Source organism: Mesorhizobium sp. M1307, from assembly GCF_040318155.1.
Taxonomy (GTDB): Bacteria; Pseudomonadota; Alphaproteobacteria; order Rhizobiales; family Rhizobiaceae; genus Mesorhizobium.
Map to the genome: position 1 here is coordinate 1 of NZ_JAMYLR010000046.1, position 46287 is coordinate 46287.

General features: G+C 63.1%; 48 protein-coding genes. 15 read left to right on the forward strand and 33 right to left on the reverse strand.

Going from position 1 to position 46287, the window contains the following annotated elements; translation table 11 throughout:
• Positions 1-81 precede the first annotated feature (81 nt).
• The 15 genes from NKH16_RS29645 to NKH16_RS29715 all read right to left on the reverse strand — a co-directional run bounded on the left by NKH16_RS29645 (position 82) and on the right by NKH16_RS29715 (position 10899).
• The gene (locus NKH16_RS29645) at positions 82-1146 is read right to left on the reverse strand and encodes a vitamin K epoxide reductase family protein (RefSeq protein WP_352903184.1); all 1065 of its coding nucleotides are present in this window, start codon (positions 1144-1146) and stop codon (positions 82-84) included.
• Positions 1143-2615 (reverse strand): NAD-dependent epimerase/dehydratase family protein, encoded by a 1473-nt coding sequence (locus tag NKH16_RS29650; protein ID WP_352903186.1) that lies wholly within the window; start codon positions 2613-2615, stop codon positions 1143-1145. The genes NKH16_RS29645 and NKH16_RS29650 overlap by 4 nt, the downstream gene beginning before the upstream one ends.
• Before the next feature lie 377 nt (positions 2616-2992).
• Positions 2993-3235 (reverse strand): hypothetical protein, encoded by a 243-nt coding sequence (locus NKH16_RS29655; protein ID WP_352744062.1) that lies wholly within the window; start codon positions 3233-3235, stop codon positions 2993-2995.
• Between the two features lie 126 nt (positions 3236-3361).
• The gene (locus NKH16_RS29660) at positions 3362-3928 is read right to left on the reverse strand and encodes a hypothetical protein (RefSeq protein WP_352473256.1); all 567 of its coding nucleotides are present in this window, start codon (positions 3926-3928) and stop codon (positions 3362-3364) included.
• A gap of 21 nt (positions 3929-3949) precedes the next feature.
• Positions 3950-4672: a cytochrome c biogenesis CcdA family protein gene (locus tag NKH16_RS29665; RefSeq protein WP_352473258.1), complete on the reverse strand. Its 723-nt coding sequence runs from the start codon at positions 4670-4672 to the stop codon at positions 3950-3952.
• A 26-nt stretch (positions 4673-4698) separates the two neighbouring features.
• Complete coding sequence (locus NKH16_RS29670) at positions 4699-5496, reverse strand: DsbA family protein (RefSeq protein ID WP_352903191.1); 798 nt, start codon at positions 5494-5496, stop codon at positions 4699-4701.
• A gap of 62 nt (positions 5497-5558) precedes the next feature.
• Entirely contained in the window at positions 5559-6317 is a 759-nt protein-coding gene (locus tag NKH16_RS29675; RefSeq protein ID WP_352903194.1) for an SCO family protein, read from the reverse strand.
• A complete protein-coding gene (locus NKH16_RS29680) occupies positions 6317-6628 on the reverse strand; it encodes a hypothetical protein (protein WP_352703990.1) in 312 nt (103 codons plus the stop codon). Before NKH16_RS29680 ends, NKH16_RS29675 begins: the two co-directional genes overlap by 1 nt.
• Positions 6629-6641: 13 nt before the next feature.
• Positions 6642-7163 carry a TlpA family protein disulfide reductase gene (locus tag NKH16_RS29685; RefSeq protein WP_352771325.1) on the reverse strand — a complete coding sequence of 174 codons (522 nt, stop codon included), beginning with the start codon at positions 7161-7163 and terminating at the stop codon, positions 6642-6644.
• Positions 7164-7165: 2 nt separating this feature from the next.
• A complete protein-coding gene (locus NKH16_RS29690) occupies positions 7166-7774 on the reverse strand; it encodes a DsbE family thiol:disulfide interchange protein (protein ID WP_352903198.1) in 609 nt (202 codons plus the stop codon).
• Entirely contained in the window at positions 7761-7934 is a 174-nt protein-coding gene (locus NKH16_RS29695) for a hypothetical protein (protein ID WP_352473265.1), read from the reverse strand. Before NKH16_RS29695 ends, NKH16_RS29690 begins: the two co-directional genes overlap by 14 nt.
• An 11-nt stretch (positions 7935-7945) precedes the next feature.
• Complete coding sequence (locus NKH16_RS29700; RefSeq protein ID WP_352452325.1) at positions 7946-8386, reverse strand: DUF411 domain-containing protein; 441 nt, start codon at positions 8384-8386, stop codon at positions 7946-7948.
• Positions 8387-8415: 29 nt separating this feature from the next.
• Complete coding sequence (locus NKH16_RS29705; RefSeq protein WP_352903201.1) at positions 8416-9849, reverse strand: multicopper oxidase family protein; 1434 nt, start codon at positions 9847-9849, stop codon at positions 8416-8418.
• Between the two features lie 130 nt (positions 9850-9979).
• Positions 9980-10387 carry a hypothetical protein gene (locus NKH16_RS29710; protein ID WP_352903204.1) on the reverse strand — a complete coding sequence of 136 codons (408 nt, stop codon included), beginning with the start codon at positions 10385-10387 and terminating at the stop codon, positions 9980-9982.
• A gap of 86 nt (positions 10388-10473) precedes the next feature.
• Positions 10474-10899 carry a MerR family transcriptional regulator gene (locus NKH16_RS29715; protein ID WP_352455405.1) on the reverse strand — a complete coding sequence of 142 codons (426 nt, stop codon included), beginning with the start codon at positions 10897-10899 and terminating at the stop codon, positions 10474-10476.
• Positions 10900-10962: 63 nt separating this feature from the next.
• Here NKH16_RS29715 and NKH16_RS29720 point away from each other — a divergent pair, with 63 nt between their 5' ends.
• Both NKH16_RS29720 and NKH16_RS29725 read left to right on the forward strand, forming a co-directional pair.
• Positions 10963-13164, forward strand: a complete 2202-nt coding sequence (locus NKH16_RS29720; protein ID WP_352903207.1) for a heavy metal translocating P-type ATPase — start codon at positions 10963-10965, stop codon at positions 13162-13164.
• Between the two features lie 31 nt (positions 13165-13195).
• Positions 13196-13792 carry a cation efflux transmembrane domain-containing protein gene (locus NKH16_RS29725; RefSeq protein WP_352903210.1) on the forward strand — a complete coding sequence of 199 codons (597 nt, stop codon included), beginning with the start codon at positions 13196-13198 and terminating at the stop codon, positions 13790-13792.
• A gap of 285 nt (positions 13793-14077) precedes the next feature.
• Here the strand turns inward: NKH16_RS29725 and NKH16_RS29730 are convergent, their stop codons facing one another.
• The gene (locus NKH16_RS29730; protein WP_031211929.1) at positions 14078-14500 is read right to left on the reverse strand and encodes a cupin domain-containing protein; all 423 of its coding nucleotides are present in this window, start codon (positions 14498-14500) and stop codon (positions 14078-14080) included.
• Between the two features lie 191 nt (positions 14501-14691).
• Between NKH16_RS29730 and NKH16_RS29735 the strand changes: the two genes are divergently transcribed.
• The 6 genes from NKH16_RS29735 (at position 14692) to NKH16_RS29760 (ending at position 21250) form a co-directional block, all read left to right on the forward strand.
• Positions 14692-15504: a class I SAM-dependent methyltransferase gene (locus NKH16_RS29735; RefSeq protein WP_352903213.1), complete on the forward strand. Its 813-nt coding sequence runs from the start codon at positions 14692-14694 to the stop codon at positions 15502-15504.
• A gap of 653 nt (positions 15505-16157) precedes the next feature.
• Positions 16158-17684: a tlde1 domain-containing protein gene (locus NKH16_RS29740; RefSeq protein WP_352903216.1), complete on the forward strand. Its 1527-nt coding sequence runs from the start codon at positions 16158-16160 to the stop codon at positions 17682-17684.
• A gap of 362 nt (positions 17685-18046) precedes the next feature.
• Positions 18047-18832 carry a ThuA domain-containing protein gene (locus NKH16_RS29745; RefSeq protein ID WP_352903219.1) on the forward strand — a complete coding sequence of 262 codons (786 nt, stop codon included), beginning with the start codon at positions 18047-18049 and terminating at the stop codon, positions 18830-18832.
• 53 nt (positions 18833-18885) lie between these two features.
• Positions 18886-19938, forward strand: coding sequence for a Gfo/Idh/MocA family protein (locus tag NKH16_RS29750; RefSeq protein ID WP_352903222.1), 1053 nt, complete (start codon positions 18886-18888; stop codon positions 19936-19938).
• Positions 19939-19970: 32 nt separating this feature from the next.
• Positions 19971-20372, forward strand: a complete 402-nt coding sequence (locus NKH16_RS29755; protein ID WP_352903225.1) for a GFA family protein — start codon at positions 19971-19973, stop codon at positions 20370-20372.
• Between the two features lie 350 nt (positions 20373-20722).
• Positions 20723-21250 (forward strand): c-type cytochrome, encoded by a 528-nt coding sequence (locus NKH16_RS29760; RefSeq protein WP_502893757.1) that lies wholly within the window; start codon positions 20723-20725, stop codon positions 21248-21250.
• A gap of 436 nt (positions 21251-21686) precedes the next feature.
• On the opposite strand, the gene NKH16_RS29765 is transcribed toward NKH16_RS29760, so the two are convergent.
• The gene (locus tag NKH16_RS29765; RefSeq protein ID WP_352903228.1) at positions 21687-22094 is read right to left on the reverse strand and encodes a hypothetical protein; all 408 of its coding nucleotides are present in this window, start codon (positions 22092-22094) and stop codon (positions 21687-21689) included.
• Here NKH16_RS29765 and NKH16_RS29770 point away from each other — a divergent pair.
• The 3 genes from NKH16_RS29770 to NKH16_RS29780 all read left to right on the forward strand — a co-directional run bounded on the left by NKH16_RS29770 (position 22077) and on the right by NKH16_RS29780 (position 24527).
• Positions 22077-23264: a LuxR C-terminal-related transcriptional regulator gene (locus tag NKH16_RS29770; RefSeq protein ID WP_352903231.1), complete on the forward strand. Its 1188-nt coding sequence runs from the start codon at positions 22077-22079 to the stop codon at positions 23262-23264. The two genes, NKH16_RS29765 and NKH16_RS29770, sit on opposite strands and share 18 nt — an antisense overlap.
• 130 nt (positions 23265-23394) lie before the next feature.
• Complete coding sequence (locus NKH16_RS29775; RefSeq protein WP_352743647.1) at positions 23395-24060, forward strand: hypothetical protein; 666 nt, start codon at positions 23395-23397, stop codon at positions 24058-24060.
• A gap of 14 nt (positions 24061-24074) precedes the next feature.
• Complete coding sequence (locus NKH16_RS29780) at positions 24075-24527, forward strand: nuclear transport factor 2 family protein (protein ID WP_352743649.1); 453 nt, start codon at positions 24075-24077, stop codon at positions 24525-24527.
• A gap of 635 nt (positions 24528-25162) precedes the next feature.
• On the opposite strand, the gene NKH16_RS29785 is transcribed toward NKH16_RS29780, so the two are convergent.
• The 9 genes from NKH16_RS29785 to NKH16_RS29825 all read right to left on the reverse strand — a co-directional run bounded on the left by NKH16_RS29785 (position 25163) and on the right by NKH16_RS29825 (position 33851).
• Positions 25163-25891, reverse strand: a complete 729-nt coding sequence (locus NKH16_RS29785) for an amino acid ABC transporter ATP-binding protein (RefSeq protein WP_352744094.1) — start codon at positions 25889-25891, stop codon at positions 25163-25165.
• Between the two features lie 29 nt (positions 25892-25920).
• Complete coding sequence (locus NKH16_RS29790; RefSeq protein WP_352455417.1) at positions 25921-26595, reverse strand: amino acid ABC transporter permease; 675 nt, start codon at positions 26593-26595, stop codon at positions 25921-25923.
• On the reverse strand, positions 26592-27263 hold the full coding sequence (locus NKH16_RS29795; protein WP_352451492.1) for an amino acid ABC transporter permease: 672 nt from the start codon (positions 27261-27263) through the stop codon (positions 26592-26594). Before NKH16_RS29795 ends, NKH16_RS29790 begins: the two co-directional genes overlap by 4 nt.
• An 86-nt stretch (positions 27264-27349) precedes the next feature.
• Entirely contained in the window at positions 27350-28138 is a 789-nt protein-coding gene (locus tag NKH16_RS29800; protein ID WP_023677252.1) for an ABC transporter substrate-binding protein, read from the reverse strand.
• 110 nt (positions 28139-28248) lie between these two features.
• Entirely contained in the window at positions 28249-29412 is a 1164-nt protein-coding gene (locus NKH16_RS29805; RefSeq protein WP_352744097.1) for a saccharopine dehydrogenase family protein, read from the reverse strand.
• Positions 29409-29912 (reverse strand): Lrp/AsnC family transcriptional regulator, encoded by a 504-nt coding sequence (locus tag NKH16_RS29810; protein ID WP_023677254.1) that lies wholly within the window; start codon positions 29910-29912, stop codon positions 29409-29411. Before NKH16_RS29810 ends, NKH16_RS29805 begins: the two co-directional genes overlap by 4 nt.
• A 734-nt stretch (positions 29913-30646) precedes the next feature.
• A complete protein-coding gene (locus NKH16_RS29815; protein WP_352744101.1) occupies positions 30647-31372 on the reverse strand; it encodes a 3-keto-5-aminohexanoate cleavage protein in 726 nt (241 codons plus the stop codon).
• 487 nt (positions 31373-31859) lie between these two features.
• Complete coding sequence (locus NKH16_RS29820; RefSeq protein WP_352744228.1) at positions 31860-33611, reverse strand: tetratricopeptide repeat protein; 1752 nt, start codon at positions 33609-33611, stop codon at positions 31860-31862.
• A gap of 18 nt (positions 33612-33629) precedes the next feature.
• Positions 33630-33851, reverse strand: coding sequence for a tetratricopeptide repeat protein (locus NKH16_RS29825; RefSeq protein WP_352903238.1), 222 nt, complete (start codon positions 33849-33851; stop codon positions 33630-33632).
• A 235-nt stretch (positions 33852-34086) separates the two neighbouring features.
• Between NKH16_RS29825 and NKH16_RS29830 the strand changes: the two genes are divergently transcribed.
• Positions 34087-34830: a 2OG-Fe(II) oxygenase gene (locus NKH16_RS29830; protein ID WP_352451486.1), complete on the forward strand. Its 744-nt coding sequence runs from the start codon at positions 34087-34089 to the stop codon at positions 34828-34830.
• A 30-nt stretch (positions 34831-34860) separates the two neighbouring features.
• Here the strand turns inward: NKH16_RS29830 and NKH16_RS29835 are convergent, their stop codons facing one another.
• Positions 34861-36216: a sigma-54-dependent transcriptional regulator gene (locus tag NKH16_RS29835; protein WP_352744102.1), complete on the reverse strand. Its 1356-nt coding sequence runs from the start codon at positions 36214-36216 to the stop codon at positions 34861-34863.
• Between the two features lie 6 nt (positions 36217-36222).
• Entirely contained in the window at positions 36223-38082 is a 1860-nt protein-coding gene (locus tag NKH16_RS29840) for a sensor histidine kinase (protein ID WP_352744104.1), read from the reverse strand.
• A 238-nt stretch (positions 38083-38320) separates the two neighbouring features.
• Here NKH16_RS29840 and NKH16_RS29845 point away from each other — a divergent pair, with 238 nt between their 5' ends.
• From NKH16_RS29845 to NKH16_RS29855, 3 genes are all read left to right on the forward strand, one after another.
• Positions 38321-39652 (forward strand): dicarboxylate/amino acid:cation symporter, encoded by a 1332-nt coding sequence (locus NKH16_RS29845; protein WP_031211944.1) that lies wholly within the window; start codon positions 38321-38323, stop codon positions 39650-39652.
• Between the two features lie 468 nt (positions 39653-40120).
• A complete protein-coding gene (locus tag NKH16_RS29850) occupies positions 40121-41179 on the forward strand; it encodes a glycosyltransferase family 2 protein (protein WP_352743674.1) in 1059 nt (352 codons plus the stop codon).
• Positions 41180-41294: 115 nt separating this feature from the next.
• Positions 41295-41603 carry a HigA family addiction module antitoxin gene (locus tag NKH16_RS29855; RefSeq protein WP_352451482.1) on the forward strand — a complete coding sequence of 103 codons (309 nt, stop codon included), beginning with the start codon at positions 41295-41297 and terminating at the stop codon, positions 41601-41603.
• A gap of 43 nt (positions 41604-41646) precedes the next feature.
• Here NKH16_RS29855 and NKH16_RS29860 read toward each other — a convergent pair whose 3' ends face one another.
• The 5 genes from NKH16_RS29860 to NKH16_RS29880 all read right to left on the reverse strand — a co-directional run bounded on the left by NKH16_RS29860 (position 41647) and on the right by NKH16_RS29880 (position 45962).
• Entirely contained in the window at positions 41647-41934 is a 288-nt protein-coding gene (locus NKH16_RS29860; protein WP_352451481.1) for a DUF982 domain-containing protein, read from the reverse strand.
• Between the two features lie 89 nt (positions 41935-42023).
• Positions 42024-42830, reverse strand: coding sequence for an ABC transporter permease (locus NKH16_RS29865; protein WP_352743677.1), 807 nt, complete (start codon positions 42828-42830; stop codon positions 42024-42026).
• Between the two features lie 4 nt (positions 42831-42834).
• Positions 42835-43668, reverse strand: a complete 834-nt coding sequence (locus NKH16_RS29870; protein ID WP_352744107.1) for an ABC transporter permease — start codon at positions 43666-43668, stop codon at positions 42835-42837.
• 17 nt (positions 43669-43685) lie between these two features.
• A complete protein-coding gene (locus tag NKH16_RS29875; protein ID WP_352744109.1) occupies positions 43686-44801 on the reverse strand; it encodes an ABC transporter substrate-binding protein in 1116 nt (371 codons plus the stop codon).
• A 66-nt stretch (positions 44802-44867) separates the two neighbouring features.
• Positions 44868-45962 carry an ABC transporter ATP-binding protein gene (locus tag NKH16_RS29880; RefSeq protein WP_352744111.1) on the reverse strand — a complete coding sequence of 365 codons (1095 nt, stop codon included), beginning with the start codon at positions 45960-45962 and terminating at the stop codon, positions 44868-44870.
• Positions 45963-46287 lie beyond the last annotated feature (325 nt).

Sequence of the window (46287 nt, forward strand, 5' to 3'; positions counted from 1 at the left end):
GCAAATCACCTCCTACAGGAAGTGAATCATGAACCACGCTTCACTGGAATCCCTCGCGATTCAAACTGAACGTCCGACGCTCTAGGCGACATAGCGGTCCCATGAGCCGTAGTGCTCCTTGCTTCGGCGCCCCCGAGGCAGGCTGAGGCCGATCACAACTAGCCCTGCAACGGCATTGTTCAATGTCGAACCTCTGGTCGCGCCGTCGAGCAGCCAGGGCGCTGCGATCAGCCATAACCCGAACGGCAGGTTGAGGAAACGCAACGGCCGTGCCACCTCGGCCATGGCGCAGACCGCGATCGTGATGATCATGGCGCCCGAGAGGTGATCGCTGTTTGCAATGGCGCCGGCTGTGCCGAAGACCAGCCGCGAGACCATCAGCCAACCGCCGACGATACAGCATGCGACCAGCGTCCATGGAAACGTGACACCGCGAATGGCTGCGGCGGACTGTGCGGCAAGCGCGGCGGAAAAGCCGGGATCGTTCTTGTCCGCCTCGCCGTTCGGCTCCGGCCCGCCTTGGAAAAAGGTGCGCCAGAACGGACGGTCTGCCCGCACGCTGCGCAGCGTGTACTGGCCCATGGCGACCACCTCGTCCAGCGTCAGCGGGATCATGACCAGCATGGCCGCCGCCGCGATGAGGCACAGTGTGCAATAGGTGCCGATCATGATCGGCTGGATGATGATGAAGAAGATCGAGACGCCGCCGAGCGGCACCACCAGGATGAAGAAGAAGGCCACCATCCAGGGCATGGTGCGCCAGCGGGTCGCCGTGCCCATCGCGCCCATCAGGGTTTCGATCATATAGGCCACGGCGCCAAGCCCGGCATCAGCGACTGGCCAGGCTCGAGAAACGTCGGATGTGATGATGAATTCCGTGCCGTTCCTGCCGTCTCCGCCGGGGAAGAACGGCTCCCAGACAGCACCCACATGGCCGAGCTGGTAGGCAGTGAGATAGCGGGCGATGAGGAAACCGAAGAAACCGAGCGCGATGATCGGCAGGCGCTGCAGCCAGGATGACGGCGAGTAGGTCCAGCCAGGCGGAACGGTGCTCTCGTCCATCATCCCTTCGTGGCTCATGCCCGGCATCATCGGGACGAGCACCGAGAAAGCGATGGCCAGCGCGCCGACGATCGCGTCGTTCATGGTGGCGGCGGCGCTCGGCGTCCAGAAGAACAGCGGCGCGAACAGCAGCCACAGGCCGGCGATCGTCGTGCCCCATTGCGCCCAGGAAAACGCGGCGACAGTGCGAGCCCGCCAAACAGCATCAGCAGCAAGCCCGAGACAATGTCGCTCCAGCCGGTGAGCGCGTTGCGCAGCACCGGTTCCCACAGTCCACGCTCTTGCGTGACGTCACGCACAGTGCCGGCCGCCGCCGGATCGAACAGCGCGAACTGAAGCGGGCTGGTGAGGAGCCACACGCCAAGCGTGATGACCAGGAAATGAGCCCAGAGCATCTGCTTGCCCATCCCCGCCATCTCGGCCATGTGTCCGGGTTTCATCTTGTCGTGTTTGGCCTCGAACGCCTTGTCGTTCTCTCGCGCTTTTGTTCCGCTGCCGGCCACCTTGGCGGCGTTGAGCTTGTTGGCCCGATACCAGCCGGCGGGATCTGCCTTGAGCGCGTCGACGATCCGCGGCAACGTCTCGCGCAGGGAATGCCGGGGCTGCCAGCCGAGGACATTGCGGGCACGGCTGATATCGATCGCGTAGTGGTCGTCGGCGATATCGACCATCCAGGGACGAACAAATGATTCTTCGCCCAGCACGTCCTGTTGGACCCAGGCACCCGCCTTGGCGAGCGCCTTCGGCACCTCCCGTGTCTCCCAGTTCTCGCCACGGATCAACCGACCAATCTCGGCTTGAAGTTCGCCGTAGCCCATGACCTCAGGCTCGCCGAGAAGCAGCGCCAGCTCCGTGGGAAGTTTCTTCCGCCGATCTATAAGGCGCGCCACCGCATCGGTGAGGTCTTCCAGATGCAGGAACGACTGCCCGGTGCGCAGGTCACCCGGATATACATGCCCGGTCGGATCCTCTTCGTAGATACGCGCAATCTGATTGGCGAGGAATGCGTTACGGCCGAGATCATCATAGACGCCGGCCGGCCTGGCATAGACGACAGGGATCGCCCCGTGCTGCTCATGGATCAGGCGCTCGGTCTCGATCTTCGAGGTGCGGTAGGGTAGGTTCGATTCAAGCGGCCAATCCTCATCGATGATGTCGCCTGGTCGGCCACCCTTGTGCGCCAGCATCGAACTCATGAAGACAAACTGCTCGACCTCAAATTGTTTCAGGGCGCGCAGGAGCTTCTCGGTGCCGCCAACCGTAATCTTTTCGTAGAGCGGGTTCCGTTCGCCTGTGAGATCGAAATAGGCCGCAAGATGGATCACCGAGGCGAGGCGGGCGCCATAGGCCGTCCGCACGCGCGCCAAGCCGGCTGCCACGGCGTCCTCCGATGTCAGGTCGATGCAGACGCACTCCGCGGCCGGCGGCGGCTGACGCGTCGCCGCCCGGTCGAGGCCGACGAGAGCAAACCGGTCGGCGAAGCTGTTGACCAGAGCCGAGCCGATGAAGCCGGTGCTGCCGGTAACAATAACCGTGTCTTTGCGCTTCGCCATCCAGACCTCATAGCCGGCGATTTGCCACTCCTGAGAGGGCCGAAGGCGACAGACGTTAAGAGCCGAGGGGGCCGGACCAGTTCCGACGCCGACCCGATGACGCTGCTGCTTCCGATGACGACTACAACTTTCCGCCCTTTTTGCTCTTTTGACCCCGACTGCCTATGCTGTCAGGTTCGCAAATATTTGACCAGCGCCGCGATCGCGAGCACGAGGGTGACAAGCACCAGGACCCAAATGAGCGCCATGCCGCCCATCATCCACATTGAACCGTCCATCATCATTACAATCATCCCTCCCGCCGCCGCTGCCACCGGCGATTGCGAGGGGAACTAGTTCGCCATGTATGCCCGTCAAGGCGAACTCGATCAACTCGATCAGCCCACGAAGGCGGTGGCTTGCCGGTCAATCAGGGCATGTTCAATGCTATCGACGAACGAGTTCATAGTAGGCTTCGGCCAAAACATGCTGGCCGTGCGGTAACTCGGGAACGGCAGGGCTGTGATCAGTGCCTCCAGCGCTCGCAGCAAATGCTCCGCGACATCTGATCTGCCTTGCCGATATGCCTCTCTGAACAGGGCCAATAGCTGCCTTTCGAAATTCATGGTTCGGTCCGCCATTGGACGATCTCCGGAAGTTGGCAATGAGCCTAACCGTTCCAGCCACCGGAAGGTCAAGCGCACCTTTCAAGAAGCTAGAACAGGTTGAGAGCGCTTGTTGAACCGCATCCGAGGCGTCGCCCGGCTCTACTCTCCACCGCCGCAGCCGTCGGAGAGATCCCAGACGTCGACGACCTGCTTGCCGGTGAAACCGTGCTCGCGGATCAGGAACTTCGCCAGCCCGCCATACACTTTCCAGCGCCAGCATTGACAGCAGCATGGGCCTTTCTCGTTGGAATTGGCCATCGCGTAGTCGTAGGCCTGCTGCTCTTCGCCGGAGAGTTTCACATCGTAGTAAGGAATCAATTTTTGGGCGATGCCAGCCGGAATGTCGTATGGATCGACGGGGATCATGGCGATATCGCGATACTTGGTCAGCCCATTCAACTGCTCGATGTAGCGCTTCATTTCCATCGGGCTGCAACACGAGCCCTTGATCCGCGACGTGCTTGGCATGGTTGCGATCGACTCCGTGAATTTGGCCGAACACGTGCTGTTGCCATTTTCGCTGAGGTCTTTGAAGCGACCCGCCATACCGGGGTCTTCCGCAGCGATTGCCAAATCCGGTTCGTTGACAAAGCCGGCAACCATCGCGGCGCCGAAAACACCGCCGAAAACAACCATTCGTCTGTTTGGGGACATTGTCCGGACCATGACTAATTCCTTTCCCGGTCTTCAGCCGATGCGCGTGAATATTGGAAACTGTTCGAGCAGCCAGAACGAGAATGTCGACATCCGTCCGGTGACCATGGCGAGCCCCATGACGACCATGATACCCCCGGCGGCGAACTGCAACATCGAGCCGGTCCGGCGCATCGCCTTCAGCCGCCGCGCCAGACTGTCGGTGAACAGAGCGGCAAGCAGGAAGGGAAGGCCGAGGCCGAGCGAATAGACGGCGAGCAGCGTCACGCCTTCGGCGACGGTGGCCGACGCGGCGCCGACGGTCAGGATGGCGCCGAGGATCGGGCCTATGCACGGGGTCCAGCCGAAGGCGAAGGCGAGGCCGAGAACATAGGCCGACGTCGCCTTACCACCGGGCATATCGGCATGAAATCTCGCTTCGCGCATCATCCAGGATGGGCGAAGCAGACCGGTGAGGAACAGGCCGAACAGGATGACGATCGCACCGCCGGCAAGGTTGAGCTCGATGCGGTGGCGGAGCAGCAATCGGCCGAGCGCCGTGGCGCTGGCGCCTAGCACGATGAAGACGGTCGAGAACCCGAGCACGAAACAGAGGCTCAAAGCGGCCGCCGACAGGCGCGCCGACCCGTCCATCGGCGTCCTGCCGGCGACATAGGACACATAGCCCGGCACCAGCGGCAGCACGCAAGGAGAGAGAAACGAGACGATGCCGGCCACGAAGGCGGTCAGCACGCCGATGTTGGAGAGTTCGGGCATCGGTCAATTGTTCCCGCTTGCCGGCGTTACTTCTTCAGGGCCCTTGCCTGCCCGATCAATTTCTTCATCGAAGCAAGATCGGTCGCGCCTTGAAAAATCTGGTCGCCGACGACGAAAGTCGGCGTTCCGGCGATTTTCAGCGCCTGAGCCAGTTTCGCATTTTGGTCAATCGCCGCTTGGATGTCCGGATGCTGCATATCGGTCTTCAAGCGAGGGACGTCGAGGCCGACCTCGGCCGCGATCCTGAGAACGATCGTCTCGTTCACCCGGCTCTTGGCGTCATACAGGGCCTTGTGGAACTCCGCATATTTGCCCTGCATCTGAGCCGCGAGCGCTGCCTTGGCCGCAAATACGGAATCAGGGCCGAGGATGGGGAATTCCTTGTAGACGATGCGCAACTGCGGGTCGTTGGCCGCGGCTTGCGCCATGATCGGCGCCACTTGGCGGCAATAAGGGCAATTATAGTCGAAGAATTCGGCCATGGTGACGTTGCCTTGCGCATTGCCGCCGACGGGGCTTTGCTTGTCGCGGAAAATGTCGTCCGCGCGCGACGCCAGAACCGCCTTTACCTGGGCCGCCTCGGCCTCGCGCTGGCGCTGATCCAGGCTTTGCAGCGCCTGCACCAGGACTTCGGGATGGGCGAGGATATAGTCGTGGATGCGCTGGTCGATTTGGTCCTGGGACATTCCGCCAGCCGCCATCGCCGATCGCCCGGCGCCCTGAAGGCCCGGATTTAGCAGGAACCATCCGGTCACGGCGGTAAGCAGCAGGGCGCGGACAAGCCAGCTCCCATATCGGTTTGCCTGTTTTACGCTGATCGTCATATGCATCTCTCCTTGTTCTCCGTCGAGGCGCCCGGTCGGCATGCCGCCGGCGAAATTGCGCGTCAAAAGAAGTTCTTCAATTTTGCCAGCCAGCCTTCGTCCGGCTCCCCACCCGTTTCCTGTTCATGGTGCGGACGCTCGACGCCGTTGGTGAGCGCGTTGACGAAGGTGACGAGATTGACCGGCGCGAAATCCAGGCCGTGAAAATTGGCGCGCCACCGGCCTTCCTTGTCGATGACATGAGTGACGATGCCGTGCGCCTGAATGCCGTCATCTGTCTTGCTGAATCTGTGGCCGAAGGCTTCCGCCAGCTTGCGGGTCGCGTCCTCCGGCTGATCGGGTGTCGTGGTCAGGAACAACCAATTGACCGGATCGAGCCCGTGCGCCGGCCCGTAGCTGCGCAGCACGTCCGGCGTGTCCCGCGTCGGGTCAGTGGTGATAGTCACGAAGGTGACCTGGTCCTTCATCGGCGTGGCGTTCACCATCGCCTGGATCTCGGCGATCTTCTCGGCGTGGAGCGGGCATACGTCCGTGCACGACGTGTAGACGAAGTGGAGGACGACGACCTTGCCATGCAACTCGGTCGGCCGCACGATACCCCCCTCAGCGGTGCGCAGGGTGAAATCGGGTATCGGCTTATCAATCGGCTGGAAATACTTCTCGTCGCCCTTGAGCATGGCGTCGACTTCATCGAGCGAATGCGCCTGCGCGCCGTGAAAAAGGCCGAGGATCAGCGCCGCCAGTGCGATCAGGCCGCACAGCAAGCGCGTGCCCAAAGTCGGCGAGAGCGCTTGCCGCTCGTTTTGGGTCTGGATAGGCATCAACCGCTGCCTTTCGTGGTGCCTTCCCCATCCGCTTTTGGGGCAGCGTTTTCCGTTTGGCAGGTGCGGCCTGTCATCCGGTTCATGCACAGGCCGAGCGCGCACATGGCGACGCAAGGCAGGACGCTGAGCAGCAGTGGCGCAATGCCCGCGGCGACCAGCCATGTCCAGTTGAAGGCGAGGCCGGCGACGGCAATGACCGTGCCGGCAGCGATTAGTCCGCGCCGGTCACCGAGATAGTGGCGGATGGCGTGAAGAATGCTGCGGCCAAGCGAAGCCTGCGAGGTTTGGGGCGATTCTGTTGTGGTCATGTCTTTTCCTTTCTCAGTTGGCCCCGAAATGGCTGCGGATGAACGCCATCATTTCGGGTGAATCCCATTCGGCTGGGCCGATCAGCCGGCCGATTTCCTTGCCCTCGCGGTCGATCAGCAATGTCATGGGAAGGCCGAGGGCGCCGAGCGTGAACATCGCCTTGCCCGTTGTGTCGATGTTGAGGGCGAGATGCTCGACGCCGATCTCGGCGAAGAACTTTTTCACGATGTCCGGACCGCCGCGATCCATCGACAGCGCGATGACCTCGAAGTCCGGTCCGCCGAGCTTGGCTTGCAACCGGTCGAGCGTCGGCATTTCCTTGCGGCAGGGAGCGCACCATGTCGCCCAGATGTTGAGCAGCAGGACTTTGCCGTGGAAATCCGCAAGCGTTTTCGGTTGACCGTCGGCGTCCTGAAAGCTGATTTCCGGCACGGGGACGGGAGCCTCATGAACGGCGAAGTCCTGCGGCGGCTCGACGGCCGATGCGGGCTGCGCCACCGCGAGCAAGGCGCCGAAGAGCGCGAGAGCGAGCATCTTCACGGTTGCCGCTCCTTCGCCTCGGCCCTCAGGCGCTCGACGAGCGGCATGATCGTTTTCTCAAGGGCCTCTTCCGTCACCGCGCCAATGTGCTTGTAGACAATGCGGCCGTCGGCACTCACGACAAAGGTTTCCGGTATGCCGTAGACGCCCCAATCGATGGAGACGCGGCCGTTCAGATCCGCGCCGGTACGCGTATAAGGATCGCCCATCGTGTCGAGCCATTGTGCGGCGTCATCGGGCCTGTCCTTGTAGTTGAGCCCATGCAGCGGCACCGTCTTGCTCGCCGCCAGTTGTATGAACACAGGATGTTCCTCGCGGCAGGCCAAGCACCAGGATGCGAAGACGTTGACCAGCGAAACGTCGCCCCGCAGGTCACCGCTCGACAAACCAAACGTGCGACCCTGGACCGGCGGCAGGCTGAATTGGGGCACCGGCTTGCCGATCAGCACCGATGGAATGTCGGACGCATTGCGCGTGAGCCCCCAGGCGAGCAACACGGCCAGCCCGACGAAAATCATCACGGGCAGGACGACCAGTAATCGTCGAAACAAGGCGCGCCGAATGGTTGCCGGTCCCGCATCGGATTGAACGTCACCGCTGGTCATGATGCACCCGGCCGATTGTGGTCCGACGACCCGTCAGCACGTATCTTGCGAGTGCTGCGACGGCGAGCACCAGAACCAGCAGCACGAGGAAACCGGCAACGGACAGGAAGGTCATCGCAAGCCAGGTTCTGGCCGGACAATCGGAAATATCGGTCAACATCGCGGTGCCTTTCACTCCGTCGCGTAGACGGTGGGCGCCTTGCCGTCCTTGGTGAAGGCGTAGACAACGAAGGGGCCTTGCTTCTCGCCACCCATGCCTGGGGCGCCGGCCGGCATGCCGGCGAGCGTTATGCCGGTGATGGCAGGGCGCTCGGTCAAAAGCTTCTTGACGATCTCGACCGGCACCAAGCCATCGACGATATAGCCGTCGACCATCAGCGTGTGGCAGCCTTCGAGGTCGGCCGGCACGCCGGCATCGCTGCTGATCTGGGAGAGATTGTTGACCGGCTTGATGTCGACCTTGAAGCCGTTGTGCTCGAGATAGTTGGCGTAGGACTCGCAGCAGCTGCATTGCGGGTTCTTGTACATGACGGCGTTGATCGTTGCGGCGAAGGCGGGCAGCGGCGTTGCGATCAGCAGGGACAGTGCGGCAAGGCGGTAGGTCAGTTTCATTGCAGTTCTCCTTGGTTGGATAAAACGTTTCAGGTCACGCGGAAGACGGTCATAAGACCCGCCATCTGGTGGTCGGCGACATGGCAGTGCAGCATCCAGTCGCCGGGATTGTCGGCGACGAAGGCGCATTCGATCACATCCTTGGGGGCGAGCAGCACCGTGTCCTGCCATTGGCGGTGCGGCACCGGCGAACCGTTGCGCGAGATGACCGACAGGCTGAAGCCGTGGACATGCATCGGGTGCCACCAGGCGGTTTCGTTGCGCATGGTGAGATGGCAGGTCACACCGCGTTTCAGCGTGAACTGCGGCGCCATGCCGGCATGGCCGTCGCCGGTCATCGACATGCCGTTGATCGCCCAGGCCGCACCGCCGTTCATGCCCATCATCCCCATGCCCATCATGCCGCCGACGCCCTTGAGCTTGCCGCCGCCCATCATGCCGCCCTGCAGCACGATTTCCTGGCGCTCGGCGCCAGCGAGGTCGGGCTGGGGCAGAGGGTTGCGCGGCAGGCCGGCTGGCGCGTCGAGCGGATGGGTTCTCAGCGGCGGCGCTGCGTCATAGGCCAGCGTGGTCAGCGTATAGGCGAGGCCGTCGTAGAAATCGTCGATCACCGCGTGGCGGCTGCCGGGGTGGCCCTGCATGTCGAGCACGATGTCGATGCGCATGGCGGGCGCCAGCACCAGGCGACCGCCCTCCGGTTCATGCGGATTGCAGGGCTGGCCGTCGATGGCGACGACGACCGGACGGTGGCCTTCGAAGCGCAGCGCCATCATGCGGGCAAGCGAGGCATTGGCGAGCCGCAGCCTGACGCGCTCGCCGGCCTTCACGCTCCGATCGCCTGGCCCCGTGCCGTTGACGGTGACGACATTGCCGACGCGGCCCGACATCGAGGCATCCATGGCACTGCCGAAGCCGCCGGCGATCTGCCCGTCGGCAACAAGCCGCCAGTCCTGCAGCAGCCAGACAAAGTCGCGGTCGACGGCGACCGGCTCGGCCTCCTCGACGATGAGGGGGCCGGCAAGGCCGCGGCCGATCTGCACCAGGCTGTCGGCATGCGGATGGTACCAGAAGGTGCCGGCGTCCGGCGGTGTGAACTCATAGATGAAATTTTCACCTGGCCTGATCGGCTTCTGCGTCAGGCCGGGCACGCCATCCATGGCGTTCGGCAGCCGGATGCCATGCCAGTGAACCGTGGTGTCTTCGTCCAGTCCGTTCTCGACGATGATCCGAGCGGGCTGCCCCTGGCGTAAGCGCAGTGTCGGGCCGGGGACCGTGCCATCATAGGCCCATACCGGAGTGCGCGGACCATCGGGGCCGGCGAACCGGGCCTGGCCCGGCGCCACCCTGATCCGGTATTCGCCGGTGGCCATCGCCAGCGCAGGGCGGATCGGCGCGGCGGCAATGCTTGCTGCCGCAAGCAGGAATTTGCGGCGCGTTATGAACGGATTTGAAACGGAATTCACTTTTGTGACCCTTGCGGTAATCGACGGCGAACGTCGCGACATCGATTGAATTGCTACCGCGCCCGCTGCGCAGTACGCGCAACCGGGCGATCAAACGCCGCTAATCAGCCGTGGAACGGCAGAAACGGCGTCAGACGAGAGCGCTGGGTCTTGGAGGGAATGGCTCGGGCAGCAGACTTCGCCCGTGCAGGAACGGGGCGGGAAGCGCCGACGGCAGCTCGGGCTGCGGCAGTCCCGTCACGGGGAGAGCCTCCGGCAGCACCGCCAGAACCGGTGCGACACAGGTCGGCGCACATTCCATCGGTTTGTCATTGCCGGCCGAGCCCTTGAGGCAAGCGTTGCAGTCACCGTCCCTGGCATCGGCCATCTTGGCCATGTCGGCGTCGGTGGTGCCGGTATCCGCGGCCATGGTCATGCGGCCGTCGACTGCCATCCTGGCCGATATCACGGCAGCCTGAGCGGCGGACAGGCTGAACCCGGCGGTCACGACGACCGCGAGAAGCATGACCAGGAGATGTTTTGGTGACAGGCGCGCCATCATCCACTCAGGTTGACCGTAAAGTGCGGCTTTTGCAAGCTCCGGATGCCGCGACATCGGGGCTGACGCGAGCTCTGCTCTGCAAATCAATGGTGAGGATGCTCGCATTTATCGTGATCCGCCAGCACCTCGATGACACGGCATTCGCAGACTTTTCCGTGCCGGCAGCCTTCGACCATATGCTCCAGCTCGGCTTTCAATGCTGTAAGGCTGCGTATCCGCTGAACCACGTCGGCCAGACGCGCCTGGGCAATGGCGTCGGCGGTGGCACAAGGCTGGCTGGGATTATCCTGCAGCGTCAGCAGCGCCCTGATGGCTTCGATCCCGAACCCCAACTCGCGCGCGTGCCTGATGAAGGCGAGCCGGCGCAAGTCTGCCGCTTCATACTGCCGGCGATTGGCTTCGCTGCGGGCAGCGGCAGGAAGCAACTCTATCTGCTCATAGTAGCGGATGGTTGGAACCTTCACGCCGCTGTGTCGGGCCGCTTCACCGATGGTCACACCTGTTGACATTTCGCTTGCTCCTCTAGTCGCTAGAGGATGTAGCGTCGCGGTCGAAGATACAAGAGGTTCACCATGGCTGCGACCAAACAACAGACCCGCTACCGCGTGGAAGGCATGGATTGCGCCGGTTGCGCCAGCAAAATCGATACGGCCGTGCGGCGGATGCCTGGTGTTCAGGACATCAACGTATCCGTTTCGGCGGGCACTCTGACGGTCACTCATACTCCCGAAAGCAATCTCGGCGCGATCGAGAGGAAGGTCACCGGCCTCGGCTACGCCGTCGCTCCGCTGACCTCCAAGTCTGGGACGGCGGCATCCGATCAATCCGCCGACAACTATGCCGACGGAAGGCACAATCACGACGAGACCGTAGCGGGGTTACATGATAACGATGATGCGCCGGCGTCGGTGCTATGGTGGGATAGCGCCAAGGGCCGCCTGGCCATCGCCAGCGGAGTCGCCTTGGCCGTGGCTTTCGCGATTGATTACGCCTGGCACGCGACCGGCCAGTGGGCCTTCATCGCCGCAATGCTGCTCGGCCTGGCTCCGATCGCGCGCCGAGCGGCCATGGCCGCAGCGGCAGGCATTCCGTTCACAATCGAAATGCTGATGACTGTGGCGGCGGCCGGGGCCGTCATCATCGGTGCCGGCGAGGAAGCGGCGACGGTGGTCTTCTTATTCCTGATCGGCGAGTTGCTCGAAGGGGTTGCGGCCGGCAACGCACGGTCCAGTATTCAAGCGCTCACGACCCTCGTTCCCAAAACCGCGTTCGTCGAGAAAGACGGCCAGACCAGCGAGGTGCCGGCCGAAAGCCTGGCTGTGGGCGCCATCATCCTCGTGCGGCCGGGCGACCGGATTCCGGCTGACGGCGAGATCACCGAAGGCGGGAGCGCCATCGATGAATCACCCGTCTCCGGTGAAAGCGTGCCGGTGCGCAAGGACGTCGGCGACACGGTCTTTGCCGGCACTATCAACGGCGACGGCGTGCTGCGCGTCAAGGTGACGGCGACCGCCGCAGACAACACGATTGCACGCGTGATCAAGCTGGTCGAGGAGGCGGAGGAAAACAAGGCGCCGACCGAGCGCTTCATCGATCGCTTTTCGCGCTGGTACATGCCCGGCGTTGTCGCCGTCGCGGCGCTTGTGGCCGCCACACCGCCGCTGCTCTTGGGCGGCGATTGGAACGAATGGATATACAAGGGGCTGGCGCTGCTGCTCATCGGCTGCCCGTGCGCGCTGGTCATTTCAGTTCCGGCGGCGATCGCGGCGTCGCTTTCGGCCGGAGCCCGGCGCGGCCTGCTGATGAAAGGTGGGGCGGTGCTGGAAGGGCTCGCGACCATCACCGCCGTGGCGCTCGACAAGACCGGCACGCTGACGCTCGGCAAGCCACAGGTCACCGATGTCGTTGCGGTGGGTGCCGGTGAACGCGACATCCTTTCGCTCGCGGCAGCGCTTGAGATCGGCTCGAGCCATCCCCTCGCTTTGGCCATCCTCCAAAGGGCCAAAGCCGGCAACATTCCCGTGCCGTCTGCCGCCGAAGCCAAAGCGATCGGCGGTAAAGGGGTTATCGGTCGTGTCGGCGGCAAGAACCTGTTTCTGGGCTCGCCAGTCGCGGCGGGCGAGATAAACCTGCTGTCAGCAGACCAGGCGGCACGCATCGTGGCATTGAACGATGAAGGCAAGTCAGTGGCGGTGCTGGTTGTAGACAACGCGCTGGCCGGCTTCATTGCCATGCGCGACGAACCCCGGCCGGATGCTTTCGCCGGGCTAAAGGCGCTGACCAATGCAGGCATCAGGACAGTCATGCTAACCGGCGATAATAAGCGCACGGCGGCTGCCATTGGCAAACAGCTCGGCATCGAGGTGCGCGCCGAACTGCTCCCGGAGGACAAGCAGCGCATCCTCGGCGAGTTGAAGGGGCAGGGGCTTAGGGTAGCCAAGGTCGGCGACGGCATCAACGATGCGCCGGCACTTGCCGCGGCCGATGTCGGCATTGCCATGGGCGGCGGCACCGATGTGGCCCTTGAAACGGCTGACGCAGCGGTGCTGCATGGACGCGTCGGCGACGTTGCGGCCATGATCAGGCTGTCCCAAGCAACCATGGCCAACATCAAGCAGAACGTCACCATTGCGTTGGGCCTGAAGGCAGTGTTCCTGGTGACGACGATCGCCGGCATCACCGGCCTCTGGCCCGCCATTCTCGCGGACACCGGGGCGACGGTGCTGGTGACGGCCAATGCCATGCGGCTGTTGCGGTGGAAGAGCAGCTGGTAAGAGCGACAACGGCATCGTGTTAGGGCAGACCATGCAGCAAGCCATTGCGTCGGACGGCCTTCGCCGGGTGGTGCTTGTCGTCGCACTGCTGAACCTGGGTTATTTCGGCATTGAATTCGCCGTCGCGCTGGCGATCGGCTCGGTGTCGCTGTTCGCCGACAGCGTCGATTTTCTGGAAGATGCCTCGGTCAATCTCCTCATACTGCTCGCCATGGGATGGTCGCTGCGTGCCCGCTCGCGGGTCGGCATGGCGCTGGCGCTTATCCTGCTGGTGCCGGGGCTGGCGACGCTGTGGACCGCGTGGGAAAAGTTCAACATGCCGGTGCCGCCGCAGCCAACGGCACTGACGCTGGCGGGATTGGGCGCTCTGGCGGTCAATCTGTCATGCGCCTACATGCTGGCGCGCTACCGCCATCACAGCGGCAGTCTTACCAGGGCGGCATTCCTCTCGGCCCGCAACGATGCGGTCGCCAATATTGCGATCATACTGGCCGGATTGGTGACGGCCTTCCTGTGGCGCTCGGCGTGGCCGGATCTGATCGTCGGCCTGGGAATCGCGGCACTCAATGCAGACGCGGCGCGCGAGGTCTGGGGGGCAGCTCGGGAAGAGCACCGGGCCATTTCGTGAACTCCAAAACGCTCAGCGCGCTGCCGATTGCCACTCCGCCAATGCAGCAGTCAGCCGGAAACCTGCGCGATCTCTAATATAATCGCACCCTTTCAAAGCGGGCGGAGGGAGAACCGCTCATAAGTAAAAATCGGAGGAAAACCATGAACAGCATGAGCCTCACCACACTTGGACGAAGTCGACCGGGTCGAAGCGGTGAAACGATGAACCGCTCAAGGCCACGCACGTCATCAAAAGGCCCGCGTCCCTGATGGAGGACGCGGGCCCGATTTTCGGCGGCATTCCCTAGGCAGGTATCAAGACGGCGATGCGGTGGATGCCGACCACCTTGCTGGTGTTGGCTGCCTCGTCGGTCTTGCCCTTGGAGCAGGTGTACACGTCACCTTCCTTGAGCTTGAATTCCTTGTCCGCCTTCTTGATCGTGAATTCACCGGCAGCAATGGTGCAGACCATGTCGTTGTCCATCACCATTTGAGGGGCGGCTGCTCCGGGCTGAAAGACTATATCGACAATTGAGATGCTCTTGTAAGCGGGGATATCGGAATTGCCGGTGCCGACCTCGACCAATCTGACGCCGGGGGCTATCTCCTTGCCTTCCTTCGGGCCGTATTTCTTGACCTTTGCAGCAGCCGCCAGCGTGAACAAAGGCGTTACCGCTGCCGCCGTCACGCCGAGCGCGATTGCAGACCTGCGATTTATGGTTTTCATCGCATCCTCCCATTTTATGTTTGGCCACGCACCAATGCGCATGACCACAATATATTAACACATATGCAGATAATTGCAGTACGGCGTTTCGGAGCTTCCGGGAGCGAACCGCCTCCCGGTCGAATGCGACCGAACAGCAAACAATTCCATGCTATGCTGGCGAGCCATCAAACGGACGGCGGGGGATAGCAATGTTGGAAACGGACAAGGTATTCGCCGGCTCAATTCCGGAAAACTACGACCGCTATATGGTGCCGTTGATTTTCGAGCCGTTCGCCGCAGATCTTGCACGACGGGCAGCGTCCTTGTCGCCAAGCGCCGTTCTGGAAACCGCCGCGGGCACCGGGGTTGTCACCCGCGCATTGGCGCCAAAACTGTCCGCCGATGCAAGCTATGTCGTAACCGACCTCAACCAGCCGATGCTCGACTACGCCGCTTCGCGGCAAGCTCCCGACGATCGCATCAAATGGCGTCAGGCTGATGCTCTGGCGCTACCGTTCGAAAATGCGGCCTTCGATCTCGTTTGTTGTCAGTTCGGCGCGATGTTCTTTCCCAACCGCTCATCTGCCTATCGCGAAGCCCGGCGAGTCCTGAAGCCCGGAGGACATTTTCTATTCAGCGTATGGGATCGCATCGAGGAGAACGTGTTTGCCGACGATGTGACGAATGCTCTCGCAAGGATTTTTCCGAACGATCCGCCGCGCTTTCTGGCACGCACGCCGCATGGCTACCACGATACGGCACTGATCCGCAGCGAGCTGGAGGACGCAGGTTTTTCCGGTGTGGTGATCGAGACGAGGGCCGAACAAAGCCGTGCCTCCTCGCCGCGCGTTCCGGCCGTTGCTTATTGCCAGGGCACTCTCCTTCGCAACGAAATCGAGGCCAGAGAGGCGGGAAAGCTGGGCGCTGCAACCGACTATGCCGCAGCCGCCATTGCAGACAGGCATGGCAGCGGCGAGGTTGCTGCCAAAATCCAGGCTCACATAGTGGTGGCTGTGGTCTGAACGGTTCATAGTTTCACGGAAACGCTGAACCGCTCTATCTTTTTGTTTTGACGCAATTCCGGACGGAAAACCGTTTCAAACTTTCCTGAAATTGCTCGAGGTATTGGATATCCCGTTCCAGCACCTGCGACGTTCAGCTGCCATGCAGCACACGTCTTGCCGCTATTCCGAATTCCCAGACGATGACCGTTCATTCGCCCAAGTGGCAGGTCGACAAGTGGCAGGTTGACGATCGCCGGGGCTTGATGGCGGCGGCGGCCGGCCGCGCGATTCTGGTCGGCCCGGCTTCACTTTCGCAGCCATGGCCGACTCCGCCCAGCAAGGTCTAGTCATTTCGCTTTCTTGACTCGGCCGACAAAAACGGGCAGCAAAGTCATCATTGGAGGGCAGTTTTGCCAACTATGCAGGTTTTGGAGGGCGTTTTTCGGTGTGACCGTCGCCCAATCGGCGGTCGGTAGAGGGATTGGTTAACCAACTTTGTCCATCTTTTGAATCAATCGGCAACAGACGCAAAGCGTGCTGGGGGCACCAGGCGAACTGTGAATGTCACGGCTGCGAAATCCGCTAGCCGGCATCGGCCGATTGAGAGTGGTTGAATGGCGTTTGTAAGTGCGAAAACCCGGGGTGACAGTCCTGCAACTGGATTGACTTCGATGAGGCCCGGCCTGCGCTGGGTCGCGGTTCCGGCCGTCGGCGCAGCCATTGCTTTATGGTCGGTGGGGACTTTGGCCGGCCTTTATTCAGTGGGAACCTCGCTCAGCGCCGCTTCCAACGGTCTCCCGCAAACCCTGCTCGCGCCGCGCACCATCGCGCTTGCCGATCCTCGCCGCAGCCTTGCAAAGGCGCAGGCCCCGACGTGGGCCGCAGCAAACGCGGCGCTGTCGGCCAAGCTGCTGCAGCACGGGTGCGATGCCAACTGCCTGCGGTCGGCGTCGAACTTCGTCCACCAGGGAAAATCGGCGCGTCTCAAGCGCAATACCGTGCCGATTGTCGCTGATGCGTCGCGGCAATCGAGCTTCGACGACGTGGTCGCCAAGGCCGCGCTGTCGCCGCAAAAGCTTGCCGCCGCCTTTGCCCGTGCCGGCTCACCCGTCATGCTCGCAAGCCTGCCGGCCGACGCCCGGTTCGCCGAGCCGGTACGCATACCCGACCCGAACGGCCCGGCGTCGGTGCGCTTCGGGCCCGCGGTGGCGGAGATCGAACGCTCGTCGCGCCTTGCGCTGGCGCTGGCGAATACATTGCCGGAGCAGATGATCGACGTGCTCCCGGCAGCCGTCGCGGCAAGCGAGCCCGCGGCTTCGCAAGAGCCGCAAGAACCTGAGGTCCAACTGGCCTCGCTGCCGCCGCAAGACGACATGCCCGACAGCATTCCGCTGCCGACGCTGCGTCCGCGGGCGGACATCGATAAGCCGGCCGAGGCGCCGCGGGCTCAAGCGTCAAGAGATCAGGCGCCAAAAGACCAGGCGCGAAAAGATCAGGCGCAAAAGGATCAGCCATCGAAAACGGAGCCGCCCAAGGCGCAGGCCTCCAGGACCGCCAAGGCGAGCAAGGTGCAGACGGCCGACGCCCCGCCGGTCGAGACGCCCGGCAGCCTGTCGCCTCGCAATTCGTCACAAGCGGCAGTGCCGGCCGTGTCGGGCAAGCCGGGCAAACGGTCGAAGACGCAGGGCGGCGATATGCTGGCCTATGCCAAGCCCGACATGTCTTCCGGCGGTCTCGGCGGAGCCTTCAGGAACCTGTTCACCACGCCTAACCTGGGCAGCGGCGTCGCCGTCTACGACATCTCGGCCAAGACCGTCTATATGCCCGACGGCTCGCGGCTGGAGGCACATTCGGGATACGGTTCGATGGTCGACCAGCCGCGCTACGTCAACCGCAAGAATGTGGGCCCGACGCCGCCAAACACTTACGATCTGAGGCTGCGCGAATCGCGTTTTCACGGCGTCGAGGCGATTCGGCTCACCCCTGTCGACGGCAAGAACAAGTTTGGCCGCGACGGCCTGCTTGCGCACACCTACATGCTGCGCGGCGGGCGTGCCGAGTCCAATGGTTGCCTCGTTTTCAAGGACTATGCCCGCTTCCTCGCCGCCTACAAGAAAGGCAAGATCAAGCGCCTTGTCGTCGTGCCGCGGTTGTCGAAGCCGCTGACACGCGTCGCCCAAGAGGGGCGAGGGGCTTAGGTCGTTCGCGGCAGTCCTTCATGGCTTCGTCATCCCAGGGCGGAGCGAACGCGAAGCGGAGCGCAGACCTGGGATCCATGCCGTTACGTCAGCCGAAGAATGCAACGACGCAGATTGAAAGCCGTTCTGTAGCGATCCCTTTCACCTCCTGTCCTTCCCGCATCAAAAAGTCCCGCCCGTTGCAGCGCGGAGAGGTCACGGCATGGATCCCAGGGTCTTCGCGACGTCGCTTCGCGCCTGCTCCGCCCTGGGATGACGAAGCTGGGGAGGTTTGGCCAATCTCGAAGGTTTTCAATCCCGTCCAGAGACAGTATGACTGACCCGTAGGGGCGGCTCCAGCTTCAAACAATCACGAGGACATCATGACAATACGCGCTGTCGTCTGGGGCGAGAATATTCATGAGCGGACCAATGAGGTGGTCGCCGGCATCTATCCCGAGGGCATGCATGCGACGATCGCCAATGCACTGAAGCTCGACCCGGAGATTTCGGTGTCGTGGGCGACGCTGGAGCAGCCGGAGCATGGGCTGCCGGCCGACCGTCTGGCCGAGACCGATGTCTTGCTGTGGTGGGGGCACAAGGACCATGGCGCCGTCGCCGACGAAGTGGTCGAGCGCGTGGCGCGCCGCGTCTGGGAAGGCATGGGGCTGATCGTTCTCCATTCCGGCCATTTCTCGAAAATCTTCAAGAAGCTGATGGGCACGCCCTGCACGCTGAAATGGCGCGAGGCGGGCGAGCGCGAACGGCTTTGGGTGACCAGCCCCAACCACCCTATTGCTGCCGGGATCGGCGAGTATTTCGAGCTCGAGAACGAGGAGATGTATGGCGAGCAGTTCGCCGTGCCGGAGCCGCTGGAGACCGTCTTCATCTCGTGGTTCCAGGGCGGCGAAGTGTTCAGGTCGGGGCTGACCTATCGCCGCGGCGCCGGTAACATCTTCTATTTCAGGCCCGGCCACGAGACCTATCCGACCTATCACGACGCCAACGTCCACAAGGTGCTGCGCAATGCGGTGAGATGGGCGCACAACCCGCAAGGCTCCAATCCGGCCATCCTCGATGCGCCGAACGTGCCGGTGGAAAAGGCGCTCGAGCCGATCGTCGAGCGCGGCGGAAAACTTCATTCCGCGGGCGAAGCCGGCTTTCGCTAGACCAAATCCATGATCGAACAAGAAGATAAAGCCCTGTCCTAAGGATAAGAATCATGCGCCTCTTGATACTCGGCACCGGTTGGATGGCGGAGGAGCACGCCAGGCAGTTCGGCAAGATCGAGGGCGTCGAACTGATCGGCGCCGTCGATCTCGACCGTACGCGTGTCGACAAATTTTCGGACATCTACGGTATCCCCCACCGGTTCGCGTCGCTGGACGAGGCGCTAGCGTGGGGCAAGTTCGACGCGGTGGCGAACGTGACGCCCGATCGCATCCACCATCCGACCACCATGATGCTGATCGCGGCGGGCAAGCCGGTGCTGTGCGAGAAACCGCTGGCCGAAAACTTCGAGAAGGCCAGTGAGATGGCCGCTGCCGCCGAGCGAGCCGGCATCATCAACATGGTCAACCTGACCTATCGCAATGTCGCGCCGCTGCAGAGAGCGCGCGCCATGGTGCTGGCCGGCGACATCGGCACGGTCAGGCATGTCGAGGCGTCCTATCTGCAGAGCTGGCTGGTGTCCAAATTCTGGGGCGACTGGCGCACCGATTCGAAATGGCTGTGGCGGCTGTCGCGCGGCCATGGCTCCAACGGCGTGCTGGGTGACGTCGGCATCCACATCCTCGATTTCGCCAGCTATGGCGCCGCACTCGACATCGACCATGTGTTCTGCCGCCTGCGGTCCTTCGACAAGGCGCCCGAAAACCGCATCGGCGAGTACGAGCTCGACGCCAATGACAGTTTCACCATGGCGCTTGATTTCAGCAATGGCGCCTTCGGCGTCGTCCATGCCAGCCGCTGGGCAACCGGCCATCTGAATGAACTCCGCCTGCGCATCTACGGCGACAAGGGCGGCATCGAAGTCGTGCACAATCTGACCGGCTCGGAGCTGAAAGCCTGCATCGGCGAGGATGTCGAGAACGCCAAATGGCAAGTTCTGGACGCCGGAACGGTGCAGACCAACTACCAGCGCTTCGTCGATGCGGTGCGCAACGGCGTCCAGGCCGAACCGTCGTTCCGCCATGCGGCCGAATTGCAGAAGGTCCTGGACCTCGCCGTCGTCTCGGATGAGAAGCGGGCCGAATTGAGCACCGATACGCAGTGATATCGTTCAGGGAATCTTGATAGGAGCCAGCCATGGTCACGCGACGCGCCGAATGTTCCTGCGGTCAGTTGTCAGCCACCTGCTCGGGCGAGCCGGTACGCGTCTCGGTTTGCCATTGCTTGGCCTGCAAGCGACGCACCGGCAGCGCGTTCAGCTTCAACGCGCGGTTTGAGGAAGATGACGTTTCTGTCCAGGGCCGCTCGGCGGAGTTCACGCGCATTGGCGACGAGGGCGGCCGCGTCATCTACAGCTTCTGCCCGGATTGCGGCACCACCGTCCATTACCGGATCGACGCTCAACCCGGTCTGACCGCCATCCCGGTGGGCGCTTTCGCGGACCCTGCATTCCCGCCGCCCTTCCTGTCCTTCTACCACGAGAGCCGGCGCTGCCAGTGGGTCGAGGTCCGAACCGAACGTTTGGCGACGTTCGGCTGAAGCCGCTGGTCGCCTCCGGCTGACGTTTTAGGATCAAACCCAATCACTCTGAACGACCGAGTTCGACCCGGTCCGACCTTACAAGGCATTTCAGGCGACGAAGTCGATCCATCACCGTGCGTGGCTCGATCGCGCCAGAAGGCGTTGTGCGTCGGCTGGGCAAGCTCCGTAACAGTTGCGCTCAACGGGGCACGACAAGTGCCGACGGTCCAATTGATCGCTGATGGTTAATACGTGCTGGCCATGCTAGAACTTAGCGTCCTCGACGTGGTTAAAATCGGGGAATTGCGACCGGTTGACGGCGCGGGAGGTCGAAGGACAAACCACGAACAGACCACAGGGAGGAAGCAATGTTTCGGACACCAGTTCATCTTGCATTCTTGACAGCGTCGATTGTTGCCCTGCCATCTTACGCGGCCATGGCCGATGACACACAGATCGCGCGCGGCGAATATCTGGTTACGATTGCCGGCTGCAGCGACTGTCACACATCCGGTTACTTCTTCGGGAAGCCCGACATGTCGCGCTTCCTTGGCGGTTCAGATGTGGGCTTCGAGATTCCTGGTCTTGGTGTCTTTGTCGCCCGCAATATCACGCCTGACAGGGAGACCGGTATCGGAAGCTGGACCCCGGAGCAGATCGTCACCGCGATCCAGACCGGCGAACGGCCGGACGGCCGCATCCTGGCGCCGATCATGCCTTGGCGCGATTTCGCGCATCTCACCGCGGATGACGCCATGGCGATCGCGGCATTCCTCCAAAGTGTGAAGCCGGTCAGCCACCAGGTTCCCGGCCCGTTCAAACCCGGGGAAGCGGTGTCGACCTTCATGATGCGGATTATGCCGCCGGGGGAAGCCGCAGCAGCTGCAACGAAGTAGGGCGGCTTTGATCGGAACGAGATTTTTCGCCGAATAATGGGTGAATGTCCGCCTTGGAGATGGTGAGGCCGATATCCGAACGGCAGAAATGGGTCGATTCGAGCCGTTGTGCGAAGGGCAGCTTTTGAGAAGCGCCATGAATGTCGCGATATTGGCGCTACCTACTCGTTTCCATCGATGAGACGAATGGCAGCACCACCACCGTTCCCGGTCCTCGGCGGCGGACGCGATGAACGGCTCGATTGAGCCCGAAACGAACTTCTGTCACATCAGTAACCTGCCGCCACCTCCTCAGCAAGATATGTGCTATTCTGAGGCTATGCCCGCGCCCTCCGACCGATCACGCGACAAGTCGCCGGAAGACGGTGCAGTTGCATCGGATCCGTATGCGGAGCTAGCCAATCGCGGCGATTGGTCCAGGCTTCACCGCGAACTGTCAGACAGAGACCGCTGCAGTGAACTTGGCGGCGCCGAGCTCCAGCGCCTCGGGGAAGCCGCCTACATGCTTGGGCGCGAGGAGGAATTCGTTCGGGACTACGAGAGGGCCTTCGAAGACCATCTCCGGAACGGACGCGAACGATCCGCAGCGCGTTGCGGCTTCTGGATCGGGCTCACCCTGATGTTTCGCGGTGAATTCGCCCAAGGCAGCGGATGGCTGACCCGCGCCAACCGGCTGGTCGAGGATCACACGCAGGAATGTGCAGAACACGGTTACCTTCAGCTCCCAATGGTCGAACAAAGCCTCGCCGCCGACAGTCCGGACGAAGCATTCGCGCACGCAACACGTGCCGCGGAGATCGGACAGCGCTGCGAAGATCCGGACCTCTTGGCTATCGCGCGCCACCTTCAGGGCCGGATATTGATCCTGCGCGGCGACTATGTGCGCGGCTTCGAACTGCTGGACGAGGCGATGGTTTCGGTCACCTCGGGCCGGCTCTCACCGATCGTTACCGGGCTGGTCTACTGCAGCGTGATCGAGATCTGTCAGAAATTTCATGCCACGGGCCGGGCGAGGGAATGGACCTCGGCACTGGTCGGATGGTGCGCCGGACAGCCCGACATCGTTGCCTTCACCGGCAGATGCCTGATCCACCGGGCCGAAATTCTGATCCTCGACGGCCACTGGGACGAGGCCGGCCGCGAGGCCGGTGTCGCCAGCATCCGCCTTCAGCAGGGGCCCTCGAAGCACCACGCCGGTCCGGCATTCTACCAGAAGGGCGAGGTATTTCGACTCCGCGGCCAATGGAACGAGGCCGATGCCGCCTATCGCGCGGCGAGCAGGCTCGGGTTCGATCCGCAGCCGGGGCTGGCGCTTATGCGATTGCAGCAGGGGCACGAGCAGCCGGCCCTTTCGGCGATCCGCCGCGCACTGCAGTCCGTCGACGACCTGCCGGGCAAACTCCGCCTCTTGCCGGCTGCGGTGGAAATCACTCTCGCCGTCGGTTCGGCCGATGACGCTTGGGAGCTGTGCGAAACACTGCACGACTGCGCGCGCCAATATTCCGCGGATGCAGTCCGCGCCGCAGCCGCCGAGGCTACCGCGCGGGTGCTGATCCATGCTGGTCGAGCCGCGGAGGCATTGGCCCATATCCGGCGCGCGGTAGCGATCCTCTGGGACCTTCGGGCGCCCTATCATCTTGCCCGGATGCGGGTGCTGACAGCGCGGGCCTGTCTCGCAACCGGCGATACTGAAGCGGCGCAGACCGAACTGGACGAAGCGATAAGACTTTTCCGCGAGCTCGGCGCGCGCCCCGACGAAGCCGTTGCCGGCAAGCTGCGGGTCACCATGACGGCGACAGGCGGCGAAGTTCTCACCCCCAGACAGACGCAGGTTCTGCGCCTGATCGCGTCAGGCCTGACCAACCCGGAAATTGCCGGCGAGCTCGGTCTGAGCCAGCGGACGGTAGACCATCACGTTAGCGATATCCTGACGCGGCTGAACGTGCGCACGCGCGCGGCAGCCACGGCCTATGCGGTCGAGCACGGCCTGATCGGCATGGTCGTATCTGGGTAATCCTACCCAAGCCAAAATTTCTCGTTGCGTGGGTACTTACGCCGAAGCGGGCAACCGTGGCGCGGGTCTAAACCTCATGGCGTGGTAAAGGCCACAGGAGGTTTTCCCGATGCAAACGAATAATAACAACATGAGCGGGCCGGGCGGTGTCTGGCTCGCCACCGGAACGCTGCTGCTGGCGGCTGCGCTCGTCTTTCACGGGCCACCGGACGCGGATTTGTCTGTTCAGATGCAGAATATCGCCGAGGGCCATGGGCGATGGGCTACGGTCCATTGGACGGCGGCAGCGGCGCTGTTCCTGATCGCCGGCGCTTCGTTCCTGAACCTGGCACTCAACCCCCGCGTCCGGCGTTCGCCGATGCTGAGTTCTGCCTGGATAGTGATGGCTCTCGGCGCCCTGACCACGTTCTCCACCGCAGTCGCCGAGGCATCGGTGGTCGCGGTCGCGGCCGACCGGGGTGACACCAACGCCTTCATGACCTGGTGGGCGTTTTCCGGCGGCATGGGTAACGGATTCTGGGCGCTCGCCCTGGCGACAGCGCTTGTCGCGTATCACGACGCCCGCGATGACGTCGGGATACTGCCCCGATGGGCCGCGATCGTCGGCTCGGCGTTCGGTATCCTTTCGGCAACCGGGTGGACACTCGGTGAGCAGCTCGGGATCGGCATCGGAGGTCCGATCTGGCTGATTTCCTCGCTTCTCATGTGCCTGTGGCTCGCGTGGTACGGGCTGTCCTCAAGGAGCCTCCGGTCGGGCAAGCCACAGCGCAAAGCGCCTGATCCAGCATCATCTTAAGACAGGAGGAAAACATGTCCCTTCAAACGAAGGAAATCGAAGCGACGATCCACGACGTCCACGAATTCTTCACTGACTGGGTGACGGGCCGATGCCGTGGCGACGATGCGACGTTCAAGAAGAACGCGCTCGACCGGATCAGCGATGATCTGGTCGCCATCATGCCAGGCGGCAGGGCGTTCGGGAAAAAAGACTTCGCAGGTTACATGAAGAGCATCTACGGATCGAATCCGGCCTTCCGTATCAAGATACGCGACATCCGGATCAGCCATCAAAGCGCCGACCTGGCGGTCGTGAACTACCACGAATGGCAACGCGACGCGAAGGACTCCGATCAACCGAACAATGGCCGGGTCACGACGATGGTGGTCCGCGACCGCGGCTACAGTCGGGGGCCCGAGATATTGCAAGTTCATGAAACCTGGCTCCCAGCCGATGTCGTTCAGTACGCGGATTTCGCGTTCTGAGAAGCGTCGGTCCGAAACGGGCAGAGAAAGGATTTGCGCTGGCGGGACCATCGGCTCTGCCGACGTCATCGAGCCAGAACTGTGCTTCTTTCAGCCCGTCGGCTGGGTCGAGATCAGCGCCGACCCTCTGGCGACGTTTGGCTGAAGACGCCGGCCACGGCCGGCTGACGTTTTAGGTCAAAACCCAATCATTCTGAACGACCGGGTTGAACCCTCTGCAGACCTCTCGGCACGCTGTGTAAACCACGTCCGTTAGTTGATATTGAGGGCCAGGGACTCGGCCGCTATATTGAAAGCGTGCGCTTTCTCTAATTCGCAAGTTGCTTCTTCCGCCTGCCTGCTCGCTATTAACAATATTCTTGTCCGATTTTTTCGTTTGGGAGGCCGGCATGTCAGGATTGTATATCAATCAATTAGAGCGCCTAAAGACGGCGAAAGGGGAAGAGCTTTTGACTGCGGATCGGTTAGAGGATGGAAAGATTGCTAACGTAGCTCCACCGCCTATCCCGAGTGACAAGCGCATTAAGATTGAGCGTGGCGACAGAGCTGTGACCAAGGTCACGGTGCGCGAGTCCTAAGGTCGATTTCCACTCATCTCGGTCGCAGCCGGCAGTCAGCTAATTGAGTTGTTAGCCCTAATGCCGCAGGATCTTGCTCAGGAAGGCGCGGCTGCGGTCGGTCTTCGGGTTGGAGAAGAACTCATCCGGCGTGCCGCTCTCGACGATGGCGCCGGCATCCATGAACACCACCCGCTGCGCGACCTTGCGGGCAAAGCCCATCTCGTGCGTCACCACCATCATGGTCATGCCTTCCTCGGCCACCGCGACCATGACGTCGAGGACTTCCGAGATCATCTCGGGGTCGAGCGCCGAGGTCGGCTCGTCGAACAGCATGATCTTGGGGCGCATGCCGAGGCAGCGCGCGATCGCCACGCGCTGCTGCTGGCCACCAGACAGCTGCGCCGGATAGGCGTTCACCTTGTCGGCGAGGCCGACCTTGGCGAGCAATTCGCGCCCGGCCTTCTCGGCTTCAGCGCGCGGGATCTTGCGGACATGGATCGGCGCCAGGGTGACGTTCTCGAGCGCCGTCTTGTGCGGGTAGAGGTTGAACGACTGGAAGACGAAGCCGATCTCGGTGCGCAGCCGCGTCATGTTGGTGGCGGGGTCGCCGAGGCGCTGGCCGTCGACCGTCAGGTCGCCGTCGCGGATCGTCTCCAGGCCGTTGATGCAGCGGATCAGGGTGCTCTTGCCCGAGCCGCTCGGGCCGCAGACGACGACCACTTCGCGCGGCTCGACGCTCAGCGTGATATCCCTGAGCACGTTGAGCTGGCCGAACCATTTGTTGACGCCGCGAAATTCGATCATGCCGGTGCCATTTTTGCTGGGGTTCGATGTCACAACTGCACCTCGCCATGCGCAGCGCCCATGCGTTGCTCCAGCCGGCGGGCCAGCATGATCAGGGGGTAGCAGACGATGAAGTAACCGAGGCCGACGAGGAAGAAGACCAGCAGCCCATTGGGTACACGCTGCACCACCAGCCAGCCGACGCGGGTGAGGTCGGTCAGGCCTATGGCTGAGACGACCGAGGAATCCTTGATCAGCAGCACATATTGCCCGACCAGCGGCGGCAGCACGATGCGCATCGCCTGCGGCAGCACCACCTGGCGCATGCGCTGCCAGCGCGACAGGCCGGACGCAAGTGCTGCCTCGACCTGGCCGGTCGGGACCGAGCGGATGCCGGCGACGACGATCTCGCAGATGAAGCAGGCGGCCAGGTTGGTCAGCGCGATGATGCCGGCGGTGAAGGCGTCGAGCTCGATGCCGAGTTCCGGCAGGATGAAGAAGATCAGGAAGATCTGCACCAGGAACGGCGTGCCGCGGATCAGGTCGACCCAGGCGCCGATCGCGCCGCTGATCAACCGGTTGCCGCCGGTGCGCAGGATGCCGAGGCCGAAGCCGAGCAAGGTGCCCAGCACCAGGCTGATCAACGACAGCACCACGGTCATGCCGAGGCCGCGCAGCGCGAGAGGATAGCTGCCGGCGACGCTTTGCAGCTGCTGCCAGATCATGTCCGTGCCCCCGCGAGGCCGAGCCAGCGCCCGGAGAGCGCCGCCAACCCCTTCAGCCCGTAATAGAGCAGGAGGTAGAAGGCGGCGATGGTGATGAAACCTTCGGCCGGCATGAAGCGGTCGGAGGCGAGCAATTGTCCGGCGCGCGTCAATTCGGCGACCGAGATCAGCGACAGCAGGGCGGAATCCTTGACCAGCACGATCGCCTGTCCGAGCAGCGGCGGGATCGTCACCTTGAACGCCTGCGGCAGGATGACGAGGCGCATGCGCTGGACATAGGTCATGCCCGAGGCGACGCCGGCCTCGACCTGGCCGCGCGGGATCGACAGGATGCCGGCGCGGATGATCTCGGCGACATAGGCGCCGCTGTTCAGCGACAAAGCGAGAATGCCGACGACGAACTCGGGCAGGACGAAGCCGAGCCGCGGCAGGCCGAAATAGAGGAAATAAAGCTGCGCCAGCAGCGGCGTGGCGCGCACCGCGTCGATATAGGCCTTGGCCGGGACGCGGAACAGCCGGCCGCGCTGCAGGTTCATGGCGGCGAGCACGATGCCGACGGCGAGCGCGCCGGCAAAGGAGAGGACTGACAGCCACACGGTCGTGACGAGGCCCTGCCCGAACAGGGGCAGATATTCGACAATGGTGCGGAAGCTGAAGTTTTCGAGCATGGTGGGGCGGTGAATGGCGAGTAGCGAGTAGCGAGTAGCGAGTAGCGAGTAGCGCTTTACTACTCCCTACTCACTATTCACCCTACTCAGTGATCCTTCTTCCAGGCGTCGGAATTGACCCAGTAATCGAGGTTCTTCTGCAGGCGGCCGTCGAGGCTGACCTGGTCGAGGAACAGGTTCATCCAGACCAGCAGGTCCTGCTCGTCATAGCGTGTGGCGAAGGCCAGTGGCTCCTTCGACAGCATATCCGGCATGATGGTGAAGCTGCCGGCTGGGTAAGCGGTCGACTGGCCCTTGACCGCCGAGACGTCGTTGACGCCGCAATCGGCCTGGCCGTTGTTGACGGCGTCGAGCAGCAGCGGGCCGCCGCCCTTGTAGCTCTTGATGTCGGCATCGGGGAAGGCGGCCTTGGCTTCCTTCTCGCCGGTGGCGCCGAGCAGCACCGCAATCTTAGTGCCTTTGGCCTTGCAGTCCTCGGTGGACTTGAAGGCGGTACCAGCCTTGGTGAAGACGGTGCTGCCCGTGTACATGTAAGGCTTGGTGAAGGCGACCTTCATGCCACGTGCCAATGTCGGCGTCATGTCGGCGACCAGAAGATCGGCCTTGCCCGACAGCAGCGCCGGGATCAGGCCGTCCCAGTCGAAGTCGAGGAAGGTGATCTTGACGCCCATTTCCTTGGCCATCAGTTCGGCGAGTTCGACCGAACTACCGGTGCGCTCGCCGGCAGCACCCACCAGCGAGAAGGGTGGTCCTTGCGTCTGCACCGCAACGCGCAACTCACCGCGCTTGGTGATCTCGTCGAGGGTTCCGGCACTGGCGGCGGCGGTAAGGCCGGCGAGCGCAAGTCCGGCGATGAAAAGCTTGGCAATCTTCATTTGGGCATTCCTCCTTGTTGTCGTTTGTTGTTCCACTTGTTGTTTCACCCCATCGGGGTGCCTTTTGAGCGGCAGCGCCGTTGCCGGTGGCAACCACCGTTCGAAAATCTTCAATCCCAGCTCACCGTTTCGGCGACCTTGATGCCGCGCCTGGCCAGCTCATCGAGGAAGCGGCCATCGGGCACATGCAGCAGCGGGTTGAGCAGGCCGGGCGTGGCGATCTCACGCCGTGCCAGCATCTGCGCCACGATGCTGGCGGGATAGCCGACGCCAAGGCTCATGCCGAACAGGCCGGAGGCGAGGTCGCGTTCGATGACCAGCTCCGAGGTCACCGTCTTGCGGCGGCCGCCTTCGCTGCCGACAAAGACGTTGCGCATGACGCAAAGGTCCCTTTCGTCCGCGCCATATTGCAGTTGCGGGCCAAGCAGCCGGCCGAGGAATTCGCGTGGGCTGATGCCGGTGCCGGGCACCTTGTCCTCGGACAGGAAGCCGAGCTGCTTCAGCGGCGCCCAGAACGCCGACCAGCCAAGCCAGCGCAGCGAATAGCGGCCGGAGCGCTGCAGTCCCTTGGCGGCGGCGAGCATGCCGGCATAATGCGGCGCGTCGCCATTGGGGAAGGCTTCCAGCCTGCCCAGCCCCGCCACCTCGATCTCGTGGATGAAGCGATTGTCGTGCTGGCGGGCGGCCGGCACATCGACCCGTTTGCCGTTCTCGACCAGCACACTGTCGCGGTTCTGGCTGACCAGAACCATGTCGAAATTCCAGCTCACCTTGTAGCGCAGCGGCTCGACCACCGCTTTCGGCTCGGGAATGCCGCCGCAGTAGGAATCGATCGCGGTGATGGTGTCGAACTGGCTTGCGGCGCGCGCGTAGAGCACAAGGTCGATGCCGGGGTCGAGCCCGCATTCGGTGACGATCGAGACGCCGGCCTTTTCGGCCTCGGGCGCGAGATCGGCGATGGCCTTGCCGTAATTGGTGGTGACCAGCGGCGTGCGCGTCGCGATCGCCGCCTGCACCGCCTCGCGCATCAGCGGCTGCGGCAACAGGTCGATGACCGCGTCGACGTCCTTCATCACATCGACCAGCACCGGACCGATCGCGCCCTCCGGCACGACAAAACGCACCCTGGCAAGGTCGGTCAGGCCGCCAAGCCGCGCAGCGCCGTCGGTTGCCGTGTCGAGGCAGACCACTTGCTCGACGCCGTCGCTGGCAACGAGATCGGCGATCGCCGCCCGGCCTTGCAGGCCGAGGCCGCCGAGAACCGCGATCTTCATGCCATTTCCTTCCGCGTCTCGTCCGACCAGCAGCCTTCCGGCAGGCTGACCCATTTGTTGCAGGACGCCATGACGACGAAGGTCTCGCTGCGCACGACTTCGCCCGGCTCGCCGGCGCCGGGGATCAGCTCGCTGGTGACGCGGTAGAGATCGGCGACATCACCGGCCACGGTTACGTCGACGATGATGTCGAAGCGCCCGGTGACGACGGCGGCCGAGTTCACGAAAGGCAGTTCGGAGATGCGCTGCGCCAGTTCCCGGGCGCGGCCGCGTCCCTGCGCATTGATGCCGACGATGGCCGAGATCAGCTCGGGGCGTTCTGTCAGGTTGAGCAGCCCGACGATCTTGAGCAGGTTGCGGTCGAGCAGGTTGCGCAGCCGCATGCGCACCGTCGGCACCGAGATCGCCATCTTCTCGGCGAGGCGGTTGACGCCAAGCTGCGCATCCTGCGACAGCAGCTTGACCAGTCGCCGGTCGGTCTGATCGAGATGTTCCCGCAAACACTCAGGCTTTCATAAAGGGAAAGAAACAATCGTATTTTCTTTCGGATATGAAAATACCTTATGAGAGATTTTTAACAACGGCAAGAGCCATGTCATCCGCCGTGCCGCTGTGCCTATCGGCAGTTTCGTCGATGTCGCCACATTTTGTTCTTGCTTTGTGCCGGCAGCTATGCTACTAATTTCTGTATGGTGCTGATTCGCACCGACGACCCGCCCGCCGAGGCGGTTTTTTGTTTTTTAGGATACCTTTGATGGTTCAGCGCCGCCGGCTTGAGGTTGGCGGGACAGCGCCGTTCGGGACGCGCCGTGTTCGAGGGTGAAGAAGCAAGTGGCGCAAGAGGTGCAACGCACCTCCATAGCAGGTCGACCAAGTTGGTGGGGCGCGGCCGCAACTCATTGTGCCTTCATCCGATAGGCGGAGAGGCTCATCCGCGAAATGGCCAAAAGCGGCTTTTCAATAAAACGGTAGCTGGCCAGGGAGACGGCGATGCAGGCGGTGACAATAACCATGCCTGCATCCATGGTGACACATTGGCGCTTGCAACGACAGGAGCGATCGCAAGCAGCACGATAGGATGATAGAGAGAGTAGGAAGCGTCGCCCAATTAGATTTTACTGACACTAGCTCGCGGCCATACTTTAGACCCGCCCGACTTTGGCCTGCCTCCCTGTCAAATCCTGGCATCTCCCCCGTAAAGAGGAGATCGGCGGACATCAACGCTTTCCCCGCGCTAACGACTGGCCTCGAAGATAGCGACGGCTGCCGCTGTCAGCGCAGCGCTACCGGGTGCTACTGTTCCATCAGGAAGCTCCTTGCCGTCTTCCAGTCCGACGCGCGTCGACCAACGGCGTTCCGCCGCCCGGTGCACGAAAGGCCAGACCGTGGCGTCGGCGCCGTGCAGCAGGATTGCCCGGTGCATACCGGCGCCGTCGAGCACGGCGGCGATATCGTCGCTGATCTCAAGCGCAGCGTCCCGCTCCTGCTCGGAGATTTCGATCAGGATGCGCAGCACGCGGTTGCCATGGTCGAGGCTCACCAGGCGTTCGGCGTCGGCAACGGAGGCGAGCCCGGCCTCGATGCCAATGCCGCGCTGGCGCAGACGGTCCATGACTGCGGGCGCGGCGTATTCGCTCAGATTGACCGAGGCATAGTCGGGCAGCTCGCTCCAGCCGGCGATCGCAACCAGCTTCCGCTGGTCGTCGTTCTCGATCCAGGCACCCGTCGACACGCCAATCAGCGTCCCCGGGCAGGCGCGGCGGAGCGCCAGCACCGTCCGATCCATCGCCGCCGGAGCCAGGCTTTCCCGACCGTCCAGCCCGCGGGCATGAACATGCAGTTCGGCGGCGCCGGCGGCGATGCAGGCCGCGCCGTCACGCGCCATGGCCTCCGCCGTCAGCGGCAGTTGCGGGTGGAAATCGGCGCTGCGCGCGCCATTGATGCAGGTCTGGACGATCATGCCAGGGGCAGTCCGGTTGCGGTTGCTGCCAGTCTAGCGCGGGCCAGTGAAAACCGGAATCGCGCTGGCGAAGGCTCCTGACATATGGACGCGGCACAGCCTGAATCAGTCTGGCAGAATGCACCTGTATCGTGTTGTTCGGCATAGTCTTCTTAGCAAACGAACATCCGTCGGGCAGAGTTACGGCGAAACATCCAACTCGCGTAATGCAGCGTTGGCGGCACGGTATTCGATAAAACTCTTGGGACAATAGCTGACCGTATGCCTTGCTCTGTCGCATCCTCGATCATGCGCGTGCAGGCTGCGATCCGCGTGCTTGCCTCGACCTCGTCATCGCTGACGCAGTCGCTGCTGGCGGCAAGCGCCGGAAGCCCCGTGACAAGCAGGAGGATGAGACCAGCCAGCGTGCGCCAGAAAAACCTGTGCCGTTCTCGAACCGGTCCGGTCAATTCGCTCCTCGGGTCATCAAAAAGTCTTGGAAATTGTCTTACGGAACCGCGCCCAACTCGTGCAGAGCGGCCTTGGCCGCAACGTATTCGTAATATTCCGCGGGGCAATCGCTGGCAGCGACCCGGTAGAGCCGCAAGGCTTCGTCGTCATGTCGTTGCAGCCGATCGAACTCGGCTATGAACAGGTTCGCCTCGCACAGATTGCCGCGTTTCTTGGCCGGGTCCGGGTCGTCGGCTGCCGCCGATACCTCGGCCGGCGTCAGTTCTCCAAGCAGCATGCGAACCGCTGGCGCCGGCCATTTGGTCATATCGAGCTTTTCAGTCGCTTCCTGCAAGTGGCCCACCGCACCGCTGCGCCGCTCGGTCATCTCCAGCCAGATCGCAAAATAGGCATTGTCGGGCTTGAGCGTGGCCGCCTGTCCGAAATCGGCTTGCGCCTTGGCCAGCGCGCTCGAATAGAAGGAGAGAATGCCGCGGCCAAGATAGGCATAGGCATATTTCGGATCGAGGCTGATTGCCTGATCGTAGTCGGCGGTCGCGCGGGCGTAGTCGCCCTTTGCCGACCAGACGAAGCCGCGGCCGTCGTAACCAGGGGCACCTTTCGGATCGAGGCTGATCGCCTTGTCGTAGTCGGCGATGGCGCGGTCGTCCTCGCCCTTCTTTTGCCAGATCCGGCCTCGGTACCTGAAGGCTTTGGCATGTACTGGATCGAGCATGATCGCCTGGCCGTAGTCGGCGATGGCACGGTCATTGTCGCCCTTGCGTGCCCAGGCATTGCCTCTGTTGTCGTAGGCAGTTGGGTCTTTAGGATCGAGCGTGATTGCCTGGCTGAAGTCGGCGATGGCGCCATCATAGTCGCCCTTGTCAGACCAGACGAGGCCCCGGTTGTACCAGGCATTAACGTTTTTTGGGTCGAGGCTGATTGCCTGCGTGTAGTCGGCGATAGCGTGGTCGTCGTCACCCTTCTTCTTCCAGGCAATGCCACGGTTGTTGTAAGCGGTGGCGTCCCGGGAATCGAGGCCGATCGCTTGGTCATAATCCGCGATAGCGCGGTCGTAATCGCCCTTGTGTTTCCAGGCAACGCCTCGATTGTTGTAAGCACTAGCGTCCTGAGGATTGAGGCCGATTGCTTGGTCATAATCCGCGATGGCGCGGTCGTAGTCGCCCTTGTGCGACCAAGCCACGCCTCTGTTGTAGTAGGTGCTGGCGTCTTTCGAGTCGAGGCTGATCGCTTGGTCGTAATCGGCGATGGCGCGGTCGTAGTCGCCCTTGCGTGCCCAGGCGATGCCTCGACTTTGATAGGCATCGACATCGCGAGGATCGAGGCCGATCGCCTTAGCGTAGTCGGCAATGGCTCGGTCATAGTCGCCTTTTAGTACCCAGACAGCACCACGATTGCTGTAGGCTTTGGCGTCTTTCGCATCCAGACTGATCGCCTGTTCGTAGTCGGCGATGGCTCGGTCGTATTCGCCCTTCTGTTTCCAGGCAACGCCACGGTTGTTGTAGGCTCCCGCATTTTTAGGATCGAGGCTGATTGCCTGGTCGTAGTCGGCGATGGCACGATCGTAGTCGCCCTTGTCTGCCCAGGCGTTGCCCCGGTTGCTGTGGGCATCGGAATGCTTCGGGTCGAGGCTGATGGCCTGACCATAGTCTGTAATGGCGCGGTCGTAGTCGCCCTTGTGCTCCCAGGCGACACCTCGGCTGTTGTACGCCTCGGGGTTTGTCGGGTCGAGGCTGATCACCTGGCCAAAATCGGCGATGGCGCGATCATTTTCGCCCTCCTCGACCATTGTGGCGCCTCTGGCATATTAAGCACCGGCGAATTTCGAATCGAGGTCGATCGCCTGGCCCAAATCGGCAATCGCACGGTCGTAGTCGCCTTGTGATGCCCGTGCCTCGCCGCGCTTGTAGTAGGCAGTCGCGCGGTTGGCCACAGGCTCCGTGGGATCCTCGATCATGCGCGTGCAGGCGGCGATCCGCGTGCTGGCCTCGACCTCGTCGTCGCTGACGCAGTCGCTGCTGGCGGACAAGGCCGGGAGCGCCGAGACCAGCATCGCGACGAGGCAAACGAGGAATTGCCGGACTGCCCCGTCCCTTTGTCGAACCCGTCGGATCAATTCGCCCCCCATCGCGGCAAGCCCAGCTGCATTGTATTCAACGAAATCCCCGAGACAATCGCTAACGAGCTCACCCGGCAAGAAACGGGTGGTCCGCGCGCGCCGTTTCACCCATCTCAATGACAGAGAAGCCACAGGAGGCGAAGCCATGACCATCGATTCGATAGGCGCGAAAGCGGCGGTGAAATCGGCGGAGGTGCGCGTTGCCGGATATGATTGGCGGACGCTGGCCGATGAGCTGAGCGGCTATGGCTGCGCGGTGATGGAAAAGCTGCTGACGCCGCAGGAGTGCCGGCAGATTGCCGGACTTTATTCGGACGAGAGCCATTTCCGCAGCCATGTCCATATGGCGCGGCATGGCTTCGGCAAGGGCGAGTACCGCTATTTCCGCTATCCCTTGCCCGACTTGATCGGCGGCTTGCGCACCGCGCTCTATCCGCGCCTGGCCGCGGTCGCCAACGACTGGAACCAGCGCATGGGTATCGCGCAGCGCTATCCCGACGAACACGCCGCGTTCCTCAGGCAATGCCACGAGCAGGGCCAGACGCGGCCGACGCCGCTCCTGCTGCAATATGTTAACGGCGACTTCAACTGCCTGCACCAGGATCTCTACGGCGATCTGGCGTTCCCGTTGCAGGTCGCGATCCTGTTGTCCGAACCAGGCAAGGATTTCACCGGCGGCGAGTTCGTGCTGACCGAGCAGCGTCCGCGCATGCAAAGCCGCGCCGAGGTGGTGCCGCTGCGCCAGGGCGATGCAGTCGCCTTCGCGGTCCACAATCGTCCGGTCCAGGGCAGCAAGGGCAATTACCGCGTCAATCTCAGGCACGGCGTCAGCCGGCTTCGCTCCGGCATGCGCCACACTGTCGGTATCATCTTCCACGACGCCAAGTAACCGAGCCGCCCGGTCGAGGCCCGGCGGCGGTTACCTGGAAAAATCGCTGCGCACGATGCCGTGGCGCTGGAGCTTGTCGTAGAAGGTCTTGCGCGGAATCCCCAGCGCTTCGATCGTGCGCCTGACGTCTCCGTCGTTGCGGCCAAGCGTCTCGCGGATGATGTCGGCCTCGTAGCGCTCCAGCCGCTCCGGCAGCTTCATGGCGGTGTTCGATTGGGTCGGGGCAGGGGGTTGTGCTTCGGCGCCTTCCTCCAACCCAAGCACGAACCGCTCGGCGAAATGCGCCAGTTCGCGCACATTGCCCGGCCAGTCATGGTCGCTCAGATGGCGATGCACCGAAGCCGGCACTGCCGGCACCTGGCGGTGGAAACGGGCGGCGGCGCGCTCGGCGAAATAGAAGAACAGCAGGGCGACATCGTCGCGGCGCTCGCGCAGCGGCGGGATCGAGATCGTCACCACGTTGAGCCGGTAATAGAGATCCTCGCGAAACGTGCCGCGCTGGCGCGGATCGCCGAGGTCGACCTTGGCGGCGGCGACGACGCGCAGGTCGACCGGCCGCACCTCGTTGGTGCCGAGCGGGGTGACCTCGCGCATCTCCAGCACGCGCAGCATCTGCACCTGTGTCGAGACCGGCATGCTTTCGATCTCGTCGAGGAACAGCGTGCCGCCGCTGGCGTGCTCGATGCGGCCGATCCGTTTCTTCTGCGCGCCGGTGAAGGCGCCGGCCTCATGGCCGAACAATTCGCTTTCGATGACGGTCTCCGGCAGCGTGCCGCAATTCAGCGCGACGAAATTGCCCTTGGCGCGGCGGCCCCAGCGATGCAGAAGGCTTGCCACCACCTCCTTGCCGGAGCCGGTCTCGCCGGTCACCAGCACATCGACGTCGGTGTCGGCGATCTGGCGTAGTGTGCGGCGCAGCCTGTCCATCGCCGGCGTCTGGCCGATCAGCGGCAGGCCGTCCTGCGCCTCTCCGGCCGCCTCGCGCAAGGCCCGGTTCTCCATCACCAGGCGGCGCTTTTCCGCTGCGCGGCGCACGCTCTGTACCAACCGGTCGGCGGCGAAGGGCTTGGTGATGAAGTCGTAGGCGCCGTCCTTGATCGCCTTGACGGCCATGGCGATGTCGCCATGTCCGGTGACGAGGATGACGGGAATGTCGGTATCCAGCCGCAGGATGCGGTTGAAAAGCTGCAAGCCGTCGATCTGAGGCATGCGGATATCCGACACCACGACGCCGGCAAAACCGGCGTCGAGCCCGGCCAGCGCCTCGGCCGCCGCCGCAAAGGCCGAGACCGAGAAGCCGGCAAGCTCCAGCGTCTGCACGGTGGCCTTGAGGAGATCGCGGTCGTCGTCGATCAGGATCACCGGCGCGGCATTGTCGTTCGTCATGATGGCTTACGCTGCTGTCTGGAGATGAATGGTGAAGCGGGTGCCGCTGTCGTCGCTCGAAACCTCGATGCGGCCGCCATAATCGGCGACGATGTCCTTCGAGATGACGAGGCCAAGGCCAAGGCCTTTTTCCTTGGAGGTGTTGAACGGCGTGAACAGCGATTTGAGGATCGCGGGTGGAATGCCCGGTCCGTTATCGGACACGCCGACCGTCACGCCGTCCGCGGTCTCCTCGACCGACACCTGCACATGAGCGTCGTCGCGGCCGTCGAGTGCTTCGAGCGCGTTCTGGAAGAGGTTGATCAGCACCTGTTCGAGCCGCACCCGATTGCCCATGACCTTGAGGCTCGGCGGCGGCAGGTCGATGACCAACGCGTCGAGCCGGCCGGCAAAGCGGCTTCTCAAGAGCATGACGGCGCCTTCGATAACACCACGTAATTCGACAGGCTCGGCGGCGGTGCGGCCCTTGCGGGCAAATGCCTTCAACTCCTCGGTGATTGAGCCGATGCGTTCGGTAAGGGCTGCGATAGCGCCGAGGTTTTCCTCGGCCGGCCCGGTCTGCTTGCGGTCGAGGAAGGTGCGGGCATTGTCGGCATAGGCGCGGATGGTGGCGACCGGCTGGTTGATCTCATGGGCGACGCCGGCAGCGACCTGGCCGAGGATGGCGAGGCGGTTGGCCTGGACCAGATCCTGCTGCACGATTTGGAGCTTGGCTTCCGTGCTGCGGTGGCCTGTTATCTCGGCCTGCAGCCGGTCGCGGGCGCGGCTCAAATCCTCGGTCCGTTCGACGACGCGGCGTTCGAGTTCGGTGCGGGCTGCCTGTTCGGCAGCAATCCGCATCTGCGCCGACTGCCGGCGCCACAACAGATACGCGGCAAGGCCGAGCAGCGGGACGACGACGCCGAGCGCAAGAAGCCGCATTTCGCGGACGGCGGCGGCGATCGGCGCTTCAGCCGGGATCAGATAGTCGAGCCGCCAGGGGGTCGAAGGGATCGGTGTTGAAAGGCTGAGATACTCCGCGTCGCTGCCGCCGGGCGTTACTGCGTGGACGATCGACACATCCGGGCTGAGCGCCTGCGCGTGCATGATCGGCAACGGCACAAGCGGCGCGTCGCCGAACTGTTGGCTGTCGCGGATCGCGGCTTGCTTGGGTGCGGCCAGCGGTGCGGTTGTCATGAAACGCCAGGACGGCACGCTGGTGATCAGCACGACGCCATTCTCGTCGCTGACATAAGCCGGGCGATTCGCCTCGCGCCAGTCGGCTTCGAGCTGGTCGAACTCCATCTTGACGACGACGACGCCGAGCGGTGCGTCTGTGTCGCCGACGCGGCGCGAAATGTAGAGGCCGGGACGCTTGCTGACATTGCCGAGCGCAAAATACTCGGCGGTTCCGGCCTGCATCGCGCCGGAGAAATAATCGCGGAAACGGTAGTCGTTGCCGACGAAGCTGATCGGCTCGCGCCAGTTGCTGGAGGCGATCGCCAGTCCATCGGTGCCGATGACATAGAGCACCGACGCCTTGGTGCCGGAGACCAGCCCCTCGAGCTTGCGGTTCAGCACATCGATTGCCGCGGCATTTTTCTGCGTCAGCGCGTCACGCACTTGCTGGTCTGCGGATAAAAGCAGGGGCAGGGCACGCGGGCTTTCGAGCACGGCGCGCAGCAGCGCGACCTTCAGGTTGGCGTCGGTACGCCCCTGCGCCGCCAGGGTCTCGACCTCGGCGGTGCGGCCGTAGAGGCCGGCGCCGTAGAGCGCTGCGGTGACGATCAGCAGGGCGACGGCCGCAAACAGCAGCCAGGCTCGGCGCGCCCGCCTGGCGAGTTGCTCGGGCGTCGAAGACAAGGCACCGGCGGGGCGTTGCAGCATCGCCCATTTGTGCATGAACTCGCACAAAACGCAATTCGACCTATGCGGAGAGTCGCACTTGGCCATGCGTCCGGCAGTGCGGACGTTTGCGAATGCTCAATAAAATCAATGCTGAAGCACTCTTCTGCGTATCTGGCACGGCTGTTGCAAACACGAATTCAGCAGTCGCGAGGCTGCTGGTCTCAAAACAACTGCCCCGGGGAGTCGAGCTTTCGATCGGGGCGCCATGGAGGACGTCATGCAGACAGCAATCGCTGCCGCCGAGCCGCGCGGCAAACTTCCCTTATACCGGCATCTTTATGTGCAGGTGCTGGCGGCGATCGCCGCCGGCGTGCTGCTCGGCCATTTCTATCCCGAAACCGGCGAGGCGATGAAGCCGTTCGGCGATGCTTTCATCAAGCTGGTGAAGATGGTGATCGCGCCGGTGATCTTCCTGACGGTGGCGACCGGCATCGCCGGTGTTTCCGACCTGCAGAAGGTCGGCCGCGTCGCCGGCAAGGCGATGATCTATTTCCTGGTGTTCTCGACGCTGGCGCTGGTCGTCGGCCTGGTCGTCTCCAATGTCGTCCAGCCCGGCGCCGGCATGCACATCAATCCAGCGACGCTCGATACCGCCAAGGTGGCGGCGTATGCCGAGAAGGCGCACGACACAACCATCGTCGGGTTCCTGATGAACATCATCCCTGACACCATCACCGGCGCCTTCGCGCAGGGCGACATCCTGCAGGTGCTGTTCTTCTCGGTGCTGTTCGGCGTCGCCCTGGCGTTGGTCGGCGATCGCGGCCGTCCGGTTGTCGATTTCCTGCAGGCGCTGACCACGCCGATCTTCCGCCTCGTCGCCATCCTGATGAAGGCCGCACCGATCGGCGCGTTTGGCGCCATGGCCTTCACGATCGGCAAATACGGCATCGGCTCGATCGCCAATCTCGCCATGCTGATCGGCACGTTCTACTTGACCGCGCTGCTGTTCGTGCTGGTGGTGCTCGGCGCGGTTGCCCGCTACAACGGCTTCTCGATCCTGGCGCTGATCCGCTACATCAAGGAAGAGCTGCTGCTGGTGCTCGGCACCTCGTCCTCGGAAGCGGCATTGCCAGGCCTCATGGCCAAGATGGAGCGCGCCGGCTGCAACCGCTCGGTGGTCGGTCTGGTTATCCCGACCGGCTATTCCTTCAACCTCGACGGCACCAACATCTACATGACGCTGGCGGCGCTGTTCATCGCGCAGGCGACCGACACGCCACTCACCTACGGCGACCAGATCCTGCTGCTCGCCGTCGCCATGCTGAGCTCCAAGGGTGCCGCCGGCATCACCGGCGCTGGCTTCATCACCCTGGCGGCGACGCTTTCGGTCGTCCCCACGGTGCCGGTCGCCGGCATGGCGCTGATCCTCGGCGTCGACCGCTTCATGTCGGAGTGCCGGGCGCTGACCAACTTCATCGGCAATGCGGTAGCGACGGTCGTGGTGGCACGCTGGGAGGGAGAACTCGACCAGACGAAGTTTGCCGCCGCCATGGCCGGCGACTTGCCGGAGGAAGTCGACCTGTCGCTGCCGGGTTTGCAGGCCGCCTGACTGTTTAGGCTGCATGGTCATAAGCCCCGGAGGCGGTTCACCGGCTCCGGGGCAAAAGGGCCGGCGGTCGCGGCATGCCGCCTGAAACGCAACCTGAAGTGGCCCTATTTTTGACGCGGGGCTTGTTCCAGCCGCATTTGCAGGCCAGTATCCGCCATGCCTTCAGGGCACCCGTCCGCTTCGCTCCCGACCTGATTGCGAGGCGAGACATTTCCGTCGGGCTCGGTTGCGACATCACCTTGGCCGAACGTCGGAGCTTTTGCTGCCGACCGCGTTCTGACTATGGCGGCAGCCCTCGAAGGCAATGGCGGCCTCACTGCGAAGTCGCAAGCGAAACGTGACCCGTCTCCTGGTGGAAAGCGCAAGCTTTTCTGAGGGGAACTCGTCGCGCCTGAAGAGGGGCACTTGAAGAGGGGCAGGCCCATGAGGGCCTTTGCCGAACCAAAGCAAGATGCGAGGTCAAACGCGATGCAGCCTGTCATTCCGGTATCCATCATCATCCCGAACTACAACTATGCGCGGTTCCTCAAACGCAGCATCGACAGCGCCCTCGAGCAAGACTACGCCGATGTCGAAGTCATCGTCGTCGACGATGCATCGCAGGACAATTCCACGACAATCATGGAATCCTATCGCGATGAGATACTCGCATGCCCGCGAGCGCAAAATGGCGGACACGCGGCGGCATTCAACACCGGCTTCGCGGCGAGCTCGGGCAAGATCGTCCTGTTCCTCGACGCCGACGATTATCTTTATCCAACCGCCGTCTCTACCATTGTCGAAACCTGGGACGAGGCAACCGCCCAGGTCCAGTCCAGACTGCATATCGTCGACGAGGGGCAACGCATCAAGGATGTCTTTCCGCCGCCCGAACTGGCTTTCGACAGCGGCGACGTCATGCCGAAACTCCTGCACAAGGGCCGCTATCAGACGACCGTGACCAGCGGGCTCGCCTTTGACCGCGCAACGCTCGAATCGATCATGCCGATACCGGAGCCGGAGTTCCGCCAGGGCGCCGACGGCTATCTGGCAACGCTGGCGCCGATGTACGGGCATGTCCAATCGATCGACGAATGCCTCGGCGCCTACCGGATCCATGGCGCCAACCATTCAGTCTTCGGTGAAAAGCTCGCCGAGCGGGCACGCTGGCGGGTAACTCACGATTTCCGCCGCATGCAGGCGCTGTCGGACCAGGCTTCCGGGATCGGCCTGACCATCGTGCCGTCGAATGCCGTCCGCCACGATCCGGTCCACCTGGAAGAGCGGCTGGCATCGCTTTGCGCGGACAGAGACCGACATCCCGTGGCCGACGATTCCCGGCTGGCGCTCGGGGCGGCCGGCGCCGTCGCCAGCCTCGAAATGACCGCATCCCTGCGGCGGCGTGCAATCCTTGCCGCCTGGTTCCTGTCGGTCGGAGTGTTGCCGCGGAAAATGGCGACCGCGGTGCTGTCGTGGAAGCTTGATGCGTCGTCGAGGCCGGCATTTTTGAGCCGCCTGTCCAAGAGAATCCGCCATGCCATGGGTTAGTGGGTGGCGCTGTGCCACAACTCCGCCAGGTTTTTGGGAGGTCTGGCAACCCGGGTAGATTTCGAACAATATCATTATGGGTACGTGGCGCCCCAAGCGAAAGGACAACCAGCCCATGACCTCTTATGAGCCGATGCGTCCGATGGAGCGCTGCCCATCCCACCCTGGAGCGCTGCTTGACGACATTATCCCGGCAACCGGAAAGACCAAGGTGGAGATCGCCAATCTGCTCGGAATCTCGCGCCAGCAGCTTTATGACATCATCCGCGAAAAGAAGCCGGTGTCGCCGGCTGTCGCTGCCCGTCTTGGAAAGATGTTCGGCGACGGCGCCGCGATCTGGCTCAGGATGCAGGCCGCCTATGATGCGTGGCACGCGGAACGCGAGGTTGACGTCAGCGCCATTCCAAGGCTGCATGCTGCCTGAGATGCAATAGATCGCCCGAACCACCGAGGCTCTCACAAATCGATCACGGTCCCGCCTGCCTGGACCGGTCCTGCGGTTCGACGGCTCGCTCGACCAGGACATGCGCTTCCCGCGCGGCCTCGATGAACGCGTTCCTGGCGGCTTCGGTCCAGCGATCGTCGCTCATGGCGCGGCGGCATGTGCGCAGTGCCACCCCGTGTTTGGCGCTGCCGGTGTCACGCCAGTGGGCTTCCAGCAATGCGACAGCCTGCCGTGCGTTGGAAATGTTGCGGATATCTCCCACGATGCCGACCGCAACCGCAACCGGCTTGGCAAACCATCCCTGGTTCATGGCGGGGCCTTCGACCTGTTGAACCATCTATAACGAAAATCGTAGCCCAAGGTTTCATTCGCGCCAGTCACCTCGGCGTGAGGCGGCGTCTACAGCGCTGCGCGCAGCCTGACCACGACGCTTCGCGCCACAAGCACCAGCACGGTGATGACGATCAGGATCACCGAGAGCGCTGCGATCGCCGGGTCGATGTTGTCGCGCAGGCCCATCCACATTAGCCGCGGCAGCGTGATGGCGTTGACCGAGGTGATAAACAGGGTGACGCCGATCTCTTCCCAGGACAGCACGAAGGACAACAACGCCGCGGTGACGATGCCGAACTTGATATTGGGCATGATGATGCGGGTGGCGCGCTCCCACACGGTGGCGCCGAGGCCGCGGGCGGCGAGGTCGATGCGGCGGTCGAGCTGGCTGAGCGACACCAGGATCAGCACCGTGGCGAAGGGCACCGTCATCACCGCATGCGCCATGGCGACACCCAGCCAGGTGTCATAGCCGAAGAATGAGCTGACGCCAGAGATCGAGGTCAGCAGGAAGTAGAGCGTGATTGCCGAGACCACCGGCGGCACCACCATCGGCAGCAGCACGAAACCGACCAATGCTGCCGTGAAGCGCGGCTGGAACATCCAGATGCCGAGGCTGAAGCAGAGCGCCAGCACGGTGGAAAAGGCGCTGCTGACGATGCCGATCCTGATCGAGAGCAGGATCGAACTGATCCAGCGCGGATCCTCGATCAGCGCCCGGTAATGGCGCAGCGACAATTCGCCCGACGGCATCGCCAGCATGCGGCTCGGCGTCAGCGACACCGGGATGACGGCGAGCAGCGGCAGCAGCAGGAACAGCGCGACGAGGGCGGCGAGGACCAGCGAGACGGGACCGGGGCGGTAGGTCGGCATCGCGCTACACCAATTGCTTGGGTCTGATATAGCGGAAAAGCAGCGCCATCAGCGCGCCGACGAACAGCACCAGCACCACGCTGATCGCCGCACCCAGGCCCCAGTCCGGGCTCTGGAAGATGCGAAGGTAGATCAGCTCGGCGATCATCACGCTGCGACCGCCGCCGAGGATCGCCGGCGTGACGAAGAAGCCGAGCGAAAAGACGAAGACGATCAGCGCCGAGCCGATGATGCCGGAGCGGGTCATCGGCACGAATACCGACCAAAAGGTGCGCATACGGCTGGAGCCGAGGCCACGCGCCGCCAGCAGCACGCGATCGTCGAGGCTGCGCATCGATGAGGCCAACGGAAACACGGCGAAGGGAATGAGGAAATGCGTCATCCCGACGATAACGCCGAACTCGTTGCGCACCAGCGCCAGCGGCTCTGAGATGAAGCCGACCGCCTGCAGCCAGGTGTTGATCAGGCCGCGATTGGACAAAAGCGCCACCCAGCCGAAGGCGCGCGTCAGCACCGAGATCCAGAACGGCACCAGGATGCAGAACTCGGCCACCACGCGCTGCACCGGCGTGCCGCGTACCCAGACAACGGTGATGACGTAGGCGGCGACAACCGAAACGATCGTCACGATCGCGGCGATGCGCAGCGTGCGGATGAAGACCGACTGCACCAACTGATCCGTGAGCAGCGCATTGTACTGCCCCAGCCCCGGCGTGGGCAGCGTAAAACTCCATTTGACCACGCCAAGGAATGGCCAGGCGTAGGCCAGCACAAGAAAGAGGAGCAGCGGCGCCATCAACAGCGCCGCGCCCATCCTGTCGGAGAGGTATGCTCTCATCCGGTTATCCCGGCTTGTCAGGCGGAGATGATCTTCGTGTATTCGTCGAGTGCTGCCCCGTAGTTCTTGGCGTACCAATCCATGTCGAGCGGAATCTGCTTTTTCATGTTCTCGGGATCGACCGGGTTGATGCGCTTCTTGTCGGCGGGGATCAGCGCATCGGTGGCCGGGTTGGCCGGACCCTGGCCGAGCTTGTCGAACATGATGAGTTCCTTCTCCGGGTCCTGGGTGCTGGCGATGAACTTCATCGCCGCGTCCTTGCCGCCGGGATTGCCCTTGAGCACGGCGAGCGCGCCGGGCGAGATCAGGCCCTGGTCCCAGATGAACTTGATCTTGCCGCCGCTGTCCTGCTCGATGAGCGAAGCCCGGGTCGACCAGACGATCGCCATCGAGGCCTCGCCATTGAGCAGCACGCTCTGGCTTTCGGCGCCGCCACCCCAATAGGCGACGACGTTTTCCTTGAAGGCTGCGATCTTGTCATGCGCGCGCTTGAGGTCGAGCGGGTAGAGCGAGGCCGGCGCGACGCCGTCGGCGAGCAGTGCCGCTTCCCAGCTCGACACGCCCCATTTGTAGAGCGAACGCTTGCCGGGGAATTTTGCCACGTCGAAGAAGTCGGCCATGCCGGTCGGTGCCTGGCTGCCGTATTTCTCGGCATCGTAGGCGATGACGTAGGAGAAGAAATAGGTCGAGGCAGCGTACTCCCAGCCGAATCCCGGCCGCATCTTCTTCTTGTCGACGACCGCATAGTCGATCGGCTCGAGCATGCCTTGGGCGCCGAGAGTGATGGCCGAGAACGGATCGACGTCGACCAGATCCCAGGTCGGCGCGCCGCTCTTGAACTGCGCCGCGATCGCGCCTTCGGTCGGGCCGGAGCCGTCCATCTTGACGGTGATGCCGGTCTCCTTGGTGAAGGCCTGGCCGTAAGCCGCATCGTAGGCGGTGATGGCGTCGCCGCCCCAGTTGACCAGCACCAGTTCCTTCGCCGCGGCAAAGGCGCCGGTCGAGCGCAGTAGCATCGGCGTGCCGGCCAGCACCACTGCGGCCAGCTGCGTGAACTGCCGGCGCGAGATCTCGCCGCGCACTGCCCTGGCGGATAGCGCCTCGATGGAATTTTTCTTGGTTTGGTTTGTCATGTCAGTTCCCCTTTTTGTCGTTGGTATTTCCTGAATGTCAGCTTGGCGAATTCGCCACGCCGATCGTCATTGCTCTCCATCCGGAAGGAGGAAGCCTTTCTCCGCGGGCCAGGTCAGCCAGACGGAATTGCCCTTGCTGAGGGCAGAGGCGGCGACCTCGTTCGGCACCGAGACCGTCACCTTGGCGCCTTGGCGCGTCGTCAGATCGAGCCGCGTTGCAGCGCCGAGATAGGTCGAGGCGACGGCAGTCGCGGCAATGCCGTTCTCGCCTGCCGCGGCTTCGCGGGCGATCGACATGTATTCCGGCCGGATCGCCAGGATGGCATCGCCATGGACCTTCTCGGCCCTGCAGCGCATGCTGATCGCGCGGTCTTCGCAGAGGCCCGTCGAGCCATTGTCGGCCGGGCGCACGCCCTTCAGCGGCAGCATGTTGATCTCGCCCAGGAACTCGGCGACGAAGCGGTTGTCCGGCCGGTCGTAGACCTCGTCCGGCGCGCCGACCTGCAGCAATTTGCCATGGTTGAAGATGGCGACGCGAGATGACAACGCCAGCGCCTCGCTCTGGTCATGGGTGACGAAGACGAAGGTGGTGCCGGTCTCCTGGTGCAACCGCTTCATCTCGGCCTGCATCTGGCCGCGCAGGCCCTTGTCGAGTGCCGAAAACGGCTCATCGAGCAAAAGTACGCCCGGCTCGAACACCAGCGCCCGCGCCAGCGCCACGCGTTGCTGCTGGCCGCCGGACAATTGCGACGGCAGTTTCTTCTCGTGGCCCTTGAGCCCGACGCGCTCGATCATTTCGCCGACGCGGCGCTTGATCTCGGCCGCCGATTTCTTGCGCACCTTGAGCGGGAAGGCGATGTTGGCCTCGACGCTCATATGCGGGAACAGCGCATAGCCCTGGAAAACCATGCCGGCGGCGCGCTGCTCGGCCGGCCGCTCGGTGATGTCGACGCCGTCGCTGTAAAGGCGGCCGTCGGTCGGCTGAATGAAGCCGGCAAGGATCATCAGGAAGGTGGTCTTGCCGGAACCGGAAGGGCCGAGCAGGGTGAGGAACTCGCCACGGCCGATATCGAGCGTCAGATCGTCCAGCGCACGGAACGAGCCGAAGCTCTTGCCGATCCCGATTGCCTTGATCTCTGCGGCCCGGCCGGGGTGCTGCATCCTGCCCTTTCCTTAGCGTAGCCGAAATCGTAGGCAGGGCGGCGGCTCACCGCAACCGAATAGTTTTCGCCTGATCGGCAAATTTGATTCATCTATGCGCCAATCTCCCCCTCAAGGGGGAGATGTCGCCGAAGGCGACAGAGGGGGTCGCTTCGCTTGAAGTGCCAACCTCCTCTGCAGCAGCAGGCCGAGCCCAGTTGGACCGACCCCCTCTGGCCGCTTCGCGGCCATCTCCCCCTCGAGGGCAGGGCTATCGCATATGAGTGATGGCATTGATGAGATAGTCGTCGTTCCAGGCGCATTTCTTGATGCGATGGCTGATGGG

Coding starts and splice junctions, on each gene's coding strand:
- NKH16_RS29850 (WP_352743674.1), top strand. CDS start 40,121: ATGCAGCCTGTCATTCCGGTATCCATCATCATCCCGAACTACAACTAT.
- NKH16_RS29880 (WP_352744111.1), bottom strand. CDS start 45,962: ATGCAGCACCCCGGCCGGGCCGCAGAGATCAAGGCAATCGGGATCGGC.
- NKH16_RS29725 (WP_352903210.1), top strand. CDS start 13,196: ATGCAGCAAGCCATTGCGTCGGACGGCCTTCGCCGGGTGGTGCTTGTC.
- NKH16_RS29775 (WP_352743647.1), top strand. CDS start 23,395: ATGAGCGGGCCGGGCGGTGTCTGGCTCGCCACCGGAACGCTGCTGCTG.
- NKH16_RS29820 (WP_352744228.1), bottom strand. CDS start 33,611: ATGGTCGAGGAGGGCGAAAATGATCGCGCCATCGCCGATTTTGGCCAG.
- NKH16_RS29835 (WP_352744102.1), bottom strand. CDS start 36,216: ATGACGAACGACAATGCCGCGCCGGTGATCCTGATCGACGACGACCGC.
- NKH16_RS29805 (WP_352744097.1), bottom strand. CDS start 29,412: ATGAAGATCGCGGTTCTCGGCGGCCTCGGCCTGCAAGGCCGGGCGGCG.
- NKH16_RS29685 (WP_352771325.1), bottom strand. CDS start 7,163: ATGCTCGCTCTCGCGCTCTTCGGCGCCTTGCTCGCGGTGGCGCAGCCC.
- NKH16_RS29860 (WP_352451481.1), bottom strand. CDS start 41,934: ATGAACCAGGGATGGTTTGCCAAGCCGGTTGCGGTTGCGGTCGGCATC.
- NKH16_RS29665 (WP_352473258.1), bottom strand. CDS start 4,672: ATGCCCGAACTCTCCAACATCGGCGTGCTGACCGCCTTCGTGGCCGGC.
- NKH16_RS29735 (WP_352903213.1), top strand. CDS start 14,692: ATGTTGGAAACGGACAAGGTATTCGCCGGCTCAATTCCGGAAAACTAC.
- NKH16_RS29870 (WP_352744107.1), bottom strand. CDS start 43,668: ATGAGAGCATACCTCTCCGACAGGATGGGCGCGGCGCTGTTGATGGCG.
- NKH16_RS29785 (WP_352744094.1), bottom strand. CDS start 25,891: ATGATCGAATTTCGCGGCGTCAACAAATGGTTCGGCCAGCTCAACGTG.
- NKH16_RS29655 (WP_352744062.1), bottom strand. CDS start 3,235: ATGGCGGACCGAACCATGAATTTCGAAAGGCAGCTATTGGCCCTGTTC.
- NKH16_RS29750 (WP_352903222.1), top strand. CDS start 18,886: ATGCGCCTCTTGATACTCGGCACCGGTTGGATGGCGGAGGAGCACGCC.
- NKH16_RS29645 (WP_352903184.1), bottom strand. CDS start 1,146: ATGAACGACGCGATCGTCGGCGCGCTGGCCATCGCTTTCTCGGTGCTC.
- NKH16_RS29855 (WP_352451482.1), top strand. CDS start 41,295: ATGACCTCTTATGAGCCGATGCGTCCGATGGAGCGCTGCCCATCCCAC.
- NKH16_RS29660 (WP_352473256.1), bottom strand. CDS start 3,928: ATGGTCCGGACAATGTCCCCAAACAGACGAATGGTTGTTTTCGGCGGT.
- NKH16_RS29710 (WP_352903204.1), bottom strand. CDS start 10,387: ATGGCGCGCCTGTCACCAAAACATCTCCTGGTCATGCTTCTCGCGGTC.
- NKH16_RS29780 (WP_352743649.1), top strand. CDS start 24,075: ATGTCCCTTCAAACGAAGGAAATCGAAGCGACGATCCACGACGTCCAC.
- NKH16_RS29815 (WP_352744101.1), bottom strand. CDS start 31,372: ATGATCGTCCAGACCTGCATCAATGGCGCGCGCAGCGCCGATTTCCAC.
- NKH16_RS29695 (WP_352473265.1), bottom strand. CDS start 7,934: ATGTTGACCGATATTTCCGATTGTCCGGCCAGAACCTGGCTTGCGATG.
- NKH16_RS29650 (WP_352903186.1), bottom strand. CDS start 2,615: ATGGCGAAGCGCAAAGACACGGTTATTGTTACCGGCAGCACCGGCTTC.
- NKH16_RS29800 (WP_023677252.1), bottom strand. CDS start 28,138: ATGAAGATTGCCAAGCTTTTCATCGCCGGACTTGCGCTCGCCGGCCTT.
- NKH16_RS29715 (WP_352455405.1), bottom strand. CDS start 10,899: ATGTCAACAGGTGTGACCATCGGTGAAGCGGCCCGACACAGCGGCGTG.
- NKH16_RS29730 (WP_031211929.1), bottom strand. CDS start 14,500: ATGAAAACCATAAATCGCAGGTCTGCAATCGCGCTCGGCGTGACGGCG.
- NKH16_RS29845 (WP_031211944.1), top strand. CDS start 38,321: ATGCAGACAGCAATCGCTGCCGCCGAGCCGCGCGGCAAACTTCCCTTA.
- NKH16_RS29830 (WP_352451486.1), top strand. CDS start 34,087: ATGACCATCGATTCGATAGGCGCGAAAGCGGCGGTGAAATCGGCGGAG.
- NKH16_RS29865 (WP_352743677.1), bottom strand. CDS start 42,830: ATGCCGACCTACCGCCCCGGTCCCGTCTCGCTGGTCCTCGCCGCCCTC.
- NKH16_RS29670 (WP_352903191.1), bottom strand. CDS start 5,496: ATGACGATCAGCGTAAAACAGGCAAACCGATATGGGAGCTGGCTTGTC.
- NKH16_RS29875 (WP_352744109.1), bottom strand. CDS start 44,801: ATGACAAACCAAACCAAGAAAAATTCCATCGAGGCGCTATCCGCCAGG.
- NKH16_RS29675 (WP_352903194.1), bottom strand. CDS start 6,317: ATGCCTATCCAGACCCAAAACGAGCGGCAAGCGCTCTCGCCGACTTTG.
- NKH16_RS29720 (WP_352903207.1), top strand. CDS start 10,963: ATGGCTGCGACCAAACAACAGACCCGCTACCGCGTGGAAGGCATGGAT.
- NKH16_RS29760 (WP_502893757.1), top strand. CDS start 20,723: ATGTTTCGGACACCAGTTCATCTTGCATTCTTGACAGCGTCGATTGTT.
- NKH16_RS29795 (WP_352451492.1), bottom strand. CDS start 27,263: ATGCTCGAAAACTTCAGCTTCCGCACCATTGTCGAATATCTGCCCCTG.
- NKH16_RS29745 (WP_352903219.1), top strand. CDS start 18,047: ATGACAATACGCGCTGTCGTCTGGGGCGAGAATATTCATGAGCGGACC.
- NKH16_RS29790 (WP_352455417.1), bottom strand. CDS start 26,595: ATGATCTGGCAGCAGCTGCAAAGCGTCGCCGGCAGCTATCCTCTCGCG.
- NKH16_RS29690 (WP_352903198.1), bottom strand. CDS start 7,774: ATGACCAGCGGTGACGTTCAATCCGATGCGGGACCGGCAACCATTCGG.
- NKH16_RS29755 (WP_352903225.1), top strand. CDS start 19,971: ATGGTCACGCGACGCGCCGAATGTTCCTGCGGTCAGTTGTCAGCCACC.
- NKH16_RS29680 (WP_352703990.1), bottom strand. CDS start 6,628: ATGACCACAACAGAATCGCCCCAAACCTCGCAGGCTTCGCTTGGCCGC.
- NKH16_RS29740 (WP_352903216.1), top strand. CDS start 16,158: ATGAGGCCCGGCCTGCGCTGGGTCGCGGTTCCGGCCGTCGGCGCAGCC.
- NKH16_RS29840 (WP_352744104.1), bottom strand. CDS start 38,082: ATGCTGCAACGCCCCGCCGGTGCCTTGTCTTCGACGCCCGAGCAACTC.
- NKH16_RS29700 (WP_352452325.1), bottom strand. CDS start 8,386: ATGAAACTGACCTACCGCCTTGCCGCACTGTCCCTGCTGATCGCAACG.